Below are 56,768 nucleotides of genomic sequence, written 5' to 3'. Positions count from 1 at the left end.
TGGTATATTGGAAAGCCAGCATCAGATCCTCTAAGAAAAAGGCTCCATAATAGTCATCGTCATCCATTTTCCCGATATAATCATACTTGGCCATGTCGATACCATAATTAAGACAATCCCCCAGGGTGTAACTCTCGTTTAAAACTAAAAACCGGATCTCTGCCAAGTCCTTTAACTTCTCATAATAAATCTCAGGCCGGGCGCGGGAGGTGTTGATAATCACGATGTATTCGACCTTCGGATAGTGTATACGCTGAAGGTTAGCATAGATATTCTGTAAATACTTTGGCTTAGAAGTGGGTAAAATGATGGACACTCCAGGTCTCTCTATCCCTTGGTATTTCTCCCGAAGTTTTCTGATTTGGCTTTTCTCCTTCTCCATGCGGGTTAGTTCATTCATAGCCTCGCTCCTATTTGTCGTAATACAATCTCTTCTTTGTCACTCTGCTCCATTCTATGCAATCTTTCTAAGGAAAACCTACGAAAGCACAACAAAATGCCCTTCCAAAAAATTCATTCTTCGTCAAGTGCCCCTCATATTACCCTCCCAGAATAATTTGACCTTCTTAAAATATAAAAAACTTCTAAGATTCTGTATAAGAAAGAGGATTCTCTTTATTTATTGTGAATATATTAACTAGAGAGGATGATTCACTTGAACAAAAAAAGCAGAACCTTAGTCATTACAATTTTCTTAGTATGCATCACTTTGCTGGGAGGAAACCACTTTGCAGTCAGTGCCTCCCCTCTCCAGGCTAATTCCGAGGCCCCTCTCCTAACCTATAAAGGCACCCATGGTGTGGAGATTCGCAGCTACGTACCCGGTTATGACCTGGACAAGCTCAAAGAAATCTATGCTGAATTTGCGAAGAATACCATAGGGGAGGAAATTGCTTATTTATCCCACATCAATCTCTACCCTGATTATCCCAGAGGGACGAATACCGTAGGCATGTGGCACGGGGAGTGGTTTAGAGACCAGATTGCTCCAGGGCGCTATATTGATCTTTTTGGCGTGGGGGATGATAACCCCTATGTCCTCAATACCCTCTCTCATGAATACGGTCACCATTTTCTCTATTATTATCTGAATAAAAAAGAAGGCATAACCAATAATTATCTTGATTCTGAATACGCAAAAATCCGCAATCTCAACCACTATACAGAAATCGACAACGGTGACCACTGCTGGTCAGCCGTGGAAATTGCTGCTGAAGACTATGTACAACTTTTTGGCAGCCCGGATTTAACCCGGATCCGTTCCTATCAGTATACCCCCCAGGAAAACGCTCATCTGCCCCTGGCCTGGGAAGTTCCCGGGCTCTATGATTATTTTGTTAATCTTTCCGGACTTAAGGGTAAAGAAGATCGGGATGCCCCTGGTATGCCCTTGCTTCAACTCACCGAGGTAACTTCCGAAGGACTCTTTTTCCAATGGGATGAAGCCACAGATGATTCCGGGGAACCTCTCATTTACTCTATGGTGGGGGTAACTCACCCTACTGAAGATTCTACCGTCAAATATCTGATGAGTATCACTAAGGAAAACAATTGTTATAAATCCTCACTCAGCAGAAGACAATTAAGGGAGGACCGTATTGAGGACATCCTGGTCAAGCTTATTGTTATGGATCAAAGCGGCAACGCCGTATCCAATAACATACAGATTGATCTAAGTCATCCTGAGGATTACTTCTTCCTGATGCCCGCCTCGGTTCTGTACCTCAAATAATTACATGATAATTACATAAATTTAAGCGGTTAAGATTTCATTAGTATGAAGTCCTAACCGCTTTTTCACTCAGGTCTATAAGTTCAATTTCCGTAGTAGTTCCCTAAAAATCCCAATCATTTAGTCCTTGTCATCGGATCTATCCAAACCTGGAATTAGTGCCATGAACCTGCTAAACCCTTACAAAAAACCAGCACCGGCTGAATCGCAAACTGATACCCTTCAACAAACCATTACAAACTGTTGCTCATGATATCGACTGATATCGATCAAAAGCAGATGGAATAGGAGGGTGTTAAGCTGTATTTTGTCTTAGCTAAACCAATTTCTTTATCTTCAAATTGGAAAGCGCTTTCCAATTTGCCAAGACTGGCTGTGGGCACCATTTTCTATAAGGAATCAGACCCCTGGCCTCCACCAGGCGGCAATCGGTTTCATCCTATTCTCCACCACGGTTCCTGCCTTAATCAGGAAAACGCAGTTCATTGTCATGGCCGCTCATCCTTTTAGGTGACTTACTCATAGGATATGAGGCCAAGATCTCAAATGTGACAAATCCTATTATTATTTTATTTATTAGTCAATCTCTTCCTTCGCCTGAGTGACCATACCTTCCCCTGGTCGAATACCGTGCCTTCTCCGTCCAGAATACAGGGCTGCTTTGCACTATCGCTCTATACTATTCATTTACCCTCATAGTATAATAGCGGATTCCCCATATCCAAACGCTCGCCGAGAGCCTGCAGGCCAAGCGTATTTTCCATGATTTAAAGGCTTAAGCCCTATAGAGCCAAAGTAGAGCCAAGGACAAAAAAAGAGCCGGCAACCCTTTATTCATACGGGTTTCCGGCTTTTCCATTCTTACTCCCACTCGATAATAGATAGTTATTTCCTCTTGCTTTACACTGTTTTTTAGCGTTTTTCATCCCTGATATTCCTTATTTTCCATCCATTATTTTTATTCTATGAAGTTTTTAGTATCAAATCAGTATCACGTGAAAAGTCCTTATTTAACATAAAGAACTACAGTGCACGATCCATTGAAGCAAACACCAATACATTTTCATGAAAATATTACTTCATCATTCATAATCTGTAAAGCCTCTTGTTCCAGCCTATATGCTTCATAACGAAACGCATTAGCTTCAAGCGCAATGCAAGCAATTTCATCCTGCACCGCTTTGGCTTTTAGCAGAGGAAAAGGAATTTTAGCCACATGCCTTTCATCAATTTCATCAACTACACTACCATATGTGAACCTTCTAATTAACGGATATCCATATTCGGATGCCAGAAAAATAGAAAGATAGCCTGCAATTTCGTTAGATGCAGGAATGACGCGGATAATATGCTCACTGGCAACCCAATGCTCCCAATGTTTCGGAACGATAGTTACTTTTCCTATCGTTCCACTTCTCGTTATTAAAATCATATTCTCATGCAGTTCCAGTTGCTCCTTAATTCTATCTCCATGCTGTGTTAATGACAAATATTTTTTATTAGTTGGGTCAAGTTCATAAAGTTGCTTGCCTCCAAAAAAAGCTCGCCCTTGTCCTTTTTCAACATACACACGTTTGAAACGCCCTGGCAAAATAATGTTCTTACTAATTCTTTCATCACCTACAGTTGTTAATTCACCAGCGTATCTTTGAAGATGCGCTGTAATAGCCTTAGTGATCGGCAGGTGATACGAACCATCAAGCCGTCCACCTAGGTCAGAAAGTTTCACATTGTAATTATTTGTTTCATATTCATCACAAAATCGCTCTGTTTTCAGCTTACTTATCGGTGGAAGGCAAAGAGCATCAACAAGCATTGCTGTTGCTTTATCTATTAATTCATTTGACCGATCACGGAGATCATAAGAACGAATTACTAAATCGCTGATTTTTGTTTTAATTTTATCTGCTGGATTTGGCACAGGAATATCTGCTAAATGGTCGGGCTCTATGTGTTGTATTACTGATCCATATCTATTAGTCTGCAATAGTGTATTACCTGTTTCTGACCGCAGAAAAGCATAAATAAATCCAACATCAGCCGGATTCTTCACATTTATCCTTATAAGGTCATGACTAAAAATTTGTTTGTCAAGTGTTCTAGAAACCAATGCTACTTTTCCAATTGTCCCCGAACAGGTAACCAATATCTGGCCTTTTTTAACACGCAATGCCTCAATATTAGTTTTTGTTATAGGAGAAAGATATCCATCAGGTTGAGGCCTTATATCCATAATCGAAGATGGTTGGAATATTGGAAACTCAGAAAACGGAAGCCAAACACGCTTAAATCTACCGCAAGTATATGACCTTTTCTCGATAAAACGGACATTCTAGAGTTAGGGATTCTCCCAGAATCGCAGGATTGCTTCTTTTTTCATCTTAAGTAAATGCTCCAAGCTGCTCTCTCAGGGGCCAGCCCCTGAAACCCCGCCCTCGCCGGGTGGCAGCAGAACAGTCTTTAAACTGTTCTGAGACATAAGGGTCTTAGCTAGTTGGCCTATCAAGGGCAAGGACTTCGTCTCGGCTGACACCGCCCCTTGACAGGCGCCTACCAAGTTGACCCTAAGCAGCCTTTTGGGTCTCACAGTGCTTCTTTAAAAAAGCTGCCGGTGTCAGATTCCCTAACGCTTGATGCCTCCGTTGTCGATTATAAAAACATTCGATGTACCAAAAGATATCCCGCCTTGCTTCCTCGATGTCTTTGTATGTTTTGTGATGGAGCCTTTCTGATTTAATGGTGCTGAAAAAAGACTCTGCGCAGGCATTATCAAAGGGGTTGCCCTTTCTGCTCATACTTCGTATCATTCCCCAGTGCTTTAATTCTTCGACATAGACGGTGCTGCAGTATTGCCGCCCTTGATCCGAATGATGAATCAACCCTTTGAGCGGTCTATGACGCTTGACAGCGTTCCTTAAGGCTTCCAAACAGAGCTCAGTCCTCATGTGTTCAGCCAAAGCCCAACCCACAATTTCTTTATGAAATAAGTCCTTGATGGCAGCCAGATACAGCTTGCTTCCTTTAGCTGTTTTAAATTCTGTGATATCCGTGACCCAGACTTTATTCGGGTGCTCAACCTTAAATTTTTGGTTTAAGAGATTCGGGGCTTTGGGCAAATCATGATTCGAGTCGGTGAGACAGACGCGATAGGGCTTCTTTCGAACACTGTATAGTCCATGTTGCTTTTGTAATCGGTAAACCCGGTTTCTACCGCATTGAAACCCTGCCTCTTTGACATCGCTCCAAAGTTTATCCAGACCAATCATTGCCTGAGCCTTGGTATGGCTTTCCTTCATCACCTTAAGAATCGTTTCGTTCTCTTTTTGACGCTTGCTGGGTTCACGCCTATCCCAATCATAATAACCGCTCCGAGATACCTCTAAGGTTTCGCACATCTTCTCAACCGGGCAGCTGGAGCTGCTGGCTTTTTTAATCATCTGATAGATTATTTCCGGTTGCTTTGGGCGAAGATGGCGGTAGCCTTTTTTAAGATATCTATCGTTAACTCCTGATCGGCAATCTTTTTATCCCTTGCTTTAAGCTCAGCTTCAAGCTCGGCTATCTTGGTCTTGATAGGATCTTGCCTCTCTTTGGTTTGCTTAAGCCAGTTGCGCACAGTTTGCTCATTGACCCCAAAATCTTGAACCACACTTGAAACTGAACGGTTTTCTTCAGTGATTAAGCGTATAATGTCATGTTTGAATTCTTGATTATACCGTTTCCCGTTTTTTGACACGTTTATCATCCTCCACAGGTCTTATTTTACCCTAACTCTCCTGTGTCCGACAAACCGGGTATGGGTCAATATGCAGTAGAAAATCCATTAGTTCCATGAAGTGGCTGAGTAATACATTTACAGTTTTCAACAGCCTCTCGCGCGTGTCGTCCTTCAACCTCAAAAACAGACGCTTCTAAACGCTTTCCAGCATTGATGACTTCTGAAAGCGATACCGTACACCACTTGATGTCTTCCTTCGATAATTCGGCAACACGGACTTCCGGTAAAGGGCGAGCAACCGCTTCATCTACCATGCAATCCCCTCCCTTTTCTTCCACTTAGAGAAGATTTCAGGGACTTCGGGTGTTTGATCATCCTCCAATTTCTTCTTCTGTTGCAGCGATACCGTTCTACTACCTTCAGCGGTATCACCTAAAAAGAGAACATTGTTATTGTCTGGGCCAAGTATTTCATTTCCTTCTTTATCACGTTTGAATATTGGATTGCCGCGTTTATCATGGCCAATTTTTTCGACCATCGCCATGAAAATATTATAGTCAGCCATTGTACCGTTTTTTTCCTCAGTATCTTTTTGCTCTTGTGTTTTCTTTTGTAAAAACAACACTGAAGTTTGTGTGCCATTACGTGGCTGAAAAGTATCTGCATGTAGATCAATACTTGCGATTATGCGAGTGTTCTTTATAAGCCACTCTCTTATATAACCTAGCCCAGGTGACCCAAGAATAGAATCGGGCAATACAATGCCGAGCCTGCCACCCGGCACAAGAAACTGGACACAGCGTTCAATAAATAATATTTCTGGAGGTACGGACGATTGTAGGCGATCAGTCTTTATCCAAACCCTGGGATTAGATTTACTCTCCCAGATATGGGCGAGTTCAAACTGCTTAAGAATATTCTCATCTTTTATTGGGATATCGCTCCCAAAGGGTGGATTCGTCACAATTACGTCAAAATATTCAATGGTCTCATGATTGCGGATGTCGGATTTATTTATACCAAGAGCTTCTGCCAGCTTACCTTTAAATTCATCTGTCCATTCATGCGGCGGCAAAAGAGAATTAGCTTGCAAGATATTTCCGCTACCGTCGTTATTCATAACCATATTCATTTTTGTGGCTTTTACTAAATCAGGATTTATATCAAAGCCAAAGAAATTAGACTTTGCCAATTCTGATACTTTATCTTGAAATACTCGTAATTCTTGATTATTCCACTCAACTTTCAACTTTCCAATTTGTTTAGAAAAGTCATACTCCAAAGCATTCATCACATGAGTCATAGCATTCACAAGGAAGCCTCCCGTCCCACACGAGCTATCCAAAACGCGCTCATGTGTTGTTGGATTTATCATGAAAACAACCATCTTCATAACATTACGGGGCGTAAAAAATTCTCCACGGTCACCGCGAAGATTCGCTCCTACTATTTCCTCGTAAGCTTTGCCCTTGATATCAATATTAGTATTGAGCAAACTGTATTTTTGCAACTCACTGACAATATAGGCTAAACTACGGGGAACCAGCTTAATTTCCTCGTTCGCCTCAAATATCTTTCCGTGCTTCTTCTTTACACGGTCAAAAATTTTAGAAATACGTTTTTTAACCGTTAACTGCCCATCAGGATTATTTCGTTCTTTAGATGTAGCATAAAACTCCAGCTCATCTGGAATGTTGCGCTCATCCTCGATTTTGCAGAAAATAACTTTAAGCAACTCAAAAAATGCAGGTTGTTTTTGCAAACCGTCATTTGCATAAATATGATTATGGCATGTTTTAAAAACGAATAGCAGATTGTCATCCGAGGCATTTTTTAAATTGTTACGTTTAGGGCGGTCAATATCTTCCAAATTTCCATCAGCAGACGGTATATCATTATAATCATCGAAGTAAGTCTTTCCATTTCTATCAATTACTTTGCGAAAAACTTCTTTCTGCTTCCCATTTGTCCACATGCCCCATTCGCAATTCGGGCAAGCTGACATATAGCTTTTAAGCTGCTCAATACCATCTTTCGCATTTTTGGGCTCCACGGTTTCCCTTTTGCACTCAATTATAATTTTGACATACTCTTGTTTCTGCACAGGACAGTCATGATCAAAAATGACTATATCAGCACGTTTCTTACTAGAACCTAATTGCAAAATATATTCTATTTTCACTTGAGCCGGTAAGTATTTATGCTCATTAATAAGGCGTTTCTCTATAGTTTGGCGGACATATTCCTCTGGTGTGTCATTACGGAACTTTCCATCAATATAATCACAAATTTTTCCTTCTGGTATCACAATAACTTTAGTGTCAGCCATTTCTTTCCCCTCCGTTTTCATTTTGAGGCTTAACATAGCTGACTATGTCGGCCAATTCGCAATTAAGTGCATAGCATATCCGTGCAAGAACATCAAAGTCAACACGTTTTATATTATTTTTGCAATAGGTATTAAGTTGTGTTCTCTGGAGATTTGCCTTTTCAGCAAGAAAATTCTTGCTTATTTTGTTTGTTTTCAGATAGTCGCCAAGAATTATTTCCACACGTCCATAATCAGTAATATCTTGCACAATAGGCACCCCCAATGTAAATTAGGATATCATATCTACTAATATATATACAGCTGTATTTTTATACAGGCTGTATATATATTTTACTTAGATACGCTAACTTCAGCAGCTAAGACGCACCGGGGTTATGCCATGATTTTTCACAGCCATAGGGGAGAGTTAATAAACCAGCAAGATTTATCGCGATACTTTGGCCGTCTATGGAGCGATACAGAACATGAGCCATACTGGAAAATGCAACTTTTTGTCGAAAAGCAGGAAATAACTACCCTGTGGTGAAAAGTTCCTTTTATAATTTTTATAATTCAACGAGCAAGGAGGAATTTTTTTGTATATCATAGACCGCTTTGAGGGCGACTACGCTGTAATCGAGTCAGGCGACCGGCAGACATTTAGCTTACCCAGAATCCTCATGCCTACCGCTAAAGAGGGTGATGTAATTTCTATTTCTGTGGCCATTGACGATAACGAAACGAAAGCCCGCCAAGAAAGAGTTAAAAACATGATGAATAACTTCTTTGACGAATAGGAGGTACAAATGTTAAAACGATTAGCCCCATTATTGTTAAGTTTAACGCTCCTGGTAGGGTGCGGAACCTCAAGCACTGCTCAATCCGATCCGCCTTCGCAACTAATAGCCATACAAAAGGGCGCACAAGATGCACAAGAGAGTGAATCACAAGTCCCCGATGAAGCTCCTGCAAAGGATGATGAACCAGCCTCTGTCCCGGCTGTGGCTCCCGTTGCAGCATCTACTAACTCCCCCACCCAGTCAGGCACTTTGAAGGTCAACTTTATCGACGTGGGCCAGGCCGACAGTATCCTCATACAATCCGGCGAAACTGCAGTCTTGGTGGATGCCGGGAATAATGCAGACGGAACTCTCGTAGTCAATTATCTCAAAGCCCAGGGTGTCACCAAACTAGCTGCAGCAATCGCCACCCATCCGCATGAGGACCATATCGGCGGGATGGACGATGTGCTCAAATCTTTCCAGGTAGATCAATTCTATATGCCAAACGCGACGAGTACCACGAAGACCTTTGAGGACATGATTACAGCTGCTAATGCCAGCGGAGCTAAAAAGATACAGGTCAAAGCAGGTGTGGCCTTAGATGTGCCAGGGATTGCCGGGACATTTTTAGCCCCTGTAAACTCCGGTTATGCCGACCTCAATAACTATAGCGCGGTCCTAAAAATAACTCATGGCAACACATCATTTTTATTAACAGGTGACGCTGAGGACATCTCGGAAAATGAGATGCTACGCAACGGCAATCTCCAAAGCACTCTGCTCAAAGTTGGTCACCACGGCAGCGATAGCTCCACAACCGCAGCCTTTTTAAAGGCTGTATCGCCTAAATTCGCGGTCATCTCCGTTGGTAAAGGCAACACCTATGGACATCCTACCGACGCTGTCTTGAGCCGCCTGTCCAGCGCGGGGGTGCAGGTTTACCGTACTGACCAGTCTGGGACCATTATTGCCACAAGTGACGGGACCACAATCACCATGGATAAGGTTGCATCTGAAGTTAAAGCTAATGCTCCACCGGCTAACAATACACCGGCCTCAGTGCCAGCTATAACAACACCTGAACCATCGCCAGCTCCCTCCCCTGCTCCAGAGCCTGCCCCGACACCGAAACCAGAGCCGACTCCCACACCTGCAGAGTCACAAGCGCAGCACTATGTAATCAATACAAGTTCAAAGAAATTCCACTACCCCACCTGCCGGAGCTTGCCGACAAAAAACAGGGGTGACAGGGACACAACAAGGGATGAGCTAATAAATGCTGGATACTCCCCTTGCAAGATATGTAACCCTTAGGAGGTGGCCGCAATAGGAAGTCTTTTCACCGCCAACATAATCCTACTACTTATCTTCTGGGGTGTAGGAGTCCTAATCCTCTATGAGATCATCAAGACTGCTGTGCGTCATGGGGTCAGAGAGTCTAACATGTCGTTAGAGAGGCGGCTGGATGATATCACTCTTTTACTACAGGCAATCACGAAAGATAAATATAAGGACAAATAAAGACAGCCCCAGGGGAAGCATCCCTGGGACTATCTCTTATGATTATCATTAAAGCACACTCGACATCATGGGATACTCGGCTTCTTCCCCTGTACCTCCCGTCATTGGCTTTAATCCGCTATGAAGAAATGACGCTCTCTGCACGGCTAATGAGCCGTGCCTTTTTCTGATGCTGTCAATGGTTTTATCTACATCTCTCTGCTGTTCATTCTGCTCATCAAATAAACTTGTCTGCAGAAACTCATTGCTGCACAGATCTGCTGCGCTCACTCCGAGATGTCTCAGTGGCTTTCCCCGCCATAGTTCATCAAATAGCTCACACGCTATCCGGTGGATAAGATTCGTGCAATCCGTGGGGTCATAAAGTTTCCTTTGATGGGACCTGTAGAGAAAATCATTATCCTTAATTGATATAGACACAAGTTGACAGCAATATCCAGCTGCACGAATCCTAAACGCCACAGTCTCTACCAAGGAGAGTAAAACTAAATATGCTTCTCTTTGATTATCGACATCGAAAGCCGTCGTTGTGGAATTCCCCATGCTTTTCACGACAGGATGCCTATTAACTCTAACTAAAGAAGCGTCCCTCCCATTTGCATAATTCCAAATCAGCCGACCATGCGATTTTAAAAAGAGTTCTAGCCATCTAGGATCAGCACCGGCCAGCTCTCCTATCGTCCTGATTCTGCGATCATAAAGTTTTTTAGATGTCGCTCGCCCAACCATGAAGAGTTCCTCAACCGACAGGGGCCACATTTTTTCCATAATCTCCTCAGTGAATAAGGTGTGGACTTTGTCGGGCTTCTGGAATTCTGATCCCATCTTTGCCAAGAGCTTGTTTGAGGATACCCCAACATTAACCGTAAATCCCAGCTCATCTCTAATCCGATTCTTAATTGAGTGTGCCGCCGCTACTGGGTCTGGATAAATCCAATGCATGCTGCTAAAATCAACAAAATACTCATCTATACTATATTGCTCCACCAGCGGAGAATACCCGCTCAGTACATCCCCAAAAGCCTGACTACATTGCATGTATAAGCTGTAATTAGGTGGCACAATGATAAGCTCTGGACACTTAGCTTTTGCCTCCCAGATAGTCTCCCCTGTTTTAATATTGAATTTCTTAGCCGGTATAGACTTCGTAAGGACTATGCCGTGCCTGGTTTCGGGATTTCCTCCAACAACACTAGGCACCGTTCGCAAGTCCAAAGAATCCCCGTGCTGCAGCCTGTGGACGGCTTCCCATGATAGATAAGCCGAATTCGCATCGATGTGCATAATAACTCTTGACGCCATACATTCGCTCCTTAAAAGAACATTCGTTCTGTATTATAAACGTATGTACGCAAGAATAGTAGCGGTAAGTTTTGACAATATACTTACACTTACATTTTATACAAAAACCACTTGCACGTCTGCAGCTCGTACTTAAGCTCAAACACTTTCATTATCCCATACACTTCGGATTGGCACCTGAAGATTAGCATCCGATTACCAGCCAGCTTTTCCTCAGATACCTTGAGTAACCGCTCTACGTCTACAACCTCATCTTTATGCTGAAATCTAGCCGGAGTAAGATTGCCGTGTAAGTCAAATTTGGCTAACATTTTTATTGGGTCCATGATGACTTTCATGTCTCTCACCTCAGAACATTCATTCTTAATAAGAACTCACGTTCTTATTCTATCTCCTAAATCTTTTATTGAAAAGTGGAAATAAAAAGCAGAAGCCCAGCGCATTATATTTGCACCGAGCTTCTGCTTGATCGTAGACACGACAACCGACAACTTCTGTGATCCTCCGCCCACTACACTATATGTCCCTAACGCTATAGATGTGACAGGCACTGGATTAGGTTTCGATGCTTTTTTCGTGCGACTATCGCATAGACTTCTTTCTTCTCCTGCTCCCTGGCTTCCTTGGCCTCCAATTATTAACGATGAAAACCAGAATAAGAATAGGCCATAACCACAATGGTACTGAGCTGACTATCACCCAAAGAAAACGAAAAGAGTAATAGACGACCTCTAATGCCTTATATTCCAGATTTATTGTGATCACATTCTTTCATATTAAGGTCTATATCCATGTGCTTGTCATGCATAGCCGACGTTGATATGGTTTTTGGTCTTTGTGAAAGAAAAATGAACACTTAAAGAGAATAGTATATATCAATTTTGCTAATTCTAGAATTGACATACTTCTCCCATTGCATTGCTTCTTTTTTTTCATTTGATTCGACGCAGCTTCTTAATACACTTTCCTCAGCACCGGTTAATTTTTTAATAACACTGTCGCTGACTCCAGCATTAATTAAGTTGATTATACCAAACTTGGTTAACCCGGTAGTCCCTGACCGCCCTGTCCATCTTGCAAGCATATCGGGCATTTTAGAAGCACTCGTTTGTCCACCCCATTGCTCTCCATCAAAGGACATAAATAAGAAAGAACACTTTTTACCAAAGGATTCTCTTAACTCCATGTAGTACTGAAATTGAGTACTAAGCTTTAACGGTAACCGAATATTAAACCCATTTATATGAATAGTATTTGTCGTAACATTTAAATCTTCAACACGAATTTTTCTTGCTATGCCATATTTCATGCCCGTAAGTACCACTAGTTTGATACATAATGCTGCAACTAGTTTTTCGAACCCGATTTTATTATTGTGCTTTCCGGTGTCTTGAATAATTAAATCACAATTGGTTATGATATCTTCGATAATCTCACGTGAGAATACTAATATTGGCTCTTTTGTACTTAGCTTTTTATTTTTACTAATCATTAAATTGATTCTGCTATAATATGACTTCTCATCAATTTTAGGTGCCGAAATCTCATCTAGTATATTCGAGTTTTTCAGTGAGTTCTTTGCTACAATAGCATATATAAAAAATTTAGAGATAACTACAGTGTACTTCTGTACAATTGAAACGGTTTTGAATTGTCCTATATCAATATAGTGTTTTAAGCTATCTATGACGTGATCTGTATTAATTCCACCAAATACGGTATCATCTAATGGCAATTTTTTATATTCTGTAAGATAACTTATAAAATTGATAATATCATGTTTATAATTAGGATTTTCACTTATAAACTCCTCGATAACATCTTTAAGGTGCATTTATACCACCATCTTTCAGTAATATAAAGAAATTATCCCACACTTCTCCTTCCGAAATCTCGCGAAATTTGTCTGAAATTAAAAAAAGTCCTCCCACACCAGCAAAGGTGAGAGAGGAGCTTTTTTCTCAAGAACTTTTTCTAAACTATGAAACACAAATCTTTTACGTATTTTCACCCTTGCCCTCAATCATTTCTTTAGCAAGCATAAAAGCTGCAATTAGAAATTTTCCCCCTACATCTTTGACTTCTTCTCCCCTTAGTGCTATTTTGGCCGAGGCGTCAAATATTTCAGCAATAGTGATGGCTTTTCGAGTGTCTCCCTCCATAAGTGCCATTGTTGCCAAGGCGAGAAGCTCTTCAGGATCTGGTAATTCACTATCTACAACGGAAGTTGCTTCATCGAGCAGCTCTTTTTCATTTTTTCTAGCCAGCTCATCTGCCTTTCTCAGAACAATTTGCATGTCGTTTCCAGTGTAATGAAATCCAGCGATTCCGAACTCGCATTGCCGCTGAATATCAATGTCGGCTGAAATCATTTCTTCGTTGATGTCTTGGCACCCTGGATTCGGTATATTTAGAAGGAATAGCTCTTTGAGCGTCTTGTCTTGAAATATCGTTCTGGGGTGTTGATCGGCTGTAATGACGGCTGTTTTCTTCACCCCATTAAGGGTTCCTTCTAATTTAACTGTCGTTTGTATTGACACAGCATTTCCCTCCTTTTTAAGCCTTAAATCTGAAAAACCGCACTGTCTTCGGCCGCTTTAATTAAATCTGTAACCGCAAACCATTCATCGGTGAACTTTTCAACTTCATGACCTGATGAAGATCCCAGTACACATCCCATGCATTTAAAGTCCAACTTTTTCTTTTTCTCATGGTAATTATTAAGAAATTCGTCATTTAAGTGAGCACTGCCATCAGTCACAAAAATGACATCTGCGTTCTTGAACCGCTCTCGGTTCTCGACTATTTTTATGGCCTCTCTAAGGGGTTGCTCAAAGTTCGTGCCGCCATCTAAAAAGCTGGTCGCGATTTCAATAATCCCTTCAACAGGAATTTTACCCTTAGGAAAAATAAGCGTTTTGCCCGTTTTGCTGGCGAATGGAATATAGGCAAAGTCTCTATGCTGCCTTCTTGCTATCATAGCTATCGCCAAAGCAAATCCTGCAGCCTGCTCTTTTTGATCATCCATGCTTCCGGATTGGTCCAAACATAATACTATTGGCCCCTTTCCAGCCGAATCTTTCCCTTGAGGTGCATATTGGAGAGTTTGTTTCTCCGTAAACCGGCGATAGAAATCCAGTTTTGTAGATGGGTTGTTCAGCATGGCCAGCTCTGTCGGCAGCAAGAGTTCCGGGTCATTCCCCTGAATAATCCCCTCACGCTCTACCGAAGCAACATGCTTAGATTTTTGCTTTTTACGGGCAATTGCTTTAAATCGACCCGCCCATTCGGCCACTTTTCTGACAACACGGTCCTTCTTGAGGACTTCTGCCAGCTCAAGCTGCTGCCGCAAAGGGATTTTTTTCATTTCGGCTGCCCCTGAACCGGCCTGGGTACCAGAAATCAGATCTTCGATTCCTTGTTTGGTGCTATTTGCGTCCTGAGCCGCTTGACTCAGCATTTGAGACATATCTATGTTATTTGCTAATTGCTGTCCCATATGCTGTTGAAGCTCATTTAACAAATCGGCAAGTTTTTTGGACTTTTCTTGTTGAGTAGTTGTTGATTTCTTGCCCTGTTGCTCTCTTTTTTGGATAGACTGTTGATTTTGCCGAATCTGTTGTTGCAGCTGTTCTTGTTGTTTCTGCATTTCCTTTAATTGTTCATCATTCTTTTTCCGCTCTTCTATAAATTTAATCATGGTTTGGCTTATAGATAATGTGCCAATCGCGGCAGAAAAGTCATCCAGAGTGGTTTGCTCCCTGAGCTTCTGGTAATCTTCAGAGATCATCATCTTTTGAATCAGTGGTCTGTGGAGAGCCGCTTTTCCGCCCGCTTCGGGGTTGATCTGTGGTTGCCCTTTATATAGGGCCGACCATTGATCCCCCATGAAGTTTATATAGCCTGGGAAAACGCTTTCACCCTTTGCTTCTGTCTCTCGAATTTTCGGAGCAACGGACAGTAGGTTTTCAAACTGTCGTTTATCATAGTTATCCGTGTTGAGGCAACTATGAAAGTAATGCTTTTGGTTTTTATTCCATGGTAATGCCAATAGAAAAACCTCCCTTTAATTGGATTAAGCGGCTAAAGTGAGCCGCTTAACCCATAAACATTTTTATCCCAATGCCGCTGTTGTAATTGCTTTTTTCGTTTCATCCAGAAGACTTAACATTTCGGTGATTTTCGGGTAATTTTGGCCATTAGGAATAGCTTCAATTCTTACCCTGATTTCCTTCATTTTTTGAGTGAATTCTAAAACAATCGCTGTGTTTGAAAGGTCGGCTACCCCCATTTCTTGATGTAACTTTGTTAACATATCGTCAAGATTAACTATCTCTCTTTCTGTTGGGTCTAGGCAGAGATCCGTAACAACCGTTCTTACAATATCTCTTTCATTGCTTTCCGGGGAAACCCAGAGTGAATGAACAAGGATACTCATATCTTTCCTTAATACAGTGTCCCGTCCATCCAATGTTGCGACCGCTTTAAGCAATGACAATGTTTGCCGGAATCTCCGATCCGAGGGGTGTATACCTTCTATTTTTAGAGCATCTCGAATATCCCGAATACCCTCAAGAACATCCTGCGGAACCGTGACCATCATTTCGCTGTAGTTTTGTATTTGTTCCAATTCTTGAAGCGTGATGGTCGGCCTTTGAGCTGGGCAGGAGCCTTGTAACATTGCTACAAAGTTCCTTCCGTCCTGGATGTAAGGTATCTCATAACGAAGAATAAAGCGGTCAAACAGAGCCTCAAGGCCCTCATCCGTCTCCGGCCACTCGTTGCTGCACCCAATGATGGAAAAGAGAGGAGACTGGATAATGCCGCCGTTGTTGTAAAACACTCTCTCGTTGGCAAGCGTTAAGAGGGCATTAAGGATGGCGGAATTCCCCTTGAAAATCTCGTCCACGAAGCCGATGTGAGCCTCAGGCAGCTTATTTGTTGTGTTCCTTTTAAAAGTGTCCTGCTCTAATGCCTTAAGTGATACAGGACCAAATAACTCTTCCGGGGTGCTAAAGCGGGTCAGAAGCCATTGGAAGTAGTTAGCACCTGTAATACTCTTGGCAAGGTCAGCAACGATAGCCGACTTTGCCGTTCCGGGTTCACCTACAAGTAAAACGTGTTGCCTTGCGATAAATGCGGTCAACAGACCTTCGATGATATCATTTCTCTCTAGGTAAATTGCTTTAAGGTAACTCCGGATCTCATTGATTTTCTGCAGCATTATAAAAATCCTCCCTTTTTTGTTTCCCAAAATACTTAACTAAACAGTTTCCTTCTTTTTTCTCAGGTTAATTTAACTTCTTCCGCCATGACGAAAATGCCATTTTCGTATCCTTGATAGCTGGCAAGCTCATTCAGTAGGATTCTTGGTACATGTAAGCTGCTTGCCTGCTTTTGAAGGATGTCATTAGCAATTTCTTCAACCATCGGAATAACAATACAGCTTTCGGCTGTGTCATACTCTCGTATCGAATCGCTGGGTTTGCTAATCATGGTCTGCATGTGGTAAGTGATGCAGACTCTTTTTAACGCTTTCATGTTTTCATCAAACGTGGCGCAGGATACCCCCGCCTCTTAGGCGGCGGGAGGAATGCGCCTTCACTTCCTTTCTTTCTTAAACTACTTTTTTGTGAAACCAGCTCTGCACAAACACTTTACGACACTCTTCCGGCTTGGTATTCTGCGTGATTCGCCTGTTATCGTAGTCAAAACTGTGCAGACTGAGCCTCCCCTTCGTTGTCCCGCCTGTACGGTAGAGTTTACCTTTGTATTCCACTACCGTATTCTTTTTAAATCCCAGTGTAACGCTGCCCCCATAAGGCGGTCTGATACCGCCTTTTTTCGGCTCTAGCCGGTGCAATTGCCTTCGTGGATTCTCTGGCCTTCTCCAAACGCTGAAGCTGGTTACGCTTTTATCTTGAGTACCAAGTGTGGCAATGCATAAGGCAAATCCATCTACGGCTTGGGATTCAAAAACATGGGCTTTCTTTTCGCCTATCTTGGTTAGCCCGTATTCTTTTCGCACCCTGGCGGTATCCTCCGGTTCACATAAGCTCAACTCTGTTCTTGCCTCTAACCATCGGTAGAGCTTGGTTTTACCTACCATAGTCCAGGTCCAGTATTGACGGCCCTTTTGTCCTTTGAGCTTATTGCCGTCGATTTTGACATCTTCCACAACGACTTGACTGATTGGATAAATGGCCAGGAGTTGCTTGAGAAACGCTATCCGCATTTCCACCTTGGCTTTGATGCTGGGCGGCAGCCAGTTCTCCCTGTTCTTTCGGTTGTTAAACCGCGCCGGTCGCCGTCTGGTCTTGCGGAACCGTCTGGCTCGACGCATATTACGCCGCTGTTCCAGCTTCTTCTTGATTCTGTTTTCGACGATGATCATGCCGGATGTTTGCATTTGCTTTTTACTGGCTATGCAAAATCCATCGTATTTGGCTCCGGGGTCATATCCCAATACCAGAGGTTGCGTATGTTTACTGGTTGACGTAGTGAGCTGGATGTAGAAGATTCCTGCTTCCGTCCACTTCTTAACAGCCCCACCTTTTTGCAATAGCTTCCGGGCTTTGACCGGTGAGCATGGCATCAGTGGAGTGCCGTCTTGATGGACGACTGGTACTTTGTTATGCACGGTAATCGTGCCTCCTTTTCAGAGTTGAGTGTCCCTCGACAAAGCAAGCCGGGCTTAGACAGGTTAAAACCTATCATGGCATTTAGCGGTTCTGCCGAATTTCCCCAGGCTGGGACTGGCACCCAGGAGGTTCTTATAGCCCAACTCGCGTAGCCCCTCTCAGGGCTGAGTCTAGTCAACTTGTTTCCCTTGCCCCCGCCAGGGCAAGCCCCCGCTTCTTTAAGCGGGGGTTATTGACCCTTTCTTTCGCGATGCATAAAGAACGGGTTCAGGCCGTGAGCCTCCGTCTTTTCATTTTTTTGTCATTAACTGAGACTATTGGTACTCTCCATCTTTTTACTACGTTTCCTTCTTTATTAAACTGCGTGTACAGGATACTCAACTTCCCGAGACGGTTTGTTAAGACCCATTCTGTTGCACACTCTGTGCAAACAAACTCAGGAAAACCGCCTACAACAATGTGGTTAGGGGAGTTGGGACAAATCTTAAAGTTGTTATCCATCACGCCACCCCCTTATCCAACAACATACCCATCATGTCGCGTATGAGCTGAACTTTTGAATCCAATTCTCTCTTTTGCATAGAAATTATCGTTTCATAATCCCGATAGCCGGACACTACAGTTTTTGTATCGTTGATTATCTCGGCCAGCTTCCCTTTGGTAAGAGTACTCTCTCCAGCTGCAAAACGGCATTGGTTTATCACTCCATCCAAGTGATCCGATATTTTTTTCTCTATCATCTCAATAGACTCAACACTCTTAATGACCGGTATTTTAAAGCCTTCTCCTTTCGGGAAAGCTGAGCAGAATGCTACTAACCTTCCTAAATCCTCATCATGGGCAGCCGGGACAAAGTAAACGCCGCCGCTGGGCCGTACCGGTGTAGGAGATAGCGTTTTAAGAATGTTTTGCACCATCCCTCTTACCGCTTGGCCGTTGTGATTTTCTTTGAAAATAGCAAAGTATCTCTTTGCCTCATCAAAAAGGGTTGCTGCATAGCCCGTCTCATCGCCCTTGAAGTTTATGACTTCCGTTTTTTTGTCCAAGGTCAGTACGGCTTCGTCCTCATTATAGGAAAGTCTTTTCCCTTTGGAATCTACGGTTTCCTTGACAATATGACGGATAACCGTGCTCGTATCAGAATATACATCGCGAACGATAAAGTTTTCTGACACGCCATTGCTTGGATTCAACGAGCACTCAATTTCTTTCGTGGCGCGCCGAAACGCATCTACGAGTCTGATCTGGTGAGGCATGTGGCTTAATGACAAGCCCACTTGAATGAGCGTCTGTTCAAGCAAGTTTCGGTTGTAGGTGTCATCTCCAATAGAAAACCAAAAGAGGTTCCCAAGGTGCCCATTATCTTCAGCCTCATTAGTAGTTGCAACCATATTTTCTAAAACCATAAAAAAATCCTCCCTTTTTTTAATCTCACAGATTGGAACTTACCTGCACGGACTCCAGCCACACGCTGGGCAGAACGCACACCCCCCACTAGGGATAAGGCGATTCTGGCAATCCGGGCATTTCATCTTTTGGGCTTCTTCCTTGATGGTATCCAATGGCTTTCCCCCTTCCTTTTGAGTTTTGGATAACAAAAAAAGACGGGCGCATATGCAGCTCGTCTTTTTTGTCCTTACTAAAAAATAAGGATTACATTAACCGGCTCAGCTCTTCTAAACTGATTTCCTCCGGCCAGCCTTTATTTAATCTTATAAAGTGGTTAACCAATCTTACCTCAGCTTCTTCAATATCAAGCATAAGGCCGTAATTAGTTCTCACTGTCCCGCATACTGGGCATCTTTCTGCTGGGATACCAGTATAGGTAACTTTATGTTCTTCGTATCCCTCTGGCGTGTTAGCGGCAACGGATATGTTTCTAGTTTCAGAGTACCAAATAGGTTCCATTTGTACTCGCCTTTCTGCATTTTCTTTTATGTTTATGGCAGAAGCTCCTTTTTCTTCGGCTTCGGCTTCAGCAAAATAATTATCCCAAAATTCTTCTTCAGGTCCCTCTAAACAATTTAGACAAAGTGATGGCTCCGGCTGTCTCGGCTCATATTCCAAGATTGCTTGCCTGATGACTTCTGATGAACTCCGTCCTTCTCTTGTAGCTTTTACTTTCAACATAAATGCCTCTCCTTTCGTCATTCGTACTCGCACGGTCTGTTCTCTTGTTATAGCCATAATACATTCCCCTTTCGGTTTTTTCTTATGACTATATTATACGCCGTATCAGAAGATTTTTGTAGCCACAATTTGTAGCTACAAAAATCTTTTTTTGCAGAAACATATCCTTTCCGAATATATTTCTTTATTCCACAGCCACGGCTGAGAACGAGGATCATAGACTGTTGCAATCTCCCACATGGATTCTGTCATCTCCTTTTTCAATACAACATGAATAGGTCGGTATTTCTTTCTCCCCAAATAGTGAAATCCCCAAAGCAGCATCTTTTTGATGCCGTTGCCTTGGTAATACTCTACAATGTCACCATTTTTAAATACTGACCGTATTTCCGCTTCGGAAATAGCACGCTCATAGGCCCTGTCAGCAGAATGAGTTCGTTTAGGGTCCTTTTTTAAGGAATCGAATCCTTTTTCTTTAAATGCCCGTTTGAATAGCTCGAATTCTGTATGGCCAAATAGTTCTAACATCTTTTCGTTTTGGGCCTTAAAGATCAATCTCCTTTTTTCACACTCTACAGGGTTTTGGCATCGACCCTCAATTCCTAAGTCACACACCAGATTACCTCCCTTTTTAATTTGTTTCTATAAACAAAAAAGGACACGCATACCATTTTTGGCAATACGTGTCCCTTTGAATATTCTCTTTTAATGATACTCCACCATAGGAATATCTACTTGACTATCTCTTCCTCCACAATAACTTCTTTTTATACGATAAAGTCAAGGTGGTTCAAGAGCTTTGAGATTGGAGCCGTCCATCCATTCTCTTTCAGATACAGCTTCCTCCACAATGCTTATGCAGGGTGGTCCAAGCGACGAAATACTATAATTAATTTCATTATAGCATCTATGTTCGCTTTTGGGAAGGAGCGGTCATGAGATATGATTTCTTGCCTGAGGTTGTGATTTTCAGCCGACATTTCTCCTGCTTGGGTTAATTATCGTTCACGCCTTACTTATATGAATTATAGAAATTTTCTATTAATCCATCAAAAATGACACTTACAATTATCCAAGATAGAAAAACAAATAAAGTTATAATGAGCAAAATTTTCATCAGTAACCCATCCCTTCTACTCTAGATTTCATCCAAATATTTAAAAGCAATCAAGTATATTACTGAAACATTAAAAAGCGAAAGGCATCAATCAGCTAATTCAAAATTTAAAGATTCAACTTCATATATACCTCATCCGTATCATCTTGCGTAATTCCCAAATAAACTAAGGTTATCTTCTGTGAAGAATGGTTAAAGATCTTTTGCAAGGTCTCTATGGGATATCCCGCCATTCTGGCATGATATCCGAAAGTTTTTCGCAAAGTATGAGTTCCTATGCGTTCTTTTATTCCCACTTGCTGAGCTGCCTCATTCAAGATGTGATGGGCCTGCTGTCGTGTAATAGGCCCACTCCCTTTTCGGCTGGGGAATAGCGGTGTGTCTTCCGGCGGTCCGGAGGGTAGATACTCCTTGAGCGCTTTGGCTACCGTATCATTGATCGGGAAGTTTTGATTCTTCCCAGTTTTCTTTTCTCGGATCTCGATCCTGCTTTTAATTTTCCCTTTATCATCTTTAACGTCCGTTTGTTTTAAGCGAAGAAGGTCGCTGATCCGGAGTCCGGTATTGATACCAAGGACGAACAAAACGTAGTCCCGCATGTTTGTGGCCTTTAGGACTTTTTTCATACCTTCGATCTGCTTTTTATCTCGGATTGGTTGTACGAATTCCATCGGTAAGACCGCCTTTTAGTTTTTGATTATTCTAACTCTATGGGGAGAGACATCCTTCCATTAATGTACTATATAAAGGCGGCTCTTTCTATATTTTTAACAATAATTGTTTCAGGAAAACGCCATGATCCTGTCAAAAGATATTTAAGAGGCTTTTCCCCCGCTATCCATCGTCTTCCCATTGACTCGGCGGCCTGGGCTGTGACTCAAATAAATCTAGCAATGGAAGCGTTAGCTGGGTGTAGGACGGATATTTATTTCTCTTGGGCATCCTTACCATCCTCCTTTTTATGTTTCTTGCAGTCAGAGCACCTTATCTGCTTTCCTACAGACCATCCTTTTTCTCTTGCTTTTTTTATCATAAGATATTTTGGAGTTGCACCGACCGAATCCAGCGTGTTAGAGCAACTATCACATTCAATAACTGTATATATGGCCAAGTGTTTTCCCTCCCTAACGCTTGCTCACTCCATATTTTTTCAAAATTTGATTGAGGCCCCGCTTTGAATAGCCAATGGAGAATGCAAAGTTAAAATACACATTTGAATCGCCATAAAGAGATTCATATTTTTCGGATTCGCGCTCTTCAAAAGGCGTCCCAACTTCCGTTACTAAATCTGTTGCATCAAGAATCGAATTTCCATCCCCCCTATGCCCACGTTCAAGCCATCCTTTGACTACTTTAGGCACTTCACAGCCACATAACAATTCCAGTTGAGTCCAATCCTTGGGTGCAAAAGTAAAGAATATATTACTTATAGCTCCCGTATGATTACATAAATATTCATTACTATAATAACGGCCATTCTTTTTTTCTTTATTTAGTATGATTGATCTATAAACGGCAGGATATTTTTGTTCTACATAGTAAATATCTATTTTTTGACTATCACCCCAACGCCAACTTTGCCCTAGCGCTTCACCTCCTTCTTTAATACGTAGATACTCAGCGGCTACAAGCATTTCAATTTTCTCAAAGTTATTCTTTATGTTGGAGATATACCAGTCTATTACAGCCGGGGTTTTACCATAAGCTACCCAAGCATCATGTATCCTGTCGCGAATGTAGTCCGCAAGTTGTTTCCGGATTTGATAATACCCCTGCAGCCGTATTCGATCTCTTGTGCCTATGAACTCTGGAGGAATCTTTTCTGAATCTGAGGCACTATTAGTAAGCCTCAATACTGAGTTTGTTTCGTAAAGTGTCGCAGGATCGTACGAAAAACCCTGCCCCCAAAGATCAACAAGCAACTGATTTCTATTTGTAAAATGTCCCGTTTCTCTGTAATCCTTATTGGAGTTGTGATGAAATTCTTCAGCATATTCACCAGACATGATTTTCTTCAGATCAAAAGATAAATCGATTGCTTTATGCGATGCAATTAGAGCACTATTTTCCGGTAGTATTAAAGCGTTCTCTGTACCGGCCGGAATTTTATTAATATTTGATGGTAACAAGATATCGACATACTTAATAGGCAGATCTAGCGTTTCCCCAATATATTGTTTGGATAACATAATCATAGCAATAATTATGGGGAGGTATGCTTTGGGGCCTAATTCAAAGAAAGCAAGCTTATCTTCATTGATCAGATGTTTAGTCGCATACCCTTTGTAGTCATGCTCTGTGTAGTTAAAAATAAAGTCATATGGGAAAAGTTCATACTTTTTGTTTTCTGCCCACCTGTTATTCCGGGTATTCTGGTGTTGGCCGGAGTATGCCTCGTTTATTCTTTCATTGATAAATAGTAGATTGCTGTTGTTTTTTAATAGGAAACCGAAATATCCATCAGCTGTACCGCCACAATTTATGTAGACTAAATATAGACCATCTTCAGCAACTTCAAATGCCGTTAAGCATTGCGCCAAAGTTTCAAAAAGATGAATGTGCGTTGATATTTTCATTATTGGAAGAACCCTACCGCCCTTTATAAATAAATCTTTATTACACCCTTCGAGCGATTTCATAACGACATCAGTTGCTTCAAATAATTCATCTAATACCTGTTCGTCGTTTCTTTCACCAATCAACGTTTTGCCTATCACTTCATCCGACAACTTATTAATTGCTTCAATATACGTATTCTCTGCGGCGCTCACTTCCAAAGAATGAAACATGCCCCACATCTCTTTATCTTCATCAAGTGCACCTGGATTTTGCATATATCTAAGCATATTAAAAGAAGTCTTTTTTAATATAAATTTAAACATAATTTTTGCTTGGATTACGGCTAATGCGCCTGTTCTATCATAAAGTTGGATAATGCTCTTAATTCGCTCATTTACTTTATGAAGCTCATAGCTGTAATTCGCAAGATTGAAAGTGCTCTGATTAGGATCATAGTTTGTGTACTTTGCCCACTTATCCAGTATTTCTCTATATTCCAATTAGAATCCCCCCGTCCTCATTTTCACTCAAATTATCAAGAGCACGAATATTACTTAATATGATTATATCCTACATTATGTAATATTTGAAGAGGCTAAAAAATAAAAACGTTGAAGAAAAACATCCAACAGCCTTTATTCATGCGAGTTTCAGTGATTTCTCGAATCTGACACAATCATCGTTGTGTCAGATTCAATGCAGTTAAGTACATCAAACTAAACGAGCGTTAGAATAGGGACCCTACCTTACATCTGGGTAAAAAGGTAGCTGCCGTTCAATAACGACAGCTACTTAGCATTTTGATTTTAGATCACTTTTTTCAGTAAATCCATATTTTCAAAGATATTGCCAACAACTTCAAGTTCTCGATATCCGTTCATTTCGCATTTATCCCAATGCCAAAGCGGAAATGTTAATCCCTTCAATAACTCTCCCTTGTTATGAACCTTACAGCCCCATTGATGCAAATCACTCCAACAAACTTCAAGGAATCCTTGATTATCGTCAGTGCAAATATCTCCCTCGTAAATTTCCTTGCCATGCTTATCATTAAGTCCTGTGTATTGACTAAGTACGACATCAGGTACTATTGCACCGTCAGTTGCCCGACCGCTATATGGCCTTATAACAAACTGAGGAGAATGGTACCATCCGCCGTTTTGGTTATCCCATGCCCGATACTTAATTATTCTGGCCATGCCTTATTCCCCCATTCACTAGTTCTCTAAAAGCCATAAGCCTCATCAATCATTTTCAGCATCGCCTCAGCCTCTTCCCACTTTTCAAACCACTTGACGGTATTTCCCACATATAGTTCTCCATCATTTTCGCGCCCTTTCGGTGGTTTTCCATCGCACAAAAAGTATCCACCACTAAAATATCTAATAACCAATCCTTTTTCCATACCTATTATCCCCCTTTTCTTTACTCACGCACTCCGGACAAATCCATCCAAACGCTTTAGTTTTTCTCCAAGAAGCTCTTTTAGCTTCTTTCACTGCTTCACTTTGATTTGCAGAAGGATACTGTGTCCAGTTTGCGCATCCTTCTTTTCCGCACCAAAAAGTGTATTCCCTTGTGATTTTGCCTTTCATCATGTCTGTGCCTTATACAAAATTCCAATCTTCTCAATTAAAGATTTCATACCTGCGCCTCCTTCAAGACTTTTAACGCCATCATTTTTTCTTCGCACTCTAAAATCTGTTCGTAAGTCAGCCATTCAGGCTTGCTCTCTGCCGGGAAGCTATTCCAAATTGCTTTCATGTATTCGATTTGCTCTTTTTCGTTATCAGCCCACAAGTGGTTTTCATATATTTGCCCATTGCCTAAATAATACGCGCAGTCCATTCGCATTCTATCTAATAACTGATACCGGTATTTATCATCGTGATCTAAAATCCATTTTAAGTCATACATAATTTCATGCTCCTAAAATCTTATTAAGTAATAGCCGGTCTTCATCGTCCAGATACGTCCCCCACCTCTAGAAGAATAGGCGGGGGACTTCTTGTCGGAGGTTGTTAAACAGACTCAAGCGATAACAGTTCACTACCGCACATCGGATTTACCGCAGCCGAAGCATTTGTGCGGCTTTCTGATTATGCGCTTTTCCCAGCGCAGGATTTCATCACTCATCCATATCCCCTTCTTTCTTTGGTCTCTTCGGAATGCTCATCCAGTGAGTGATGTCCTGGCACTCATATCCATAGAAATCTTCAAACACTTCTCCTGTGTAATCCCCGGTAAACAAATTTCCATTTGCATCACACAGGAGTATATTTACATCCACCTCTGGTAGTCTATCTACCACAGAAATCCAAAAAGCTTCCTGCATCATCTGTTTCATAGTTTTTAACTTCTTTTCATATTTAATCTTTTGTATGCGTTTGGAAACGCCTTTTCGTATTCCGGATCTACATCAGCTGCGTACACACTGTAGATGGTGCTTATCGTTTCAACCAGTTTGTGAGTCCCGCAATCTGTTATTTTCTGAATAGGTGAAGTGCGTACTCGCGATCCGTCAGGAAACAAGCATCTGCTGTCATCGTATATCCGCCCCCGCAGTCTGTACTCCACCAATTCTGGTGCAATAAATCCGTTATTGTTCGATGTTACGCTCCAGCATTTTAATACAGCTGTATTCAAGGTATTAACTGTTTCCATGTTTATAAATCCCCCTTTTTTTATATTAGCAACATGAGAGCAGCGTTTCCGCTACTCTCATGACTTTTAAATATTTACAAATTAAATATGACAGTCCACAATTGTCAATGTCCACTCGGGATCAGCCTTATCTAAATTTCCCCAGCGCATAAATCGCGCTGTCTTTGTTCCGAGCCATAGCTCACACTTTTTTACAGAAATCCTCCTTCAACATTAACTCGACATTGCTTTCAGTGCTTTAACATACCAGACATTGTCAATGTCATTCGGAGTTATTGCTTTTAATTCGTCTTCTGTTTCAATGACACCCCACCAACTTTCTGCGCCAAAGACAATTTTATTGAGTTCAAATACAAAAATGGCGGGGTTAGCAAAATAGCCAAGATTTAATTCCTTTGTTGTTGGATTATGAGATACCGAAATACCCATCGGCAAGTCCCCAAGAAATAGACCCAGATAAGTCTTGCCTTTATGTTCTTCTCCACAGGGAGCTATTTTGACAAATTTGCCTATATTGCTTTTTTCAAGACTATATAATTCGGTGTTCTTGTTTATTTTGGAAACTTCAATCGGATACTCAATATATCTGGAGCTATATTCATTGCAGATAAAATTTTCTTTAAATTCATGAGCAGCCCGCATTGACATAGAAGCGCTTCGTATGGTCTGATATTCCTCATTGTTCTTTAAAGCCTCGCACCTTGTGAATAGTCCGTGCTTGCAAGAATTGCAATTTCTCTTGACTTCATTTGACATATAGGAATCCTCCCTTATTAATTCTTATTGAAGGACAATTTTACTGGCAAGTACCGTAACTGAACAAGCTCCCCTGCCACCCTTTCTGAACCTCTCATCGAGAAAAATAACCTGTTCAACTTCCTGATTGTCTGAGTATTTCCCCGCTATCTCCGCAGGCCGGAGAACTGGAATACAACTGCTGCCGACAAGTCTGTAATCCTTAATAAAAACTTTTTGTCCACGCTGATAAGCCATACTATATTCCTTCTTTCTCCACTCCCCCAAGAAGGGAAGGCTCTTTACTATGACCGCCTGAAGGGGTTTGTGCCCATTCCTTTTTGATCAATAATCGCTTCCACCAGTTGGTTGACATGCGCCCGATGGACAATGCTATCGCTTATTTGCCCATATCGGGAACCATCCTCTTCTGATAGGAGGGGATGGAAAAATTCAAACGCCCATTCTTTTGTGCGCCTATAAAATCTTCCATCCCATTCAGCCTTTTTGACCGTTTCAGCAAAAAACCATTTGACGGTTTCCGGATCAAGTTTTTCAAATAGTGTTTTAATAGTGTCCTTGGGTGTCCTTCCAGACTGAACATCGTCCCGGATTTGCTTCTCGATGACTCCTTTAATGTCGAGCAGATCCTTTCTTAATTCAGGTGTCACTTTAAATTCCTCCCTTTTCGTTTTTAAGCACAAAAAAAGCGCGGTAAATGAACGCGCGTTTTTGGCTTAGGCCAATTTATATATGAAAAAAGGACTCGTATACCTAATTTTGGCAATACGAATCCATATTATATTCTCTTTTTGATACCCAATAATGGAGTATCTAATCCTGCGTCCCTTCTTCCACAGTGACCTTTTATTTATGGATACGGTCAGGGTGGTTCAAGGAGTTTCTTGAGCTAGGCTGGTCGGTCTAGGCTCTTTCCAAGGCATTCCTCTTCCGCAATGCTCAATGAGCAGGGCGGTTCAGGTCAGTAATGCTTAATCATTACTATTATTATACCATCTATATTTAGCTATGGAAAGAATCATAAATAAGGAATTAAATCAACGCTCATTTGAATTATTCTTTTTTGGTGGAAGTCCCATTCTTTTTCGAAACCTTCTTATAACCGGATCATCGTCTGGATTATAATCAAATCTCCTGGTGGCTTCATCAGCAATCTCTTTGGCCGCCTTTAAGATTTCTTTCTTCGTTCGTTCGCTTTTGCTTTCAAAAGGAAAAATGGGCAAGATAATCAACCTCCTAAGTTGTATCTTGCCCATATTTATTACAAATTTAACTTTTTAAGAACTTAATTTTACGATACCCATGCGTTTACGAAATTTCTTAAGCACAGGATCGTCTTCCGGTTCATATTTGTTCTGGCGGGCGGTTTTCGTAACATAGGCCATGAGATCTGCATCCAGAACATCTACTCCGACGGTATTCACCCGGACTTTTGGATAATTCCTTTTTGTAGATTTCATTTTCATCCGTGTCATTTAGAATCGCCCCCCTGTCCATTAGCTTGTCTCTTCGATACAATTATAGCACTGTTTTTTCTCCTATACAACAGAAGGGATCTTTTGATAATGTTCCATGCCGTATCCAGCAGCAGATAATCAGCTTTGCTAAACAGCCATTCCTTGGAATCTGCTTCCAAACATAGGATACAATAGTCTGTGTTTTCAGCTTCCCATTTAAAGCGAACAACAATAACAGAATGTCTACCTTCATGGATAAGCCAGGGCGTTTCTTCATTTACTATTTCATTAATCAGAAGTTGAATATTAACTTTCAACCTATCATATTCATCCTGTTCGGGAACATCATTTACTACACCAATTACTGAAGTGTGAAGCTTTACATTGAGTGATGAAAGTAAATAGGCTTGCATTATACCAGCAATTAAAGATATGCCTCCTGCCATATTTATCTCATTTCTATTGACCAGACTCTTGATGGTATTCATAACATGAGGAGTCGATAAAGTATTCAATATATTCATTCGGGCATATTCAGCTTCACGCAAAGCTGTCAGTGCTTCATCGGCTACCTTTGCATTTTCAGCAACTGTTTTGTATTCAACTCCGCTGCTACTTACTTTTAAAGATTCAATTTTTTGGAAAGGTAATTTCAGCAGAAAGTAAGTCCCTGTGGCCAAGGCGTAGACGATACCAAACTTGAAAACAAATAGGTTGGCCGGAGTTTGAATCACATTTAACAGTCCTTGTTGATCAGCTATCTTATCATAATTGATAATTGTTGACCAATTTTGATAAGATAGATATATTAACCCTGAGATGAAACCTAATTTCCAAAGGAAACTTCTTATTTTGGGGTTGTAATAGGTAGCCAGACAATATTTTATCAGATCCACTTTATCCCTAGACCATTTAAAGCAACTTTTATATATTCTCTTAACGTTCTTGTAGATTTGAGATTCAGAGAATTTTTCAAACATAGATTTTACCCTCCTCTCTTTCTTTATCGGCTGGAGTAAGACTCCCAAAATATGTCTACTTAAGATTATACTTAGCCTTTCAGGTAGTCAACATTTCATTTATAAAGAACAAAGGCCCTATTATAAGGACCTTTGCTCTTAGTTACCTTACTTTTCGATTACTCTGGCGCCAATAAATCCATATTCTCGTAGATGTTGCCTATAATACCGCACCATGTGCGTCCGGTATATACGCCACCCGAAAAGTTGCATTGATGCCATAATTCAAAACCTTTCCCGTTTTTATCCATTAAGAAAAATGAACCAGTCAAAAACTCTATAACAAAGCGTTCTCCGTTTCTCGTTTCTACTATATCCCCCTCATAAATCTCTTTGCTATTCTTATCAAGGACTTCAGGGAATTGTCCTATTGTCTCAGGGATAACCTGATATGCAAGGTTCTCGTCATTCGCATCTATAATATGGTACGAACCCCACATTTTAGTTAAATACCCATACGCCCACTCGCCGCTGTCTAGCGTCTTACCGCGAAATTTAATCTCTCTGTCCATATCTCATTCCCCCTCAAACTCTAGATTGTCGCCTCTTCGAAGCGCAGGCCGGATTTTAACCACAATCTTTTTTTGTGTTTTCAATGACTGCAATTGCACAAATAATAGACCTTTTAAAGACCAATTCAGTCATTTCTCCGAATACTGAGTAGTCAACAATTTTATTGCTATAAGCACTGGCTAAGAATCGGGAGTTTTCCAGAACTATAAAAGAATCAGTGATTTGGGCTACATTCCCGATAGCTGTGATACCATCCCATTCAGAGATGAGTACCCGATCACCAGGCTCAATATCAACAACCTTAGCTCTTTCATTTAAAGGTTCTTTAAGTTCTATCCGCATTATAAAAAACCTCTCTTCTTACCCATAATTGGACTCTCCCTCGGGTTCGAACACTGGGATATGAAAACCTTGTGTTCCTTGGTTATGTGGCCAATCAGGTATAAGCAGCCTTATTCCAGCGATAGTCCTTCGATATCCCTCAATTTCCTGAGGACTATCTTCAATGGCACCGCCGATCCATTCTGCTGGTATTAGCTCTAAAGCTATGCTCCCCTTCAGCTGTCCGTTCGTATGAACTACAGGACCAGCTGGAAGGGAATAGGCTGTGAGCCATTCTTGAGTGACTTCCCGCATTTTCTCATCACGGGCAGTTAAGTACACGATGGAGTGGCTTTCAGACAGCTTTTTAACGAGACTCACACAAGGCCAGATCGGCTGAGCTTTCCGGAACAAATCTTCAGAATATATTTCTACTGGAGCCAGACACGGATAAACGTCCGTCTGATACCCCATTTTGCTAAGCTCACTGTTAATGTCCGCAAGCGTGTTGCAGATATCAACAAAATACACTTTTCTTTTCTTCATAATAAATGGACGTTTGTCCTAACCCCTCCCCTTTTTACATCTCATTCTTTATCCCAATCTCTTGCCTAATAATTTCTGCAAAAATAGGCAAGACTTCCTTAGCAAAGTTCTTTGCGTCCGGGGGATAATCCAACTCAACTCCAAACACATAATTTGGCTCTTCACAAATAGCACTCAATTCATGACTCTCGTATACCTTCATCTGGATCGCATGGGAAGATCCCGAATAATCATCTAAATAAGTTATAAAGTCCCATGCTTCTCCTGCTTGCTCTTTTGTGCATTCCTTATTCCTTCTTATTTGTATAATTTCACGTTTCCACTTTTTTATGGTTCTTTCATAGTCAAAATGAGTCTCCCTTGAAACTTTGCCTAGAAAGTAAGTTGGATCTTTTGCCAAATCTAAGCTGATAAAATGCTTGAAAGATTTTCTCCCGTGGTTTGGCCAGGAATAGGCATAATTACCGTAGTCAGACTGCGCATTAAACATTCCTCCGTTTTCATCAATGGTGATGACTGCCCAGCCGTACTTTCCCCAGCGTATATCATACCGCTCGGAAGTTGATTTTTTAAATGAATATTCTCTGTTGACCTGTTCTAAATCAACGAACATAGACATAAACTCCTCTCCTTTATGTTCCTTTTAACTAAATTAGCTGCACATGGCATATACTGTCTCTTCTCTTGCACTTACTCCTTTAGCCGGAACGCTATTTTCCCGGTTCCATTAAACACAGCTTCAAATTTGACTCTTTCCTCATCGTCAGGTGGCTCTGGGAGCATATCATTTACAATTCCAGTTAATTCAACGAGCATTAGTGTGCTTGCATAATCTTCTTCTGTTAAAAGATTGGCCCCGCATTTCGGGCAAGGTTTGTTTAACCACTGCCCATATTCTTCAAACCTTACTGTATCGTCTTTAAAGCCACATGTGCGGTTATCACACTTGATGCCCTGTATTTGGATCTCGACTGCATCTTTCCTTGAATTCATTTTTGTGCCTCCTTCTCTAACTCATACACCCAAACCCATGGATTTGTTTCCCAGCGAAAACCACGCTTGACGTTAAGGCTGTCCCACAGGCCAGCGAAGGCGGATCTGTGGTATTCCATACCCCTTATGTGCGGTTGTTCGTAATATTCCGGAGGTTGGTATTCGTACGGGTCACTCACCCCTTCGTTTTGCGCCTCCTCCTCTGTGATCGTCTGGAGTCGTTCCACCCGAACACCAATCACACGTAAGAACAGTCGCGCCGCCTCACGAGGCATAAAAATTGACGGTCGCCATTTCCATGGTGCCAATCCACCGCATCTTCCGTAGCAAGCGTTTTCTTCCACGGTATAATCCGCCTTATACTGGCACTCAAAATCGGAGTATTCTCCCGTGATTGCATCGTACTCGTGTGGCTGCTGCCGCCACGTTTCGCGCACCCACAGGAGGTCTCCTGGTTTGTAAGGGGCATGTTTCGCCACGAGATCTTCTATGCCGTACGGGTGGATGGAAGTTCCATCGCGCTGCTTTCCGACATGCCCTCCCAAATTGAACCGATGTCCATTTTTCAGTAAGTGCCAGTATCCATTCTCGTCTTCAATTGGCTGCTCCCGCATGACTCGACGGGTCATGCCCTTGCGACCTTCAAGAATGGCCCGCACCATTGGCGTGCTGAAAAGTATCGGTCTTTCATTTGCGCTTATACCACTCTTATCTAAAATCAAACTTTTCTGTCCCATAAATACTCCTCCATCTTTATCAAATAGCTTTCAAAGCCTTGTTGATAATCCTTCGGCTAGATTCTACAGCATGATGATGAGCTTCTGATTCAGTGAGCTTATCTTGTCGATACTGTAGAAGGTAGCCATTCTTGGGATGATGGTAGACATCAAATACCTTGGTATAGCCTTCTTGCAACAACTGCATATCATAAAAAAACTGGTACATGATGTTATTACATATCTCTTCCTGTTGTGCGTGGTCCAAGCTCTGAACCCAGTCCAGGACCTCTTTAACTCCTTTAAGCTTGCGTTCATCTAACGAAAGCAATTTAAACAATAGCGCACCTCTTCTCATCATTTTCTTGTTCTTTTTATTTTTGCATCTATCAATGAAACAACGTTGCTCCACACAAGGTCAGGCACAAAATCTTCTGGTGTTACAAAATCACCGCAAATATTTGACGTTTCCGTTGGTTTCCAGTCCTTACGGTCAACATTCAGGCAATGTATCTGCTCTGGTCTTTCCCTGTACCAGTAACAATTTTGGCAGCATCTTTCCATCTATTTGCCTCCCCGATTTTTATGGATTTAAGCGGTTTCCCGGTTTTCATTCTTTGAGATAATCAGGTTATCAAGATCTTTTAAAGCTCCGTAAAGCGGTTCGGATATACGCTTAATAACCTCAGTCCCACTTTTAGAGAATTGTTCGCTATTTCCACATTCCTGTCTCCACATCCAGCCGTCGAGCAGATATACCGGGGTGTACCAACGGGACCATTCCTTCATTTGTATAGTATCTCCGTGAATCACAACCGCAGGTATCCCATAGAGGGAAAGCTGTAGATACGTCATGAACACACATTTGAGGTCAACGTCCGTTGCCGTAACAACCATTTGCTTATGGATATTGTATTGATTCTCTGTCATGGCCTTGGCAAAACCAAGGATCATGGCACCGCTACCTGCGCAGGGTTCCGCAACAGTAATATAGCCGCGTTCCGTAATATTGAGATCCTTTTCTCCCAAAGTAATCCGGCCCATCATGTTGCAAATTTCTTGCGGCGTGAAAAACTGGCCTCTATACTTGTTGTGCAGCTCCAACTCGTGGAATACGGGACCAAGAACATCCCTCGGGACCTCAGCATGCCGCTCCAGCTCCTCCACAAGGTGATAGAGCATTTTGGAAAAAAGGTCAGGTTCATTTTTCTCGTACCGGCCGACAATCTCCATGTACTGAGCCTCGCGTTCTTCCCTGTGCGTCCAATCAATGGCGTTACTGATCGATATAGCGGACATGGCAAGAAAGTCCTCAAAGATTTGCCACGAATTATGTTTTTGTCCGAGCAATCGAATTAAGCGTATTATCTCTTTTGAATTCTGAGTTGAATTCATCAATTTTCATACACCTCCCATGTTTTTCAAAGTGAGAGTGGCCTACCTGCAGCAACGCAAATAAGCCACTCTCACTTTTTTCATAACGACCGTTTATTTCAGCTGTTTTTCTTTCCCTGTTCTTGATTATTTCCTCCAAAACCATTGCGATAGGTCATCCTTTGAGGTTAAGAGAGAATAATGCTTAATGCTATCTCATGCTCTTTTCTCTCTGCGTCCATTAACTCATTTCTTGTTCCACTCACTCTTTTCTCCCATTCTTCTATCATTTCTTCTGTAAATTCTTCTGGGTTAGATGTATGGTATATTTGATAGACTATATCGCTCAGTTCATACTCCAGCCTGGCAAGCTCCTCACTCAGATAAGCTATCCACTCAAGTAGAACTATATCTCTTTTAATTACATCAATATCTTGGACTTCTACCACGATGCCCTTTCTCAATAAATCTTCAAAACCAGGTCTCCCAGATATGTAGATCGGTTCTTCTTTGTCACGCCATCTACTGATGAGTTGGATGGTCAAATACTCATCTTCATAAACCTCATCGTACCTGTAATAAGCTTGTAGGTAATCGCCATGCCCTGGATATTTCCAGTGCCTTTTATTGTAACATCCTAAATGAGAATGTTCGTCGTAATAGGGTACTTTTATATATGCTTCTAAGCTTCCAATAGATTGATCATCTGCCTTCATTATTTTAAAGTATCTTGACATTTTGATTTCCCCTTCCGTTTCTTAAACATGCAATAAAACCAAGCGTGGCTTACCCGCAACAATTCGAGTAAGCCACACCATCTTTAAGCTTATATAGCCGCTTTATTTAATTCTTTATTATGCTCAGTAACCATATCTTCTAACTCTTCAAGGGAAATGAACTTAAAATCCACCTGTTCTATCATCCCCTGTTTTTCGAATCCCTTTTTTACAACTAATTCTCTGTCTTCAGCGGCCACTTCGTCCAAATTAGGGTGTATTGCTGGCCACAGATAGGCTTCTTTTCCCATGCTAGAGTCAGGATCGAACCCGAACACACAGCACATGTAAGGATAACTCAAATACAAATAGTGCGCTTTCCTATACTGGCCATTCCATATTGCGTAGTAAGTTTGCCTAAGACCATCTTTTTTCATATTTTTTCACCCGCCTTAAGCTGTTTTCTTGATCTTTACAGAGCCTGAACCGGACTTTTTGCTTGTGAAGCGTTTTGACGTCTTTGACGCCCCATACTTCTTGAGAATAGCTTCTGATAGGTTCAACTTTTCGATTTCCTTACTACCAAGCTTAAGGTATTCCCACGGGTTATACCCCATCATTAGGATTTCGGCTGAGAGGTCTTTAAGCTTATCTCCAGTGAAATCCCATGATGTGCTTACAGAAAAATCCCATACTTTTTCGCCTGTATCCACCGGTAGACCGGTTTTCTCAACAAACTCTTTAAGTAGATCTTTCATCGTCTTTAATGCACTTTCGTAGCGCTCAATCTCATTGGCAATTATTATTGCCGCCTGGATATTTTTAATAGATTGAACGATCGTTTGGTTTGCTTGGTTTGACATAGCAAGTCCTCCCTTTTTTTGCTGTTTCTTAAGCCTTAAGCTGTTTTGCTAAAAAATTAGCCGCTGTTTCTGCCAACTTAAGTTCCATATCCCCCATCTTTATATTAGGATCTTTGGCCATAAGAATAACGGCTCCCACACAACCTATACAATAATCGTCTACAATAATAGGCACGATTACTTCATTGCTTGTTTTAACAGGCTTGCACCCTAAAACTGCTTCTTCGATGCCTCCCCAAAGAGGTTTATTTAGGTATTCCTTTTTAGAAGCACCTGAGACAGCGATGATCACATCTTTGTCAGCGATACAAACAATATTCCCAGTGGTTTTATACAGAGAATCTGCATATTCTTTCGCAAAATCATCCAAGGCAGCGATAGATGAGTATCTCTTAAACAATACTCCCCCATCATGAATAAAAATCTCTAAAGGATCTCCCTCTTTGATGCGTAAGCTCCTTCTAATTTCCTTTGGAATAACAACCCTGCCAAGATCATCAATTCTTCTGATAATACCTGTTTCTTTCATTTTAATTCTCCTCTCATAACCAAACGTTTAGTATAGCTGGAATATATGACAATCTAAGCTACTACCCTGGTCGGCCTTATCACCCCAAAGCCTCGATTGAATATTGACGACATTGAGCAATTAGGGCAGACAGGCTTCCGAACAATAAGATTACCATGGTTATCAAAGAATAACTTACTCGCTGTGAATGTTTCACCACAGCAGGAGCATTGAATCTCCGTTCCTTTTTTCATTGTAAATTCCTCCCTTTTTTGACGCAAAAATTCTCTGCCATAAGTCAGCAGAGATCAATGCATTTCTTTTTTAGTTTTATATACAAAAAGGGACACGCATACCATTTCGTTTTTGGCAATACGTGTCCCTTTGAATATTCTCTTTTATGATATTCCATTAGATATTGGAATATCTCTTATCGGTGTCCCTTCTTCCACAGCGATTACATTTTATTTGCAGTAGCAGATCAAGGTGGTTCAAGGATTCTGAGAGAGGTCAGTAAGTTTACCTCTCCTTTTAAGACGCTTCCTCCACAATGCTTATGCAGGGTGGTTCAAGCGATGAAATACTATAATTATCTTCATTATAGCATCACCTCTCAACTTTGGGAAGAAGCAGCCCTTAAAAACAAAAAAGGCTGAGCAAATAATCTGCTCAGCTTTAACATTCCAAAGCAAGCCCCCGGCTTTAGCCATGGGGATGTTGACTCATACCCGGTTCACGATTTTTCTCTTACAGATTAGGGGGCCTGTTTCACCTCCTGCTTTTTCGGCTGCCTTTGATAGCAATATACATAAAAGTTGTAATCTCCTGAATGAGGGAAGCAGCGTACGAAGAATTGATATCGATCTGTATTCACGCAGAATCCGTAATCATCGGAGTGCCGCATGCCCGGTATCTTAGCTTCCGGGCGCCGATAGCAGTAATCCGCCATACTAAGGCGGTCTTTCAATAAGCCTTGCTTGCGCAGGTAATTGATGAAAACATCAAATTCGTCCTTGAATTCCTGTGTTATCAATTCGCATTGATGCTCCCACCACGTACTCCAAAACTCCTTGCCACCGCTACCAAAATCGCCACGCAAATGGCCTATACAACCACGCTCCCGATCTTTTTCTGGGTCGGAATAGAAAAGGACGCTTTCCTCCGGGGCAAAGGGAGTAATTGTAAATATTTCTTCTCTCACTTTTCTCACCTTACACTTTCTTCTTAAAACGACGGGCTAGCTCATTGATGCTGACCAACTTAATTCTAATTTAAGTACAAGGCCAGCCTTTGAATTTTATATTGATCTGGTTCTATAAAACTTTGGAGTTGTTGAAATGTACAAAGATAGCCATCCCCACATTCATGCTTATAATAGTTTTCTTCATTCATAGAAAAATGAAGTTCAAGCAATCCATTCTGAAGCACTTTCTCAACCAGAAATTCAGTACCTTTTTTTATATAAGATCCATCCTTTAGGTTTAAATCAACGGTAGTTATAAAAAACATAAATTCAAGGTTTTTCATTCTCTCAATTTCAGGGCTTGTAATGGATTCTTCGAAAGCCATTAATTCTTCATTTCCCTTATTCGTGGTTACGTTAATAAACGTTCCGAGCTTTTCTTTAAGCCTGCAAAGAAGCCTAGCCACAATCGAGTCCCCCTTTACTTTCTCTTAAACATAAAAGGCTCCACGGGCAGTTTCCACAGGCCGGTGACGGCCTTGCAGGAAACGCTTCAGGGATCTTCAGTACAGTTAACAGCTCCAATCGTGATTGGACTTCTTCCGCTGTTCTGATAGCCCATTGTATCGCTTGGAAAGCCTCATTTTGTGTAATGATCCCACTTTCGATTCGTTTGAATCGAAGAAATGCATACACTCCTTTGATAACCTTATCCCCGGTCTTTTCCATGACGGCTGCCGCATATAACGGGAGCTGCCATGAATCGAAGATCCCATACGTTTTAAATCCCGTTTTCCAATCAACGATCATTGGTATGGAAGTGTTGTCCGGCTGAAGGTCAATATAGCCCTGTATCTTGATCTTATCTGTAAGCTGCATAATAAAGTGATGCTCCACAGTACCGGTGTATTTGTAACCTATGGCGGTTGTGAGCATGGACTCGACGATTGATCGCTCAACTGTCGAGTCCCCTTCTTCTAAGTATGCGGTGACAATCGCATCCTCGAATAAATAACCGTTTGAATACAAGTCATACGCTCTATGGACAGTCTTACCAAGAACTGCTGGTGAACCGGGCGGATCAGGGAACTTCTCCACATACTTGTAAGCAAAGCGACGTTTACAGGTATCGAAGAGGGTTAAGCGTGAAAAAGAAAAGAGATCCATCACATCAATCTAACTCTCCCACGCTTCCTCCCTCTATTCCACATCTTCGTCTTCTTCTTCAAGAAATCCAAGGGGCATACCCCATTCCAGGAACGGCAGCGGCTCTCTGCCAGCCATATCCCTTAATGCTTCATCCATGCCGCATGGAGAGCAAATATAAACGCTTGCATAGCGACTCAGGGCGTTGCGGACCAAGACATTATCCATGCGATAGTGACCACAACGGGGGCACGGGAATCCATCGCCGATACCATTATGCTGCATTTCTCCAAGGCTTTCGATAAGCTCCTTGGCCCATTCCTCAGTTCCAAATATCTTCTCACTCATCGCTTTCACCTTTCTTTACTCAATCTCTCTTACCAAAATAAAATCTTTCTCTGTATTGCCTGAGCTTATCTTCCGCCAACGATGAGAAGTCTCCGGCATCATTGCTCCCGGCTACAAAGAATGTGCCAACAAGAATGTCATTTCCAAGAGAACGATTATATGGCAGATCCAGCAATTTACCTTCTTCGTTACAAACAAGAATAACGTTTTCTTCCAGGGTGATGACTTCGATATACCCGTTGACCACCAATTGCATTCCAGCCAGACTATTCTCAATTTCTGCTACGTATGGTCTCTTTAATGGCTCTACCATGACCACTTTTATTGTTTTTTCCATGATCAAACCTCCTTTTTTACATGGCTACACGCAATACACCTCTTGTCCAAGGACCAGTGCGTACATGTACTTGGTCTGGATAATGTTTGAGCAGAATACTTTGCAAGCCTGCAAGATATCTGCTCAATTGTTTTTTACCCAGTCCAGAATACAGAAATCGCTCTGACTCAGGAACTATAACATAAACGGCCATTGAGTTTTGGTTCTCCCCAATTACAACCTGTGCCAGATTATTCTCAAGGATTACTACACCGTCATGTTCCCATTTTTTAGTCAGGCTGAAGCAGGGAAAAAGATCGATCATTGATTCAACGACCGTTTCTTTTAGGACATCAATGACTATATCCATTTCTCCGTAATCTTCAGCTGCTATGCCTTCAAAAATATTGATATAAAATCCGCCATAGTCAGCAATATTGTTACCGACCTTCGGGAGCCAATTACCCATGTGAACGCCCCGGCACATTAAGCACCGGGGCTACACCTCCCTTATGACTTTCACCTGTTAGAGAGCGCGACTTAGAGTTCGCTCGTTTACCAGGACACTCAAAACGGGATATCGTCATCCAAAGAAACTTCATACCCAAGAAAATGATCTGAAGAAGGCGAAGAAGCTTTGTTAGCTGCTGAGCCATATGTTCTGCTATTGTCATTATGGGTACTGTCCTTGTCTTTAGGGCTAAGGAACTGGACATTATCGGCTACGACTTCATATACCCAACGACGTTGACCGTCTTGAGCATCATAAGTGCGAACCTGCAACCGGCCATCAATGCCAGCGAGTTTTCCTTTAGAAAGGTACTCGGCGCATAATTCTGCGAGCTGCCGATACACTACAACAGGAATGAAATCCGCCTCTCGTTCACCTTGAGCGTTTTTAAAATTGCGATCTACAGCTAAAGTGAATGAGCAAACAGCCACTCCGTTTGGAGTATACTTAAGTTCTGAATCCTTTGTTAAACGTCCCACTAAATTAATTCTATTCATGCCCATCTTAATTTCTCCTTTTTCCCAGCCTGCCACAGGGGTCAGGGCTTACAGGTCATCTATAAAGTAACTTCTTCTAGCCACTCTTCTGCTAATTCGGCCCATTTGGGTTTCTTTTTATTAGCAAATTTCGCTTGAGAAAACTCTATCAGCAAATCTTCAGGATTTACGCTTAGCTTGCAAGCATACTCATGTATAACTACAAGGATTTGCTCAGACGTATTTGCTTCCAGGAAGAACATATATCCCATTCTTTTTTCTTGTTCAACGCATAACAACCATTCAGACCAGATCCAATCCAAATCTCTGGGCGATGGTTTCTTCCAGTTTTTCGTTAAGAAACCCATGGATTGGAGCTGGCTCGGTGTGAGTTTTTCGGCTGGGTGTAATTTGCGTTGCACCCTATTGTTCCCCTTATGAAAAAGCTCTTGCTTAACTTCTTCTATAGACTTGTTTTCAAGAAGTGCAATGAACTTAAGTACACCGCCTGATTCACCACAAAACCAGCACTGGAAAACATTATCTTCTGTGTTAAGCGAAAGATAATATTTATCTTTGAATTTCGGATGATCTGTCGCTTTACAAAATGGGCATTTGAAGCGTACGTCTTTTACGCTTCTTTTCTTTCTTTTTGAACGGTCATCCAACTCTGCTGATTTTAATTCGTGCTGCAAAGCTACTTCCATAATTGAGGGTAACATCAGTACATACCTCCTTAGAGAACGGTGATTTTTTGTACCATGAGGTATCCCATTTCTTCAGTTATGTCAGCTTTAAATCTGCATCCCTCTTTTAATTGAGCTGCCTCAACTATCCCTTCCTCACCTTTAGCCAGAAGAATAATAGGTTTTTGGGTTTTTATACCAGGCTCTTGGCAAACTATTCTTGCAAAGGGAGTTCCTATTCCCGACTTACCAACATGTAATTCAAGGAGCTGGAACACGCCTTTTTCGGTTTCCGAGTTTTGTTCCTGCACGGCCTGTACGGGGTTCTCCTGGACAGCTTGAACATCTTCGACTTTGTTTTCGGGTTCCGGACTGCTTTCACATGCTGGCTGCTCTTCTGCAATAGGAGCCTCCTTCTCATGCGTTGATCCTACTTCGATGACTTCTCCCTCTACAACACTTATGATATTATTCTCTCTTCTTTTGGGATCGACTTTAGCTCCTTCAGTCTGCTGTTTAGGGTTATCTTGTGGAGCTTCGCTTTCCTCCATTTGCATCTCCTCAGCTGTATAAACTCCTAACCCGAGAATCGGAAACTGACGACGAAGAGCTGCCACTTCAGCAACCTTTTGAATCATTGCCGACGGCATCTTCTGCCACACCGGAGACTTGCTGAGAGCATAGAAATATTCATCAAAATCTACGACAGCAATAACCGGCAGCCGTGACTTATGATAAACAATAGCCCAAGCGGCGATAATCTTCTTACGATTGGTGCCAAATTTGTGCTTGACAATACTCTTTTCGGTATCCACCTCAAAGAAATCGCCTTCTTTTACTACGCCGGAGTTTATTCCATTGTAATTTGGATTCTGCTCAGCTTTTTTTAACAATGCATCCCTGGTTGTGATGAAGTTTAAGGCAACTGTTCCATCGCTGTTATGCCGTTTTTGGAGAACAAGTTCTCCAGACAATGGATCGAAACCTTGTTCTTTGCAACGGTAGAGGTACAGTGCCAATTCTGAGTCGTTTGCATTCTTTGGCATACAAAGGGACATGATTGTAGCTTTGTCCTGTGGGCTTAATGCTGTCACCAATTTGTTTGGTGCAGGAGCATGCTCCTCCCTAACAATGTTAAGTGCTGTGCTGTTACTCATAATAAATTCCTCCCTTTTTTGGCCTTAAGCACAAAAAAAGCACGGTAAATAAACGTGCTTTTTTGGCTTTAGCCTTTTTATATAAAAAAAGGGACTCGTATACCTAATTTTGGCAATACGAGTCCCTTTTATATTCTCTTTTTCATACCCAACAATGGAGTATCTAAATTCGGTGTCCCTTCTTCCGCAATGACCTCTTTCTTATGCGATCGGTCAGGGTGGTTCAAGGGGGGGTTGAGAGACTGCTTGTCAATCCATTCTCTCTTTGAAGCGGCTTCCTCCACAATGCTATGCAGGGTGGTTCAAGCGATGAAATACTATAATTACTTTTATTATAGCATCTACCCTCAACTTTGGGAAGAAGCGGCCCTTAAAAACAAAAAAAGCTGAGCAAAATAAATCTGCTCAGCTTTAACATTCATTAAGGTAATAAAACTTTTTGATCTCTCACAACTTTAAGATTATCTTTCTTGGTTTTTATTATTTTATCGGGGATATCCAGAACCCATTTCCCGTGTTCCAATCGGTGAAAAATGAGATCCTGTTTAACTGTGTCCCGGCCAATAATTCGAATCGGGACATCATCTGTTAAGTATTTAGCCAAATCATTGACCATATTCACTGATTGACACATAAGTATGACGCGTTCTTGAGGCAGTCTCCAGCGGTACAATTCAATAAACGATTCTATATTATCCCATATTACCCCGATCTGATACTCCTTATCCCCGTGTAAAAAGGTATAGAGGTAGGGGCTATCAGCAGCATAGATTTTGAGTTCAGCTGATAAAAAATCCTCCATGCGGATATAGAGATCAACGACCATTAGTTTTTGAATCGTCTCACTATCACTGTAATACATCCAGTAATCTTGATGGTAACGCGCATTGATTTTTAATGCACCAATTGGTCCCAAGGTATACATATTATACTGTTTGTTTCCGATGACTAACCGATGCTCAACCACCTTCCTTTCCTCTTTAAGCCGCGCTAATATTTTCCGGGATGTCCGCGGTGCGTGATGAAGAATTTGATATCCCTGAATTTGGCCCCCAAACATGATTCCTAACTTGTCTAATAAATAAAAAAGCCGTTTCTCTGTATCTGGAGATACAAAAGAACGGTCAATCAAACGCTCGTTTGAGGGAATTCTTGTCCAATAGAACTTAATCTCTGATAATGCGGTTAAGTTATTCGTCTCCCTCCCTCCTCTCTTTTGGTTTTACAAGCAACGAGAGGAGTTTAACTGACTTTAAGAGGGCGCACGTAAAGGCCGAATATCCGCTGTTTTTCCTTATCTATATTAAGGATTTTGACTAGGGCTTTATCTCCCCTATTCAATACCTCATGCCTTGGATGCCGCATAAAGCCATCAACATAGCCATTTTGGGTTTTCAGTCTGAAGTAGCATCCTCTTTCCCTTACCCCGGTTATCTCGCAGGAGTATTCGCATTTATCTCTTAGATCAATCTTTTCCCAGGGGTTAGGGATCAGAGCCTTGCGGCTTACCTCCACTCGTCCTTTTTCTTTGTCGATGTTTATAATCTTAACAACCAGGTGGTCTCCAACCTGTAGGTGATCGGTGATATCATCGGTCCATCCATGCTGATATTCGACAGCAGATAGTGTGGCAGAGACACCACCAATATCAACAATAGCTCTATATGGGTTGACATTTCTAACCACGGCCATCGTTTTTTCCTTATGGGCCAGCTCTTCTTCCGTAAGCTTTTGCATAGCCACCAGAGCTTCTTTTCGGCTGGCGGTGAAGAGGTTTTCTTTCCTATCATATCCTTTTATCAGAAATGCTATCTTCTGCCCCATCATGCTGCGAAGAAACTGGTAACTTTTGTTCATTTTTTTCTCATCTTTTAGATCTTCCAAAGTATTAACATGATTTTTCTGGTTGGCTATAAATTCATGAACAGGTATTAGCCCCTTTATCGTTCCAATATAGACAACCGCACAAGGAATATCTGCGTGAATTTCAATTCCGGAGAGTTCCTCTTGCATAATTAACTGGTTTTGTGTTGCCCTAATCACATCTTGCCAATAATCTTTCTCGTTAATGGCATCCATTGCTTTTTGTTGGTCATAGCCCTCGATCATACGTTTCAGCAAATCCATTTTTCATTCCTTCTTTCTTGCTTGTATCTTTTTGTTAAAAAAGCGATTACAAATTTTTACATGAAATTTTCATTCATATCACGCAGGCTCTCAGTCCGATATTCTTTGGACTCCAATTTTTTGGCATGCTTATTAAGTTCCTCCAAAAACTCTTGTGTTTCTGTTAAAATTATCGGTTCTTCCGGTATTTCTTGCTCTATCGGCATCTCTTTAGTTTCAGTTTCTCTTTTTTGATTTTCTTGGCAGCTCTCTATAAAACCCGGCTTAGTCTTAACAAGAATTTTGATTTTGGAGACTTCATCACCTCCTGTCGAAATTATTGGTTCTACCTTGTGTGAACGAGCGTTTGTTTCCTCCTTTCTGTTCGCGATGCTCAGACCGCATTGTTTGAGTATTTTTCGTAAAGAAAAAACTCCTCGTTGTTGAGGAGTTGGTGGATGGCTGATTATAAGTTGTCTGGCTTGATATCGCCAATCGTTAGGAACAAACTGACCTACTGCTATTCCTGGTTTCATGGGATGACCATCTCGAATCAGTTTATGAACAAAGTAAAACCTCGGAAGTCCATCCTGCATATCGGTAGGCCGAATACGATATTCCTCCTGTTCTATCTGACGGTAACTCTCTGGTAGAAGATGGGCAATCATTTTCCCATCGTAGGTTTCCATTTTTCTTACCACCCAGTCTTTGCCCAGCTCCTCAGCAAGAAATGAAGCATCGGTACTTGAGATCCCGCCAAAGGTGATTTTATTGCGGCAGTTAGTGAGGATAGATGTTTTCATGGCTTGAGCTGTAAGATTCCCGGATGCAATAGCAAGCTGTTCGAAAGACTGAACAGCAAATACAGAAGCGACTCGATATTCGGCTGCGATAGATAAAAAACGCTCAATATCCGGATTGATATAACGCGACATTTCATCAATAATTAAGAAATGAGGTACCCGTGTTCGCTCTGTTCCTGGCCGTCGAAACGCGGCTGATTGCAGGTGCATCATCAGAAATTGACCGAAGGCATCTCCAGAGCTGCGAAATTTTAAACAACTGTTGACGGCAAGTACGCCGCCTTCCATCATATGCCGGTCCAGATCGATTCCTGTATCCCCAGTAATAATACGTCTTATATAGCTATTGGAAACCAGTTTTTCGATTTGTGCTCTTAATCCAACAGCAAGTTCCTTCCATTTCTCTCCCAGTCGTCCCCTCATTTCATGTTCAAAGAAGCCAAGCAATTCAGGGTCCTTGCCGCTTTTTTCTAATCTTGTTGTCTCTTGTTTGAGAATATCGTCATTGCGAAGTGATCTAAGCACACTGATGATATCCAAGTTATCTTCATGGTTCAATTTAAGCAATTTAATAAAGTTTCTGGCCGTTAGTTCTTGCATCAGTGCAAAAAATTCATCCTGTTTCATCATCCCTTTAAGCACCGCAATAGTCGCTTCTGCTACATCATCAACCGGCCCCTTCATGAGGTTTATCATATCAGTATTGTCCAAAGTGGGGTCAAAATGATATGTCCCCGGTATACCAAGCTCACGTGCCAGGTCTGCAGTGAACTGCGCGACATCTCCTTTAGGTTCAATAACACTCAAGCCACATTGGAATCCTCTTGCTTTTGCCATGAGTATTTGGTAAATAATCGGTTTAATCAACGTTGCGGTTTTTCCGCAACGTGTAGGCCCGACAATGATGGTGTGGGTAAAGGGATCATCCCCTCCCCACAAAAGTCTTGACATGATGACTCACCCGCCTAACGCTCCTATTCCTTAAGTTTCTTATTAGCCACTTCACAGTGCTCCCAGATTAAAGTACAGGCATCTTTAGCATTTCTCATCCAACTATTGGGAGTGCTTGTTTTCAGTTTTCGATGATGATTCGCGATACGTTGAATCGCTTCGATTTTCTTTAAAAGATAATTAATTTTCTTCTCTTGATCGTTCATATCATTTCCCCCTCTCTAATATTTGAATGCTCATTTGTTTTTATATTGAACTTCTTCACCCAGATCAAACAATAACATTTCTTGCTTAGGCTGGCCGTGTTGCTTATTTTTGATTTTCTCTTTAAACTGCTGAAACAAAGAAGAGTCCGTCTCCGTCTTACTCAATTCAAGGTGCCTACCAGGATGTGCTGACGCAAACCGCTTTTTCGTAAAGTACGGTGCGACTGCGGCTAGAGGTGTGGCAAGTGTCAGTAGGCCAATAAAGGATTGTGCCAGCCATCCTTGCCCCCAGCTTGCTGCAATGTATAGGCCCGCCCCCCATGTGAACCCAAGCCAGAATGCCGTCGATTGAAGGTATATGATGCGCGAGCCTTTTTTCAAGCTGTACAAGAGCAGCACAATGTCGATAATAGTTATCCCGACAGGAACACCTATCGGGATAATTTTGCCGCCGAAAAAACTGATATTGCCTAACATTACTATGAGAAATATGATGAGTGAAATGATGTTAAGCATTAGCGGTCCCCTCCTTGTTTTTCACACCCAACATTTTATGATGACTGGACCATCGTGAACCGTTGCCGATGTAAACTGTTTTCCCTACCCCGCCAGAGCAAGCCCCTGACTTTAGTCAGGGGTTATTGAATCAACTTGTAATAATCAATGCTCGTGTTCCCTTTCGGACAATCAGGCATTACGGAGCCTTTAATAAATCCAAGGCGTTCATACAGAGCCGGAGCTTCGAACGAATAAGTCGATGTAAAAATACCGCTTAGCCCCTCCGCTCCTGCAAGGTCAGCAAGGCTCAAAAGCATTTCCTTATAAATCCCCATCCCTCGATATTCAGGAAGCACAAATCCACAATGAAGGAAAATCCAATCATTGTGGATATTTAGCGTCAATCCGCCTACCAATATCTCTTCTGCAAGCGCGAATATACCTGGGTAATTCGAACACTCTAGCAATGGCCGATGTATGCCTACTCCACATTTATTTTGATAACAAATCAACCAATTATCAACCACCGTTGCATATTTCTTGTTGTTTATGATACCCGTAATTTTAATCTTACCCATAAAAGCCCTCCTATAAACCAATTTATACTACACCCAAAGTCTAAAGTCCCTTTAAAGCACATTGATGATGAACGAATTTACAGCGAGGCATTGACATTAAAGTATTCTCCAATTGACCTCGTTATAAATTCTGGGAATTTAGGATAAAATCCGTAGAGCAAAAAAAATAAGCCCCTATGATAAGGGCTTTTCAAATCCGTACATTTTCGTACAGATCGGATCTGACGTTCCACCATCAACACGTATGTCACGTATGTCGCTGGAGATGATCCGGCTTTGGGTGATGGGAAAGGGAGGTACCAAACCCGTTCCCCTTAGCTAACTATATTATACGGCTGGTCCAGAGGTTAGTGAAGCTGGAAAGTTACTTTTTCCAGAAAAAGTTTTTTAAATGAGCGTTAGATCAAAGGATTGTATATCTTCCGATCTAGCTCGTATACTTTTCCCGATAACGCGCCTTTCTCTAACGGTTTTGTGCACTTTTCGAAGTCAAACATCCGTGTGTCCATTAGATCCAGCAGATGCAATAGCTCCGCTTCCTTAAACATAGGTTTGACGGGACTGCCCCACTCAGGATTTTCATGATGCGAAAGAATCATGTGCTGCAAAAGATGCTTTCTTTGGCTGTCCAGGTTCGGTACGGTTTCCATTTCAGCCAATCCCAAGGATATGTGGCCGAGCAGTTCTCCTACTGTCGAATACTCGATACCAACACAAAGCTGATCCGATTTTAGTTCTTGTAGTTTGCCTATGTCATGAAAGATAATACCGGCATAGAGCAGGTCTTTATTACAGGAATAAATGGTCGTTAGTTTTTCTGCGACTAAGAGCATCGTTGTTACGTGTTGCAACCAGCCGGATTTGTAAGAGTGGTGTCGTGTCTTGGCGGCTGGGTGTGTCATGATCTGCCCTTTATATTTATGAATGATGTGCAGACAGGCTGCCCTGAGCGGTTGATCTGCTATTTCTTCAGCAAATCGCAGTATTGTTTCCAGCATTTGTTCTGCTGGAGCCGGAGCTGCCGGAATAATCTTCTGTTTCTCATAAGAATCTGCGTCCGTAGCCTTACGCAATTTGTTTACCTTGAGTTGTAGACTACCGCGATACTCCTGTACAAGGGCGTCCACTTTCACGATATCTCCCACTCCAGGAATTTCACCCTGGATGACATCGGCTATATCCCACACCTTACCGTTTATTTGACCGCTGCCATCCAACAGGGTTAGATCCAAATACTTTTTCCTTGTTTCTCTCGTCTCCTTCTCCATAATTTCTTTAACGGCAAAAAAACCAATGACCGTTTGCTCTTTCTGAAGCTCAGAAATCACTATATCAACCCCTTCCCCTCTTTTTAGTGCAATAAAAAAAGCCCGAAGGCATCTGCATAATATTTCCATTCAAAAAGGGTAGGCTTCGCCCACCCAACTTTTGATTTAATTTTAACCTTTTATCAGGATTTAGTCAATATTATGACTTGATTTTTTTTAATATCAAATATCATAGTGCGACCACATACTGATGATTTTAACGGTATGCGCATCATCTATTACTTCGTATACAAGACGGTGCTTATGGTTAATTCTGCGGGAACAAGCCCCGGATAAATCACCTTTTAGCTTTTCCCATTTCGGCGGAGATTGATATGGATTCACACGCAATATACTGATGAGCTCTTGTGCCGTCTTATCTAATCTAGCACTCTTTAGTTTTGGAATATCCTCAATCGCCTTTTTTGTATAAACTATTGAATACTTCACCAGCTGACCTCATCTTCCGGCACGCATTCGGATAACGGCGTACGGATGCCCTCCACTATTTTGTCCTTCAATTCGGGGACAGACGAGAGGTAGACTGTTTCAATAAGTCCATTATAATCTTCTTCACTGATTAGAACAGCGTTACCGTCTTTTGTACTTACGTTGACAGGCTCATTAAATTTTATCGTTTGAGATAAAATATTAAACAGGTCTTTTCTTAATTTAGTTGCGTTGATGTTTATCATTAGCTTCACCGCTTTCTCATGTACATTATAGCGTACACATTATTGTTTGTCAAACATTTCCTTTCCGATGCAGAATCCTCTTTCCGCTATGGCAGAAAAGAAACGCCCTTTTACTTTTCGCCCTGAAGCCGCTCTCTTAAACCAGCTATTTCCGCTTGATACTCCTTGTGAAGCTGCTCTATTTTCTCATACAACATTCTTATTTTCTCTGTGGATTCTTCGCTTAAGGATTGAATCTTGTTTTGATAGTCTGACTGTAGCGTTAATCGCTCCCGCTCTCTTTCGATATCCTTTTTCTCCGCCATCCGCTCAAGCTCATCTTTATGAGCCTTTTTCAAGGCTTCAACGGCTTGAACATTGTGTTCAAGCTCACCTTTTAAAGTAACGAGCGTTTGATTAAGGCGGTCAACTTCATGTTTTAAGCTATTCTTTTCCTCGTAGGCTGCTTTGTACTCGTTCACCAAGCCCATGAGAGTGTCATTTTTTTCTTTATACTCCTGAATGAGTAAATTGTTATGCCATGTGGCCTCTTCCATTTGACGTATTAAGCGTTCGGATTCTTCTTTCTCCTTGAGATGATGGATATCGGCTTCTTCGTTGGCCTTGAGCTGTGCTTTGATTTCCTTTTCCATAAAATCTATCTTTTGAAGAAGCTCATTCTTTTCGGTGCTCAGCTCTAAGACTTGTCTAGAGATTTCTTCTTTTTCGTGGGCAGCTCGTTCAATCATATTAATAACCAGCTCATTGATTCTCTTAGTATGCAGCTCAAGTTCTGAAATATCTTGTTTAAAGTTTGGCAGTCCTATTTTGACATCTTGCATTACCCACAGATTGGTTACGGATTCAATCCATTCTTTGTCCTGTAGTCCTGATGCCTGAATGGTGGTGTTAATCTTCGTTTTAAGCTCATCTGAGATCTTAAACGCTTTGGTTGATTCAGCCATATTCCATCCTCCTTGAATTGGTTAACGTACCTATATTTGTTTTAGTGCAGGTTTACCTGGTTAGCCCGGTTAACTGTATATTCTTTGCTTGAAGATCATACCTTCTCTTTAATTTTGGATATTACTGAGAAGTCCTTTTCTATTTCTGGCAGCTCGGTTCTGATATTACATGCAAAGCCTAGGTTAGGACTGAGCGTTTGTCTGATGTATCTGCTCCGGATGGTGAGCTGTAATGAAAACATCTTTGTCATGTTAACAAACGAGCGTTTGTCTATAGGTTTAGATTGTTATTTGATGCTGGATTGAACTGGCCAGCCTAGCATAATGCCCTCCCATCGCCCCTATTCAACGAGCGTTTATTTACTTGAATAAACGAGCGTTAGAATGACTATCGGCAGCCGCCTAGACAGCCACCTCATGCTTACAAGACTTTTAGGCTATTCGAATCTGGTGGCACATAACCTTTTTTGCTTTTAAAAGAATTTATCTTGCTATTTCAAGCAAAAAGCCATCCATAACAAATATGGAGGAATTACTACAACTGTTATAACTATTATACGTATCCACCTTTTCACACCAATATTGCGCACAATTTCAAATAGAGAGGCACAAAATGGTATATCATGTGTAAAACACCAGAATGAAAGATAAAGTAACGCTGAAAATATAAGCATGGCAAATATCGCCATGAACCAATATACAAATGATACTGCCCCTAAGTAATTCCAGAGTCCTATAAAAACAGGCCAATAATATATCCAACCTATTCCTATCAAGAGGATAATTGCCATCAAGCTAATCCGGTTTAGCCAAATAATTCGTAGTTTCATTTCTATCCCTCTCTCTTTTACTGTTCATGTCTACCACAATTGGTATGCCGAAATAATCCTTCCACTATAGAGTCCGATGAGCCAATCTTTATAACTCGATTCGCAAGGTCGACTTTCAGAAAAGACTCGCGGTATCCCTTGTCTTCGTAAAGGACGGTAAAGTGATAGGTGTTCCAGGCAAACAGGATTCCTGTACGGGTTTCTCCTGCCTTTGCTCCTTCGATTTTGATTTGCTTGCCAATTGCTACCGGCGAGGCATAGTTTTTGATAATACCAATGTCTATTTGAGTGTCCTCCCTTATTGTTTATTTGAATGACCGTTGATTTCATTGGGCGCGGGGTACGAAGTGTTGGAGGTGTCGCGGGCAAACTACCCACTTGTTTAAATGAGCATTAGTTTGCGACTCCCTGCACCCGTCTAGTAATATATTTCACAATGATTGTCTATGCCCTGACTTCCTCTGCCGCTCTACTGCAGTCGTTACCGGCACCAGCCGACTCAATGATGTCGCGCACGGTTATGCCTTTTACTTTGATGAAGTCGCGCTTTTGGTAACGGTCTATGAATTCTTGGGCCTCTTTGACTAACCCGTTCCAGGTTACCACTATCGCTCCTGTCTTATTCTTTTGATATTCCTGCATAGTCAGGTTCTCGGCCAGCATTCGGAGTGCCGCTCGATCCCTCTGTAGGTAGTTGCATATGAAATATTCTTGGTTATCTTCTTCGACCATAAGGTTTCCGAAGTAGTATCGGTTGTCGCTATACTTCACTCTCTGATACTGCTTCCTCAGGTATTGTTCGAGTTGCGGCTGTCCTCCGTACAGGAGGGCGTTTAATACAAAGTTCTGTGTCTTCCCTTCGCTATCTTGCCATTCCACCAGTGGCATGAGGCACGTTGAATTGCGGTACAGTGTCATGGTATTCTCTGTGATATGCTTCACAAAGCCAAGGTATGCCGGCGTTTCTTCCATGATGGCTCCAGCTCGGTAGGCAATTAGGTTGGTGCCTCTGGATTCTTCAAGTTCTGCTTGCAGCTTGATCAGTGTCGGTTCTTTGATGGTGTGTCCCATGTGGTATACCAAATATTGTTTCTTCTCCGGAGCCGGGGATTCTATCAAGCACTGGAGGGTTGAGTTCCATGGTAAGCTTAATTTGGGTTTTGCGTCTCGGCTCCCGATGATACTCCAGCCTGCTTGCTTGAGTTTAAGCGCTATTTTGCTGATATCTATCCGCGCCAGCATTTCCCATCCACTTAACCGCATGTCCCTTGCTCTTCGTTCTTGGCTTATTTTACCTATTTTAAGCAATTCCTCCATTCCCTTGTCAGCCATTTGATACACTGAGTGATTCCTTTGTCCATTGTTTTTTACGGTAAATGTTCGCTCTATAAACCCTTTGTCGCATAATTTCTGCAGCCTTTTTAAACCGTATTCTCCACTCTTCTCAAAATAGGTACTTACTATGTCTATTGCTCTTATTGATTGCAGGTGAAAAAGCAAAACTAATATTTCTATATCTCTCTCCGGCAGTCTACTCTTATACGGCTTATGTTTCTTCGACATGGACACTTCCTCCTTAATTTTTTCTTTCTAAATGCTTTTTTGCTTTCTAAATTCGGCTGGTAACTCGCGTATTCCGCACCGTTCGCTCCTGCGTCGCTCACAGCGCGAAATACACTCCTTACCTCTCGCTCGCGCTGTGAGCGACAACAAAATATGCCTTGAAACCCTTGTCAGCAGCCATTTTAGAGAGAAGCATTCGACCTATTGATAAGACACCCTATCAGACATTGTTAAGACACCCTGTATCATGACTATTCTTCGACATTGAAAAGACAGCTTCTATCGTCTTTTTTTATACATTGCAAAGACACTTTTCAATATGTTTCTTCACATAAAATTCTCCATATCCACAAACCCTCTATATTCCATTTCAGCACTTTCTTCCCTGGGATTTTTACTCAATCTTTGCTCCATATAGTCCTCGCTCAGTGGACATCTTTTCACAGCCATCTTGCTCATCTCTCCTGAAATGACCCCCTTGAGGTTGTCAATTCTTGGATACTTAGGCAAAATCTCTGTTTCAAAACCTTGGCTATCCAGATGCCTATAAAGATAAATCATGGTTCGATTGGGAGCTCCGTCTTCGTCTTCATTACACAAAGCATCCTCACGATAAGCAGCTAAACGAATGATTGTATCGCCCCTCAGTAACCCTGCTTTTCGAAAGGTGTTAATAACTACTTGTTTTGACTTATTATCTAAGTCAAACAATCTAACGTCACGATAATAATGCCTTATGTGCAAGGCTGCCGGGGCACTCATCGGGGGATCGCCTATTTGCTCAATCACATCACTCATTTGGAGCGTGAGCATAAGCTTAATGGTGTAAAACTCCTTGTATGTTTTTTCAAAACTCCGATAAAAAGTATTTGGTAAAAAGGGCAATGGCGCATCCAGCTGAAAAACATAGGCTTCGCGGCCAACCTTCAGCCCATAGCTGTCCCCCTTGTACACAGCTTTTTCCGTCCATAAGCCATTTTTTATGAGCTGATTCATTTCAGCCCATTGTCGCTGATAAGCTTCATTTAGTGCTGCCTGAGTCATAAAAAGTTTTTGTTGAAGCAGGTCTATCTCGTTTTCATGTTCTTTAATGATGGTTAATACATCATCGTTAAACAATGTTTTCTCCCCCTTCCTTCTACTGTCAAACAGGCAAAACAAAACGGCTAGGAAATTAACCCTAGCCGAATTTCTTATTCTGCCACCAAAAGAATGGTCATTTGTTCGGTATTAGTCAGGATTTCCTTCTTTTCTTATTAGTTTAAGGACATCCTCATCCTCTTCAACTGGTATAAAGCGGCTTAGCCTTTGCTCAAGGTTTTTGGCTGTATCCACTTCGCCAATTACAATATCAAGATCATTAAGGATGTCCAATGCATCATTTTGATCCGTTAAATCAGCGCTTTCTGCTCGGGTAGCAGAAGAAGCTGGCCGCTTTCCCATAGTCGGTGTCTCAACGACAGTGATTTCTCCTGCATCAACATCTACAATAGCTGAATCCTTTGTAATTGATATTGTCTTTGTTTTTACTACCGGACTTAACAGCTCACCTTCCCCTTCTTCTGGAGACTGGACCTGAGGACTTATCGGCTGGGGCTTCACTGGCAAACTTGGTACATTGGGAGCGACAAGCCGTGTTCTCCCGGATTTATAAGTGTTCATAATTCCTATTCTGGCATAATATTTTAACCAGGTGGCCATATCGTTTGTATGGTGCTCTTGGAGGTACTCCCAGAGCATTTGGTCTTCGACTGAACGCCCAAAGTAGGTGTTGATACGCTTTTGCTCATTTTTAGCCATTTTTTCTCATAGCCCTTTTGACTGAGCTTTCGCTAGCCTTTCTGAAGCCACTGGCATTGCCAAATTGAGGGTTTTTAGCTAGTTCTTTATTTTCTAGCTTCATATGTTCAAATGCCCCAGCCCCTCCACCGCCGCCGACAAGGGTCCTATGGATGACTTTCCATTCATCCTTTAACCTGAGCTTAAGTTCCTCACTAAGTTTTTTTCCCAAGAGTGCAAAGGCCGATTCTCCCAACGGTTTAAGGTCAATAGCCTTTCCACCGGATATGCCGTAAAGTCCATCCTTATACCGCAGGTAGGTGTCAAACACCTTTTCGTCAATGACAATACCCTTCTCGGCCAATTTAGAACAAATTTGCCCATAAGCCCAAGCCACCCCAATTTCCAGCGTTCCCGCGTAAGCATCCACGAATTCTCCATCTTTAAATAAAGCGTAATCTGTGGTTCGGAAACCCGGATCAATAAGCAGCACATTGCCTTCGGTAAGATAAGCATTGATGGACTGGCCGTATTGATCTTGGGTCATATCTAAAAATATCCCCCAGGCTTGGGGAAATACGCGGCATTTAATGATGTTAAGGGTGCACTTCACTTTTTCCCAGGGACCGGACTTAAACGTTACAGTATATGTCCCCTTAATATTTCGCTCGTAACTGTCTTTATGGGTAAAAAATTTATCAAGCGGCAAACCAGTCCCAACATAGATACTTACCCTAGAATCAACACCTCCCATTCTTTCGGTTTGGGCTGCAGCTAGGCTTGCAACGAGTAATGCGATTGAATCTTCGTCAGAAGACTTATCATCATCCCAGCATAACCGCGAGTCGCTCCCTTCCAGGACCGCCAATGAGCCTAAAAAATAATGGCGACTGACCTCGTCTCGGTGGCTGTAGATTTCGACATCCATAACTCTAAGCTGGTTTTCCAAGTCGTTTTTTGTAATATCCAGCTTTCCTTTTTCCTGCCATTTTTTAAAACTACGATCCCTTCCGGTCGCTACAGTGGATTGAAGGGTAAACTTCTGGTTTCCTTCCGGCATATCTGCATCCACCTTGACGTGACCGAAGCCAATGTCTGCTCCAGCAAAAATCAATCCACTTGCATTTTCAGCAATAGTATTCAAAATAAATCCCTCCTTCGCCCTGTTTTCACACCTATCTTTCGTGTTGATTTTGGGCCGCTTTTGTGCTAATTACGTGATATTTTAGTGTTGATATCGTGATATTTTCGGGTTGTTTCCGTGCTAATCGCGTGTCGGTTTCGTGTTACTTTGGTGCTGTATTCGTGCTACTTTCGTGTTACTTTAAATCCAACAAAACCGCATGGTTGGGCCTTTTTTATCCCCCATCCGCAACAGATAGCCTTGGCGTATTATCAACCAATCTTTCTGGCCTGCCATAATAATATCCCTGAGCTAACGTGATTCCATGTTCCAAAACCCAAAGATGGTCTTCCTCGGTTTCCACTCGCTCAACGACAATTGGTTTTTTTATTTCTTGCAAGGCTTTGAGAAAGTCCGGATTACTTTGGATCTCAAGTAGCTCCACTTTATATCCGTTTACCCCGGTTTGTAGCCACATAGAGATGTCTTCGTGGCTTACATCATCAGCCCAGACCATAAGCCCTTTAGCCTGTAAATCGCGGATGGCTATTCGAGCCTGTTTAAAGTATGGAGCAATACTTTTTTCCCATTCCACTATTTCAATACCACCGCGCCAGTTAATGAAAGGCAGACGGCTAACAAATGGCAGTGTATATAGAGTTACATTAATATTGCAGGGGGTTTCCCCACCAATTTCCTCGACCGCCTGTAAAATTGCATGTAGTTCCCTACGAATTAAGGTATTACGATCTTTGGTGGTAAAGTAATCTTTTATTGAGCAGCCAGGGCGACTTAGGCACTCTTCCAATATCTTTTGCCCAGTAAAAACATTAACAATTGGTTGTGTGTGAATTTCTAACAATATAACCGCCTACCTTCTTTTATCTTCCGTTCTTAGTGCAGTGTTACTAATAGATATAGAAAGAGGCCCCGCATTGGGCCTCTTTCTATATCATAAGGCAATTTAGTTTATTCGATAGTCACCGTCTGGACCTCCACCCCGTCAATGAATAAGTCATAGTCTCCCGGTGCTGTAGTCGCTTGGAATACTGCTTTGTTCAGTGAGCCGTTAGCTTTGTATGCTGTTACTCCGCTCTGCTTTAGCTCGACTGCTGCTTTCGCATTACCCTTCCACTTCACCTGGTATGTCCCATATTGGGTTTTCTCAAAGGTCACATCAGTGGGGTTGTTTGCACCGGGGTTTGTCGGTTGGTCCGGCTTATTCTCAGTTTCGATAGTCACCGTCTGGACCTCCACCCCGTCAATGAATAAGTCATAGTCTCCCGGTGCTGTAGTCGCTTGG

General features: G+C 41.8%; 71 protein-coding genes (1 of these 71 running past the window's edge). 3 read left to right on the top strand and 68 right to left on the bottom strand.

Going from position 1 to position 56,768, the window contains the following annotated elements:
• Window positions 1-400 carry the 5' portion of a glycosyltransferase family 2 protein gene (locus tag BUA14_RS23385; RefSeq protein ID WP_072774784.1) on the bottom strand. 404 nt of this gene lie to the left of the window's left edge, so 400 of the gene's 804 nt are visible here — the first part of the coding sequence; its start codon is at window positions 398-400; its stop codon lies beyond the left edge, outside the window.
• Window positions 401-646: 246 nt separating this feature from the next.
• Between BUA14_RS23385 and BUA14_RS23380 the strand changes: the two genes are divergently transcribed.
• Window positions 647-1,732 carry a hypothetical protein gene (locus BUA14_RS23380; RefSeq protein WP_242954742.1) on the top strand — a complete coding sequence of 362 codons (1,086 nt, stop codon included), beginning with the start codon at window positions 647-649 and terminating at the stop codon, window positions 1,730-1,732.
• Window positions 1,733-2,795: 1,063 nt separating this feature from the next.
• Here BUA14_RS23380 and BUA14_RS23375 read toward each other — a convergent pair.
• The 5 genes from BUA14_RS23375 to BUA14_RS23350 form a co-directional block, all read right to left on the bottom strand.
• Window positions 2,796-3,902 carry a restriction endonuclease subunit S gene (locus tag BUA14_RS23375; RefSeq protein WP_178371789.1) on the bottom strand — a complete coding sequence of 369 codons (1,107 nt, stop codon included), beginning with the start codon at window positions 3,900-3,902 and terminating at the stop codon, window positions 2,796-2,798.
• Window positions 3,903-4,296: 394 nt separating this feature from the next.
• Window positions 4,297-5,477 (bottom strand): IS3-like element ISDha7 family transposase gene (locus BUA14_RS23370; RefSeq protein ID WP_085930657.1). Its coding sequence is split into 2 segments (ribosomal slippage): window positions 4,297-5,225 and window positions 5,225-5,477, totalling 1,182 coding nucleotides; the frame shifts between segments, so codons are not numbered across the junction.
• Window positions 5,478-5,533: 56 nt separating this feature from the next.
• The gene (locus BUA14_RS23360) at window positions 5,534-5,764 is read right to left on the bottom strand and encodes a hypothetical protein (RefSeq protein ID WP_072774781.1); all 231 of its coding nucleotides are present in this window, start codon (window positions 5,762-5,764) and stop codon (window positions 5,534-5,536) included.
• Window positions 5,758-7,779: a type I restriction-modification system subunit M gene (locus tag BUA14_RS23355; RefSeq protein ID WP_072774780.1), complete on the bottom strand. Its 2,022-nt coding sequence runs from the start codon at window positions 7,777-7,779 to the stop codon at window positions 5,758-5,760. The genes BUA14_RS23360 and BUA14_RS23355 overlap by 7 nt, the downstream gene beginning before the upstream one ends.
• On the bottom strand, window positions 7,772-8,029 hold the full coding sequence (locus tag BUA14_RS23350; protein ID WP_242954741.1) for a helix-turn-helix domain-containing protein: 258 nt from the start codon (window positions 8,027-8,029) through the stop codon (window positions 7,772-7,774). Before BUA14_RS23350 ends, BUA14_RS23355 begins: the two co-directional genes overlap by 8 nt.
• A gap of 328 nt (window positions 8,030-8,357) precedes the next feature.
• On the opposite strand from BUA14_RS23350, the gene BUA14_RS23345 reads away from it, so the two are divergent.
• Together BUA14_RS23345 and BUA14_RS23340 are read left to right on the top strand one after the other, a co-directional pair.
• Window positions 8,358-8,558: a DUF3006 domain-containing protein gene (locus BUA14_RS23345; RefSeq protein ID WP_072774779.1), complete on the top strand. Its 201-nt coding sequence runs from the start codon at window positions 8,358-8,360 to the stop codon at window positions 8,556-8,558.
• A 9-nt stretch (window positions 8,559-8,567) separates the two neighbouring features.
• A complete protein-coding gene (locus BUA14_RS23340; RefSeq protein ID WP_072774778.1) occupies window positions 8,568-9,857 on the top strand; it encodes a ComEC/Rec2 family competence protein in 1,290 nt (429 codons plus the stop codon).
• A gap of 255 nt (window positions 9,858-10,112) precedes the next feature.
• On the opposite strand, the gene BUA14_RS23335 is transcribed toward BUA14_RS23340, so the two are convergent.
• The 62 genes from BUA14_RS23335 to BUA14_RS28170 all read right to left on the bottom strand — a co-directional run.
• Window positions 10,113-11,366, bottom strand: a complete 1,254-nt coding sequence (locus tag BUA14_RS23335) for a Y-family DNA polymerase (protein WP_072774777.1) — start codon at window positions 11,364-11,366, stop codon at window positions 10,113-10,115.
• An 89-nt stretch (window positions 11,367-11,455) separates the two neighbouring features.
• Window positions 11,456-11,704, bottom strand: a complete 249-nt coding sequence (locus BUA14_RS28615) for a hypothetical protein (RefSeq protein WP_072774776.1) — start codon at window positions 11,702-11,704, stop codon at window positions 11,456-11,458.
• Window positions 11,705-12,222: 518 nt separating this feature from the next.
• Window positions 12,223-13,200 (bottom strand): site-specific integrase, encoded by a 978-nt coding sequence (locus BUA14_RS23325; protein ID WP_072774775.1) that lies wholly within the window; start codon window positions 13,198-13,200, stop codon window positions 12,223-12,225.
• Window positions 13,201-13,363: 163 nt separating this feature from the next.
• Entirely contained in the window at window positions 13,364-13,906 is a 543-nt protein-coding gene (locus BUA14_RS23320) for a hypothetical protein (RefSeq protein ID WP_072774774.1), read from the bottom strand.
• Between the two features lie 23 nt (window positions 13,907-13,929).
• Window positions 13,930-15,417: a vWA domain-containing protein gene (locus BUA14_RS23315; RefSeq protein WP_072774773.1), complete on the bottom strand. Its 1,488-nt coding sequence runs from the start codon at window positions 15,415-15,417 to the stop codon at window positions 13,930-13,932.
• A gap of 63 nt (window positions 15,418-15,480) precedes the next feature.
• Window positions 15,481-16,590 carry an AAA family ATPase gene (locus BUA14_RS23310; RefSeq protein WP_072774772.1) on the bottom strand — a complete coding sequence of 370 codons (1,110 nt, stop codon included), beginning with the start codon at window positions 16,588-16,590 and terminating at the stop codon, window positions 15,481-15,483.
• Window positions 16,591-16,652: 62 nt separating this feature from the next.
• A complete protein-coding gene (locus tag BUA14_RS23305) occupies window positions 16,653-16,907 on the bottom strand; it encodes a hypothetical protein (RefSeq protein ID WP_072774771.1) in 255 nt (84 codons plus the stop codon).
• Window positions 16,908-16,983: 76 nt separating this feature from the next.
• Complete coding sequence (locus BUA14_RS23300; RefSeq protein WP_072774770.1) at window positions 16,984-18,006, bottom strand: RRXRR domain-containing protein; 1,023 nt, start codon at window positions 18,004-18,006, stop codon at window positions 16,984-16,986.
• Window positions 18,007-18,507: 501 nt separating this feature from the next.
• Window positions 18,508-19,413 (bottom strand): DUF6744 family protein, encoded by a 906-nt coding sequence (locus BUA14_RS23290; RefSeq protein ID WP_072774769.1) that lies wholly within the window; start codon window positions 19,411-19,413, stop codon window positions 18,508-18,510.
• 247 nt (window positions 19,414-19,660) lie between these two features.
• Entirely contained in the window at window positions 19,661-20,137 is a 477-nt protein-coding gene (locus tag BUA14_RS23285; RefSeq protein ID WP_157384367.1) for a ribbon-helix-helix domain-containing protein, read from the bottom strand.
• 135 nt (window positions 20,138-20,272) lie between these two features.
• Window positions 20,273-20,752 carry a DUF4258 domain-containing protein gene (locus BUA14_RS23280; RefSeq protein ID WP_072774768.1) on the bottom strand — a complete coding sequence of 160 codons (480 nt, stop codon included), beginning with the start codon at window positions 20,750-20,752 and terminating at the stop codon, window positions 20,273-20,275.
• Window positions 20,753-21,361: 609 nt separating this feature from the next.
• The gene (locus BUA14_RS23275) at window positions 21,362-21,925 is read right to left on the bottom strand and encodes a site-specific integrase (RefSeq protein WP_018213624.1); all 564 of its coding nucleotides are present in this window, start codon (window positions 21,923-21,925) and stop codon (window positions 21,362-21,364) included.
• A 254-nt stretch (window positions 21,926-22,179) separates the two neighbouring features.
• Window positions 22,180-22,365, bottom strand: a complete 186-nt coding sequence (locus tag BUA14_RS23270; RefSeq protein WP_018213625.1) for a hypothetical protein — start codon at window positions 22,363-22,365, stop codon at window positions 22,180-22,182.
• 13 nt (window positions 22,366-22,378) lie between these two features.
• Complete coding sequence (locus tag BUA14_RS23265; protein WP_072774767.1) at window positions 22,379-24,313, bottom strand: hypothetical protein; 1,935 nt, start codon at window positions 24,311-24,313, stop codon at window positions 22,379-22,381.
• A 306-nt stretch (window positions 24,314-24,619) separates the two neighbouring features.
• Window positions 24,620-25,012, bottom strand: a complete 393-nt coding sequence (locus tag BUA14_RS23260; RefSeq protein ID WP_018213627.1) for a YopX family protein — start codon at window positions 25,010-25,012, stop codon at window positions 24,620-24,622.
• 26 nt (window positions 25,013-25,038) lie between these two features.
• Complete coding sequence (locus BUA14_RS23255; protein ID WP_018213628.1) at window positions 25,039-25,218, bottom strand: hypothetical protein; 180 nt, start codon at window positions 25,216-25,218, stop codon at window positions 25,039-25,041.
• Window positions 25,219-25,454: 236 nt separating this feature from the next.
• Window positions 25,455-25,730, bottom strand: a complete 276-nt coding sequence (locus tag BUA14_RS23250; protein ID WP_018213629.1) for an LPD11 domain-containing protein — start codon at window positions 25,728-25,730, stop codon at window positions 25,455-25,457.
• Window positions 25,731-25,941: 211 nt separating this feature from the next.
• Window positions 25,942-26,160, bottom strand: coding sequence for a DUF551 domain-containing protein (locus BUA14_RS23245; protein WP_018213630.1), 219 nt, complete (start codon window positions 26,158-26,160; stop codon window positions 25,942-25,944).
• Window positions 26,161-26,690: 530 nt separating this feature from the next.
• The gene (locus tag BUA14_RS23235; RefSeq protein WP_018213632.1) at window positions 26,691-27,233 is read right to left on the bottom strand and encodes a hypothetical protein; all 543 of its coding nucleotides are present in this window, start codon (window positions 27,231-27,233) and stop codon (window positions 26,691-26,693) included.
• Window positions 27,234-27,257: 24 nt separating this feature from the next.
• Window positions 27,258-27,470: a hypothetical protein gene (locus BUA14_RS23230; RefSeq protein ID WP_018213633.1), complete on the bottom strand. Its 213-nt coding sequence runs from the start codon at window positions 27,468-27,470 to the stop codon at window positions 27,258-27,260.
• A gap of 47 nt (window positions 27,471-27,517) precedes the next feature.
• A complete protein-coding gene (locus tag BUA14_RS23225) occupies window positions 27,518-27,883 on the bottom strand; it encodes a DUF3849 domain-containing protein (RefSeq protein WP_018213634.1) in 366 nt (121 codons plus the stop codon).
• A 387-nt stretch (window positions 27,884-28,270) separates the two neighbouring features.
• Window positions 28,271-28,456: a hypothetical protein gene (locus BUA14_RS23220; RefSeq protein ID WP_018213635.1), complete on the bottom strand. Its 186-nt coding sequence runs from the start codon at window positions 28,454-28,456 to the stop codon at window positions 28,271-28,273.
• Between the two features lie 54 nt (window positions 28,457-28,510).
• Window positions 28,511-28,708 carry a hypothetical protein gene (locus tag BUA14_RS23215; RefSeq protein ID WP_018213636.1) on the bottom strand — a complete coding sequence of 66 codons (198 nt, stop codon included), beginning with the start codon at window positions 28,706-28,708 and terminating at the stop codon, window positions 28,511-28,513.
• Window positions 28,705-29,670, bottom strand: coding sequence for a hypothetical protein (locus BUA14_RS23210; protein WP_018213637.1), 966 nt, complete (start codon window positions 29,668-29,670; stop codon window positions 28,705-28,707). Before BUA14_RS23210 ends, BUA14_RS23215 begins: the two co-directional genes overlap by 4 nt.
• Window positions 29,671-29,828: 158 nt before the next feature.
• Window positions 29,829-30,221, bottom strand: coding sequence for a YopX family protein (locus BUA14_RS23205; RefSeq protein ID WP_018213638.1), 393 nt, complete (start codon window positions 30,219-30,221; stop codon window positions 29,829-29,831).
• A 55-nt stretch (window positions 30,222-30,276) separates the two neighbouring features.
• Complete coding sequence (locus BUA14_RS23200; RefSeq protein WP_018213639.1) at window positions 30,277-30,564, bottom strand: hypothetical protein; 288 nt, start codon at window positions 30,562-30,564, stop codon at window positions 30,277-30,279.
• An 18-nt stretch (window positions 30,565-30,582) separates the two neighbouring features.
• Complete coding sequence (locus BUA14_RS23195; RefSeq protein WP_018213640.1) at window positions 30,583-31,089, bottom strand: HAD family hydrolase; 507 nt, start codon at window positions 31,087-31,089, stop codon at window positions 30,583-30,585.
• Between the two features lie 34 nt (window positions 31,090-31,123).
• Complete coding sequence (locus tag BUA14_RS23190; RefSeq protein ID WP_143153501.1) at window positions 31,124-31,702, bottom strand: phiTE_072 family protein; 579 nt, start codon at window positions 31,700-31,702, stop codon at window positions 31,124-31,126.
• A 77-nt stretch (window positions 31,703-31,779) separates the two neighbouring features.
• Window positions 31,780-32,082 (bottom strand): hypothetical protein, encoded by a 303-nt coding sequence (locus BUA14_RS23185; RefSeq protein ID WP_018213642.1) that lies wholly within the window; start codon window positions 32,080-32,082, stop codon window positions 31,780-31,782.
• The gene (locus BUA14_RS23180) at window positions 32,079-32,819 is read right to left on the bottom strand and encodes a hypothetical protein (protein ID WP_018213643.1); all 741 of its coding nucleotides are present in this window, start codon (window positions 32,817-32,819) and stop codon (window positions 32,079-32,081) included. Before BUA14_RS23180 ends, BUA14_RS23185 begins: the two co-directional genes overlap by 4 nt.
• 19 nt (window positions 32,820-32,838) lie before the next feature.
• Window positions 32,839-33,138: a hypothetical protein gene (locus BUA14_RS23175; RefSeq protein ID WP_018213644.1), complete on the bottom strand. Its 300-nt coding sequence runs from the start codon at window positions 33,136-33,138 to the stop codon at window positions 32,839-32,841.
• 17 nt (window positions 33,139-33,155) lie between these two features.
• Window positions 33,156-33,362, bottom strand: a complete 207-nt coding sequence (locus BUA14_RS28175) for a hypothetical protein (protein WP_018213645.1) — start codon at window positions 33,360-33,362, stop codon at window positions 33,156-33,158.
• A 27-nt stretch (window positions 33,363-33,389) separates the two neighbouring features.
• A complete protein-coding gene (locus BUA14_RS23165; protein ID WP_020493347.1) occupies window positions 33,390-34,193 on the bottom strand; it encodes an N-6 DNA methylase in 804 nt (267 codons plus the stop codon).
• Window positions 34,194-34,360: 167 nt separating this feature from the next.
• Window positions 34,361-34,909, bottom strand: a complete 549-nt coding sequence (locus BUA14_RS23160; RefSeq protein ID WP_018213647.1) for a hypothetical protein — start codon at window positions 34,907-34,909, stop codon at window positions 34,361-34,363.
• Between the two features lie 89 nt (window positions 34,910-34,998).
• Window positions 34,999-35,325, bottom strand: coding sequence for a hypothetical protein (locus BUA14_RS23155; protein WP_018213648.1), 327 nt, complete (start codon window positions 35,323-35,325; stop codon window positions 34,999-35,001).
• Window positions 35,326-35,340: 15 nt separating this feature from the next.
• Entirely contained in the window at window positions 35,341-35,751 is a 411-nt protein-coding gene (locus BUA14_RS23150; RefSeq protein ID WP_018213649.1) for a hypothetical protein, read from the bottom strand.
• A gap of 28 nt (window positions 35,752-35,779) precedes the next feature.
• Entirely contained in the window at window positions 35,780-36,280 is a 501-nt protein-coding gene (locus BUA14_RS23145; protein ID WP_018213650.1) for a stage V sporulation T C-terminal domain-containing protein, read from the bottom strand.
• Between the two features lie 733 nt (window positions 36,281-37,013).
• A complete protein-coding gene (locus BUA14_RS23140) occupies window positions 37,014-37,469 on the bottom strand; it encodes a hypothetical protein (protein WP_018213651.1) in 456 nt (151 codons plus the stop codon).
• A gap of 56 nt (window positions 37,470-37,525) precedes the next feature.
• Window positions 37,526-37,909, bottom strand: a complete 384-nt coding sequence (locus tag BUA14_RS23135) for a hypothetical protein (RefSeq protein WP_018213652.1) — start codon at window positions 37,907-37,909, stop codon at window positions 37,526-37,528.
• Window positions 37,902-38,609 carry a PD-(D/E)XK nuclease family protein gene (locus tag BUA14_RS23130; RefSeq protein WP_018213653.1) on the bottom strand — a complete coding sequence of 236 codons (708 nt, stop codon included), beginning with the start codon at window positions 38,607-38,609 and terminating at the stop codon, window positions 37,902-37,904. The genes BUA14_RS23135 and BUA14_RS23130 overlap by 8 nt, the downstream gene beginning before the upstream one ends.
• A gap of 33 nt (window positions 38,610-38,642) precedes the next feature.
• Window positions 38,643-38,936, bottom strand: coding sequence for a hypothetical protein (locus BUA14_RS23125; protein ID WP_018213654.1), 294 nt, complete (start codon window positions 38,934-38,936; stop codon window positions 38,643-38,645).
• A gap of 19 nt (window positions 38,937-38,955) precedes the next feature.
• Complete coding sequence (locus tag BUA14_RS23120) at window positions 38,956-39,273, bottom strand: DUF3846 domain-containing protein (protein WP_018213655.1); 318 nt, start codon at window positions 39,271-39,273, stop codon at window positions 38,956-38,958.
• Window positions 39,274-39,289: 16 nt separating this feature from the next.
• Window positions 39,290-39,721, bottom strand: coding sequence for a hypothetical protein (locus BUA14_RS23115; RefSeq protein WP_143153496.1), 432 nt, complete (start codon window positions 39,719-39,721; stop codon window positions 39,290-39,292).
• A 98-nt stretch (window positions 39,722-39,819) separates the two neighbouring features.
• Window positions 39,820-40,266, bottom strand: a complete 447-nt coding sequence (locus tag BUA14_RS23110; protein WP_084078813.1) for a single-stranded DNA-binding protein — start codon at window positions 40,264-40,266, stop codon at window positions 39,820-39,822.
• A 53-nt stretch (window positions 40,267-40,319) separates the two neighbouring features.
• Window positions 40,320-40,961: a hypothetical protein gene (locus BUA14_RS23105; RefSeq protein WP_072774765.1), complete on the bottom strand. Its 642-nt coding sequence runs from the start codon at window positions 40,959-40,961 to the stop codon at window positions 40,320-40,322.
• A 14-nt stretch (window positions 40,962-40,975) separates the two neighbouring features.
• Window positions 40,976-42,082 carry a phage recombination protein Bet gene (gene bet / locus BUA14_RS23100; RefSeq protein ID WP_072774764.1) on the bottom strand — a complete coding sequence of 369 codons (1,107 nt, stop codon included), beginning with the start codon at window positions 42,080-42,082 and terminating at the stop codon, window positions 40,976-40,978.
• 421 nt (window positions 42,083-42,503) lie between these two features.
• Window positions 42,504-43,049, bottom strand: a complete 546-nt coding sequence (locus tag BUA14_RS23095; protein ID WP_072774763.1) for a hypothetical protein — start codon at window positions 43,047-43,049, stop codon at window positions 42,504-42,506.
• Between the two features lie 275 nt (window positions 43,050-43,324).
• On the bottom strand, window positions 43,325-44,209 hold the full coding sequence (locus tag BUA14_RS23090) for a S1 RNA-binding domain-containing protein (protein ID WP_072774762.1): 885 nt from the start codon (window positions 44,207-44,209) through the stop codon (window positions 43,325-43,327).
• Window positions 44,210-44,265: 56 nt separating this feature from the next.
• Window positions 44,266-45,942: a type IV secretory system conjugative DNA transfer family protein gene (locus tag BUA14_RS23085; RefSeq protein ID WP_072774761.1), complete on the bottom strand. Its 1,677-nt coding sequence runs from the start codon at window positions 45,940-45,942 to the stop codon at window positions 44,266-44,268.
• 23 nt (window positions 45,943-45,965) lie between these two features.
• Complete coding sequence (locus tag BUA14_RS23080) at window positions 45,966-46,148, bottom strand: hypothetical protein (RefSeq protein ID WP_018213664.1); 183 nt, start codon at window positions 46,146-46,148, stop codon at window positions 45,966-45,968.
• A gap of 30 nt (window positions 46,149-46,178) precedes the next feature.
• The gene (locus BUA14_RS23075; RefSeq protein ID WP_018213665.1) at window positions 46,179-46,664 is read right to left on the bottom strand and encodes a hypothetical protein; all 486 of its coding nucleotides are present in this window, start codon (window positions 46,662-46,664) and stop codon (window positions 46,179-46,181) included.
• Window positions 46,665-46,786: 122 nt separating this feature from the next.
• Complete coding sequence (locus BUA14_RS23070; protein ID WP_018213666.1) at window positions 46,787-47,224, bottom strand: GNAT family N-acetyltransferase; 438 nt, start codon at window positions 47,222-47,224, stop codon at window positions 46,787-46,789.
• Between the two features lie 398 nt (window positions 47,225-47,622).
• Entirely contained in the window at window positions 47,623-48,552 is a 930-nt protein-coding gene (locus BUA14_RS23065; RefSeq protein ID WP_018213667.1) for a 3'-5' exoribonuclease YhaM family protein, read from the bottom strand.
• Between the two features lie 162 nt (window positions 48,553-48,714).
• Window positions 48,715-48,981, bottom strand: a complete 267-nt coding sequence (locus BUA14_RS23060; RefSeq protein ID WP_018213668.1) for a Txe/YoeB family addiction module toxin — start codon at window positions 48,979-48,981, stop codon at window positions 48,715-48,717.
• Window positions 48,978-49,226, bottom strand: coding sequence for a type II toxin-antitoxin system Phd/YefM family antitoxin (locus BUA14_RS23055; RefSeq protein ID WP_020493348.1), 249 nt, complete (start codon window positions 49,224-49,226; stop codon window positions 48,978-48,980). Before BUA14_RS23055 ends, BUA14_RS23060 begins: the two co-directional genes overlap by 4 nt.
• A gap of 110 nt (window positions 49,227-49,336) precedes the next feature.
• Complete coding sequence (locus BUA14_RS23050) at window positions 49,337-50,170, bottom strand: coiled-coil domain-containing protein (protein WP_018213670.1); 834 nt, start codon at window positions 50,168-50,170, stop codon at window positions 49,337-49,339.
• A 1,274-nt stretch (window positions 50,171-51,444) separates the two neighbouring features.
• On the bottom strand, window positions 51,445-52,563 hold the full coding sequence (locus BUA14_RS23040) for a hypothetical protein (protein WP_018213672.1): 1,119 nt from the start codon (window positions 52,561-52,563) through the stop codon (window positions 51,445-51,447).
• 327 nt (window positions 52,564-52,890) lie between these two features.
• Window positions 52,891-53,682, bottom strand: coding sequence for a hypothetical protein (locus BUA14_RS23035; RefSeq protein WP_018213673.1), 792 nt, complete (start codon window positions 53,680-53,682; stop codon window positions 52,891-52,893).
• A gap of 111 nt (window positions 53,683-53,793) precedes the next feature.
• Window positions 53,794-54,363, bottom strand: coding sequence for a hypothetical protein (locus BUA14_RS23030; protein WP_018213674.1), 570 nt, complete (start codon window positions 54,361-54,363; stop codon window positions 53,794-53,796).
• Entirely contained in the window at window positions 54,356-55,486 is a 1,131-nt protein-coding gene (locus tag BUA14_RS23025; RefSeq protein ID WP_018213675.1) for a ParM/StbA family protein, read from the bottom strand. The genes BUA14_RS23030 and BUA14_RS23025 overlap by 8 nt, the downstream gene beginning before the upstream one ends.
• Before the next feature lie 214 nt (window positions 55,487-55,700).
• Window positions 55,701-56,327, bottom strand: coding sequence for an EAL domain-containing protein (locus BUA14_RS23020; RefSeq protein WP_018213676.1), 627 nt, complete (start codon window positions 56,325-56,327; stop codon window positions 55,701-55,703).
• Window positions 56,328-56,434: 107 nt separating this feature from the next.
• A partial coding sequence (locus BUA14_RS28170) for a hypothetical protein (RefSeq protein ID WP_178371785.1) occupies window positions 56,435-56,768 on the bottom strand: 334 nt, incomplete at its 5' end.

It is taken from the genome of Desulfitobacterium chlororespirans DSM 11544 (genome assembly GCF_900143285.1).
GTDB lineage: Bacteria > Bacillota > Desulfitobacteriia > Desulfitobacteriales > Desulfitobacteriaceae > Desulfitobacterium > Desulfitobacterium chlororespirans.
This window is presented reverse-complemented; position numbering and strand designations above follow the sequence as displayed.

Excerpts from the sequence above, each read along its gene's own strand:
- BUA14_RS23130 (WP_018213653.1), bottom strand. The coding sequence starts at position 38,609 with ATGGATCTCTTTTCTTTTTCACGCTTAACCCTCTTCGATACCTGTAAA.
- BUA14_RS23185 (WP_018213642.1), bottom strand. The coding sequence starts at position 32,082 with ATGAATTCAAGGAAAGATGCAGTCGAGATCCAAATACAGGGCATCAAG.
- BUA14_RS23145 (WP_018213650.1), bottom strand. The coding sequence starts at position 36,280 with ATGAAAGAAACAGGTATTATCAGAAGAATTGATGATCTTGGCAGGGTT.
- BUA14_RS23180 (WP_018213643.1), bottom strand. The coding sequence starts at position 32,819 with ATGGGACAGAAAAGTTTGATTTTAGATAAGAGTGGTATAAGCGCAAAT.
- BUA14_RS23360 (WP_072774781.1), bottom strand. The coding sequence starts at position 5,764 with ATGGTAGATGAAGCGGTTGCTCGCCCTTTACCGGAAGTCCGTGTTGCC.
- BUA14_RS23335 (WP_072774777.1), bottom strand. The coding sequence starts at position 11,366 with ATGGCGTCAAGAGTTATTATGCACATCGATGCGAATTCGGCTTATCTA.
- BUA14_RS23160 (WP_018213647.1), bottom strand. The coding sequence starts at position 34,909 with ATGTCAAGATACTTTAAAATAATGAAGGCAGATGATCAATCTATTGGA.
- BUA14_RS23085 (WP_072774761.1), bottom strand. The coding sequence starts at position 45,942 with ATGTCAAGACTTTTGTGGGGAGGGGATGATCCCTTTACCCACACCATC.
- BUA14_RS23195 (WP_018213640.1), bottom strand. The coding sequence starts at position 31,089 with ATGAAGAAAAGAAAAGTGTATTTTGTTGATATCTGCAACACGCTTGCG.
- BUA14_RS23205 (WP_018213638.1), bottom strand. The coding sequence starts at position 30,221 with ATGGACAGAGAGATTAAATTTCGCGGTAAGACGCTAGACAGCGGCGAG.
- BUA14_RS28175 (WP_018213645.1), bottom strand. The coding sequence starts at position 33,362 with ATGGAAAGATGCTGCCAAAATTGTTACTGGTACAGGGAAAGACCAGAG.
- BUA14_RS23285 (WP_157384367.1), bottom strand. The coding sequence starts at position 20,137 with ATGTTGAAAGTAAAAGCTACAAGAGAAGGACGGAGTTCATCAGAAGTC.
- BUA14_RS23325 (WP_072774775.1), bottom strand. The coding sequence starts at position 13,200 with ATGCACCTTAAAGATGTTATCGAGGAGTTTATAAGTGAAAATCCTAAT.
- BUA14_RS23200 (WP_018213639.1), bottom strand. The coding sequence starts at position 30,564 with ATGCGGATAGAACTTAAAGAACCTTTAAATGAAAGAGCTAAGGTTGTT.
- BUA14_RS23115 (WP_143153496.1), bottom strand. The coding sequence starts at position 39,721 with ATGGGTAATTGGCTCCCGAAGGTCGGTAACAATATTGCTGACTATGGC.
- BUA14_RS23090 (WP_072774762.1), bottom strand. The coding sequence starts at position 44,209 with ATGGATTTGCTGAAACGTATGATCGAGGGCTATGACCAACAAAAAGCA.
- BUA14_RS23380 (WP_242954742.1), top strand. The coding sequence starts at position 647 with ATGATTCACTTGAACAAAAAAAGCAGAACCTTAGTCATTACAATTTTC.
- BUA14_RS23305 (WP_072774771.1), bottom strand. The coding sequence starts at position 16,907 with ATGAAAGCGTTAAAAAGAGTCTGCATCACTTACCACATGCAGACCATG.
- BUA14_RS23105 (WP_072774765.1), bottom strand. The coding sequence starts at position 40,961 with ATGTTACCCTCAATTATGGAAGTAGCTTTGCAGCACGAATTAAAATCA.
- BUA14_RS23230 (WP_018213633.1), bottom strand. The coding sequence starts at position 27,470 with ATGGCTTATCAGCGTGGACAAAAAGTTTTTATTAAGGATTACAGACTT.
- BUA14_RS23355 (WP_072774780.1), bottom strand. The coding sequence starts at position 7,779 with ATGGCTGACACTAAAGTTATTGTGATACCAGAAGGAAAAATTTGTGAT.
- BUA14_RS23310 (WP_072774772.1), bottom strand. The coding sequence starts at position 16,590 with ATGCTGCAGAAAATCAATGAGATCCGGAGTTACCTTAAAGCAATTTAC.
- BUA14_RS23245 (WP_018213630.1), bottom strand. The coding sequence starts at position 26,160 with ATGAAACAGATGATGCAGGAAGCTTTTTGGATTTCTGTGGTAGATAGA.
- bet (WP_072774764.1), bottom strand. The coding sequence starts at position 42,082 with ATGAGTAACAGCACAGCACTTAACATTGTTAGGGAGGAGCATGCTCCT.
- BUA14_RS23215 (WP_018213636.1), bottom strand. The coding sequence starts at position 28,708 with ATGACACGGATGAAAATGAAATCTACAAAAAGGAATTATCCAAAAGTC.
- BUA14_RS23120 (WP_018213655.1), bottom strand. The coding sequence starts at position 39,273 with ATGGAAAAAACAATAAAAGTGGTCATGGTAGAGCCATTAAAGAGACCA.
- BUA14_RS23050 (WP_018213670.1), bottom strand. The coding sequence starts at position 50,170 with ATGGCTGAATCAACCAAAGCGTTTAAGATCTCAGATGAGCTTAAAACG.
- BUA14_RS23290 (WP_072774769.1), bottom strand. The coding sequence starts at position 19,413 with ATGGTTTTAGAAAATATGGTTGCAACTACTAATGAGGCTGAAGATAAT.
- BUA14_RS23165 (WP_020493347.1), bottom strand. The coding sequence starts at position 34,193 with ATGAATTCAACTCAGAATTCAAAAGAGATAATACGCTTAATTCGATTG.
- BUA14_RS23030 (WP_018213674.1), bottom strand. The coding sequence starts at position 54,363 with ATGGCTAAAAATGAGCAAAAGCGTATCAACACCTACTTTGGGCGTTCA.
- BUA14_RS23110 (WP_084078813.1), bottom strand. The coding sequence starts at position 40,266 with ATGGGCATGAATAGAATTAATTTAGTGGGACGTTTAACAAAGGATTCA.
- BUA14_RS23150 (WP_018213649.1), bottom strand. The coding sequence starts at position 35,751 with ATGTCAAACCAAGCAAACCAAACGATCGTTCAATCTATTAAAAATATC.
- BUA14_RS23080 (WP_018213664.1), bottom strand. The coding sequence starts at position 46,148 with ATGAACGATCAAGAGAAGAAAATTAATTATCTTTTAAAGAAAATCGAA.
- BUA14_RS23055 (WP_020493348.1), bottom strand. The coding sequence starts at position 49,226 with ATGATAAACATCAACGCAACTAAATTAAGAAAAGACCTGTTTAATATT.
- BUA14_RS23190 (WP_143153501.1), bottom strand. The coding sequence starts at position 31,702 with ATGTTCGTTGATTTAGAACAGGTCAACAGAGAATATTCATTTAAAAAA.
- BUA14_RS23235 (WP_018213632.1), bottom strand. The coding sequence starts at position 27,233 with ATGTCAAATGAAGTCAAGAGAAATTGCAATTCTTGCAAGCACGGACTA.
- BUA14_RS23125 (WP_018213654.1), bottom strand. The coding sequence starts at position 38,936 with ATGAGTGAGAAGATATTTGGAACTGAGGAATGGGCCAAGGAGCTTATC.
- BUA14_RS23340 (WP_072774778.1), top strand. The coding sequence starts at position 8,568 with ATGTTAAAACGATTAGCCCCATTATTGTTAAGTTTAACGCTCCTGGTA.
- BUA14_RS23040 (WP_018213672.1), bottom strand. The coding sequence starts at position 52,563 with ATGTCGAAGAAACATAAGCCGTATAAGAGTAGACTGCCGGAGAGAGAT.
- BUA14_RS23275 (WP_018213624.1), bottom strand. The coding sequence starts at position 21,925 with ATGGAATTCGTACAACCAATCCGAGATAAAAAGCAGATCGAAGGTATG.
- BUA14_RS28615 (WP_072774776.1), bottom strand. The coding sequence starts at position 11,704 with ATGAAAGTCATCATGGACCCAATAAAAATGTTAGCCAAATTTGACTTA.
- BUA14_RS23210 (WP_018213637.1), bottom strand. The coding sequence starts at position 29,670 with ATGTTTGAAAAATTCTCTGAATCTCAAATCTACAAGAACGTTAAGAGA.
- BUA14_RS23250 (WP_018213629.1), bottom strand. The coding sequence starts at position 25,730 with ATGTATGACTTAAAATGGATTTTAGATCACGATGATAAATACCGGTAT.
- BUA14_RS23070 (WP_018213666.1), bottom strand. The coding sequence starts at position 47,224 with ATGGGTAAGATTAAAATTACGGGTATCATAAACAACAAGAAATATGCA.
- BUA14_RS23075 (WP_018213665.1), bottom strand. The coding sequence starts at position 46,664 with ATGCTTAACATCATTTCACTCATCATATTTCTCATAGTAATGTTAGGC.
- BUA14_RS23155 (WP_018213648.1), bottom strand. The coding sequence starts at position 35,325 with ATGAAAAAAGATGGTCTTAGGCAAACTTACTACGCAATATGGAATGGC.
- BUA14_RS23260 (WP_018213627.1), bottom strand. The coding sequence starts at position 25,012 with ATGGCCAGAATAATTAAGTATCGGGCATGGGATAACCAAAACGGCGGA.
- BUA14_RS23255 (WP_018213628.1), bottom strand. The coding sequence starts at position 25,218 with ATGGAAAAAGGATTGGTTATTAGATATTTTAGTGGTGGATACTTTTTG.